A 57,671-nucleotide genomic window follows, 5' to 3' on the forward strand; every position below is an offset into this window, starting at 1 on the left:
GAAAAGGAAGAATGGAAAGAAATAAAGGAAAGCACGACAGATCCTGAAAGTGGCTATTACGTGAAGGATGAACGTACGAAGCAGTTTGCGTATTCTTTTCATGCAGCGACAGATGAAAAGGGCTTTGTCTTGGGTGCCATTGTAACTCCGGGAAATGTGCACGATAGTCATGTATTACAGCCACTTGTGGAAAAAGTCATTGAAAACGTTCAAAAACCATTAGCTGTTGCGGCAGATGCAGCCTATAAAACACCAGCGATTACGAATTTTTTATTAGAGAATCAAATGTTGCCTGTTCTTCCTTATACACGTCCTAAAACGAAAGATGGATTCTTCCGAAAGCATGAGTATATATATGATGAGCACTATAATTGTTATCTTTGTCCACAAGGACAGATATTGAAGTATACGACAACGACTAAAGAAGGGTATCGTCAATATAAATCGAATCCTTTGATTTGTGCGAAGTGTCCAAGCCTTTCCCAATGTACAGAAAGTAAGCATCATCAAAAACTCATTCAACGCCATATTTGGGAGTCGTATGTGGAGGAAGCTGAACATTTACGCCATTCCTATGACATCAAACAGATTTATGCAAAGCGCAAAGAAACGATTGAGCGTGTATTTGCGGATGCAAAAGAAAAGCATGGTATGCGTTGGACAACCTTAAGAGGTCTAAAAAAATTGTCCATGCAGGCGATGCTTACTTTTGCTGCCATGAATTTAAAGAAACTGGCTACTTGGACGTGGCAGGCAGCTTAAGAAGGTAGCTATGCTCGAAGAGTATGTTGAATTTGGTAGTATATTACCAAATGTTAAAGATAAAATAGGAAGAAAAATGACAAAAGCCCATCGAGAGTGAACCTCTCGATGGCTTTTGTCTACAGTCTGAGGGGAGTTCAAAAATTATTTGAACTCCCCTTTTTCCTATGAAATTCCTAATGCTACTGCAACAACTAACGCAATACATGCGATAATAGCCCAGCCAAGAATCATTTTCCAAATAAATTTGATCCACTTTTCATAAGGGATACCTGCAACAGCTAAATAAGCCATTAATGCAGATGAGGTAGGAATAATAGAGTTTGTTAATGAATCTCCATATTGGAAGGCTAAGACAGCTACTTGTCGCTCTAATCCTAATAAATCTGTAATCGGAATCATAATAGGCATTGTTGCAGCTGCCTGTCCACTGCCTGATGAAATAAATAGGTTTAAGATTGCTTGAATAAATAACATACCAATTGCACTGATCGCATGTGGCAAATGACCGATTGTTTCTGATGCCGCATAGACGATTGTATCAATAATTTTCCCTTGCTCTAATACGACAGTAATAGCACGAGCAAACCCAACAATTAACGCACCAAATGTAACAGCCTTTGCGCCCTCAATAAAGGAATCAAAAATAGTGGCAGGCTTTAACCCACCAATAAGCCCTGCAATAAGACCCATAATTAAAAATGATGCGGTTAACTGCGTTAAAAACCAGCCCCAATTAAAGACTCCGTAAATATTAAAACCAATCCCACAAGCCATTACAAGAAATACTAGTTTATGTTTTCCTGTTAATGAAGGAATATCAAGCGTAGCCACAGTCGATTTAGCCTTTTGCTCAATATCATAAATAACACTAGCCTGTGGATTCTTTTTCACCTTAAAGGCATAACGAGATACATAAAAAATAGCAAAGGCTAGCACAAACACATAGACAACAGCACGGAAGCCAATTCCTGAGAACAGCGGTACATCTGCTAATGATTGCGCCACACCTACTGTAAAGGGATTAAGCATTCCTCCAAAAAATCCACTAGCCGCACCAAGTGTGATCATCGCTGTTCCTGTTACAGCATCAAAGCCCATTGCACGGGCGATTGCGACACCAATCGGAACAAAAATAATTGTTTCCTCAGCCATTCCCATTGTAAAGCCACCAACAGAGAATAAAATCATTGATAACGGTATTAGTAGCTTTTCTCTGCCCTCTAAAGCTTTTACACCTTTATAGACACCTGCTTCAATAGCTCCTGTGGAACGAATAATCCCAAATACACCACTTACCAAGAAAATATAGAAGATAATTTGAGCCCCTTTTTCCAACCCCATCGGAACCGCTGTAAACACTTCGAAAAATGATACAGGATCACTTTCAATCTGATGGTAACTACCATCGACAACGAGCATTCGCCCTTCTTCATCCTCTACACGCTCAAACTCACCTGCTGGAATAATATAGCTCGCAATACCTGCTAGAAAAATAATAGCAAAAATAATGGTATATGTATGAGGTACTTTCAACCAACTTTTCTTTTTTACTACTTGCTCTTCTTCCATTTAAACACCAACTTTACTTAAGTTAGACATTAGCACCTATCAATCCCTTTTGTCGCTATATGTCGTTAATTGAAAATAAATATACATTAGTTTAAATTTATTGTAAAGTATTAATTTTCTATTATTTTAAAAGCATCATTACGAGCCATAAAAAAGAACCTTCCATCATCCATGATTGAAAGGTTCCTATACATTTATTTTTTACTTGTATCCAATGTTACCCATACAATTTCCTCCATCGCAATAAAGAAAGCTGTACGACTTATTTCTAACACAATATGGTCAGGTAGTATCGACATTAGAATACCTTGCTGAATACTTTTTTCTGTTTGCACAACAATTGCCTGACCAACCATCATTTTAAGCGTTTCGTATAAATATGGATTTGATATACTTTCCATCTGCGTCATATTTAAGACACTCCTTCCTACAAAACTAACCATACTCTTTAGTATATGAAGGAATGATAGGAAATGTACCATTATTTTGATTCTAGAAGTATTGTTACTGGACCATCATTAATGAGTGCCACATCCATCATTGCACCAAAAATACCTGTTTCCACCTGTAAGCCATGCTCACGTAATGCTTGATTAAAAGCTTCCCATAGTGGTTCTGCTACTTCTGGTCTTGCTGCACCTGTAAAGCTTGGTCGATTCCCCTTTTTGACATCCCCATATAACGTAAATTGTGAAACAGATAAAATAGCGCCTCCATGCTCTAAAATGGAATGATTCATTTTCCCCTCAGCATCTTCCCAAAGGCGTAAATTCGCTATTTTTTTAGCTAAATAGGCGATGTCCTCCTGTGTATCTCCCTGTGTAATCCCCACTAAAAGTACATAGCCTTGATCAATCGCTCCCGTCACAGTTCCATCCACTGTAACAGAGGCAGCCTTACTGCGCTGTAATACTACTTTCATGCGTTCAAACTCCAATCCTATCTATGTTGCTTACGATTAATTGATCACACGCTGTACCGAATAAATATCAGGTGTTTGTTTAATTCGTTCAACAACTTTATGCAAATGCGAAATATCTGAAATGGCAATCGTTAAATGAATGGTTGCGATTTTATCGTGATCAGCACGTCCACTGACCGCTAAAATATTTGTTTTTGCTTCACTAACAATTTGCATCACTTCGTTTAAAATTCCCGGTCGATCAAACGCTGACACTTCAATATCAACAGGGTATTCTTTTTTCACAGGTGTTATACCATGCTCCCATTCAACCTCTATTAAACGCTCCTGCTCATCTTCCACTTGAATATTTGGACAGTCAGCACGGTGCACAGATACACCTCTACCCTTTGTAATAAAGCCTACAATATCATCGCCAGGCACAGGCGTACAGCAGCGTGACAGGCGAATCAGCATGTTATCAATCCCCTTGACAATGACACCTGATTCTGTGCGTTTTTGGGGAACCGGATTTTTCATTTTTTGTTCGATTTTCTCTAAGGCTTCTTCCTGCTCACGCTCTTTGCGACGTTTTTCGGCTAAACGATTCACAACTTGCTGTGCAGTAATACCATTCATGCCAACTGCCGCATATAAGTCATCTTCGTTTGTATAATTAAACTTATCACAAACACGTTTTAAGTTTTCTGCTGACATCGTTTCCTTTAAATCGAAATCTTGTGCACGAATTTCTTTTTCAATCATATCTTTTCCTTTGACAATATTTTCTTCGCGCAAATGACGTTTAAAGAATTGTTTAATTTTATTTTTTGCCTGTGAGGATTGAGCTATCTTTAGCCAATCACGGCTTGGTCCAAAGGATTGCTTAGATGTTAAAATTTCAATAATATCGCCTGTTTTTAATGGTGTATCAAGCGGCACCATTTTACCGTTAACCTTTGCACCAATTGTACGATTTCCAACCTCTGAATGGACACGATAGGCAAAATCAATCGGAACAGAGCCTGCTGGCAACTCAATAACATCGCCCTCAGGTGTAAAGACGTAAACCATATCAGAAAATAAATCAAATTTTAAGGATTCCATAAATTCCTCAGCATTGGATGATTCATTTTGGAATTCTAAAATTTCACGGAACCATGTTAGTTTTTGATCGACATTTTGCTTTTGTTGATCGACCTTTCTACCCTCTTTATATGCCCAGTGTGCTGCAATCCCGTACTCAGCAATTTGATGCATTTCCTTTGTGCGAATCTGTACCTCTAATGGGTCGCCATAAGGTCCTATGACTGTTGTATGCAAGGATTGATACAAGTTTTGCTTTGGCATCGCTATATAGTCTTTAAAGCGACCTGGCATTGGCTTCCACAATGTATGAACAATTCCTAACACGGCATAGCAATCTTTAATGCTATCGACAAGTACACGAATGGCTAATAAATCATAAATCTCATTAAACTGCTTTTTTTGCAGTACCATTTTGCGATAAATACTATAAATATGTTTTGGTCGACCATATATATCTGCCTCAATTTCGACCTCTGCTAGCTGTGACTTCATTTCAGCCATTACATTCTCTAGATAAGCTTCACGTTCTTCTCGCTTTTTCTTCATCAAACTAACAATACGGTAATATTGCTGTGGATTTAAATAGCGAAGTGCTGTATCTTCAAGCTCCCATTTAACAGCCGAAATTCCAAGACGATGTGCAAGTGGTGCAAAAATTTCTAATGTTTCTTTTGAAATGCGTCGTTGTTTTTCAGCAGGTAAGTGCTTTAATGTACGCATATTATGAAGACGGTCTGCTAGCTTAATTAAAATCACACGAATATCCTGTGCCATTGCTACAAACATTTTTCGATGATTTTCTGCTTGCTGTGCTTCTTTTGATAAATATTTAATTTTCCCTAACTTTGTTACACCGTCAACAAGCACGGCTACCTCTTCACCAAATTCCCGTACCAAATCATCCCGTGTAACATCCGTATCTTCGACAACATCATGTAAAAAACCTGCCGCTACAGTTGCTGGGTCCATTTGTAATTCAGCGAGAATACCTGCTACTTGTACTGGGTGAATAATATACGGTTCACCAGAGCTACGGAATTGCTCAATATGAGCATCCCTTGCTACTTCATATGCTTTTTTCACGAATGCGACATTTTCAGCATTCATGTAGGATTTGACCAACTCAAAAACGTCCTCAGGAGTCAAAATTTGCTCTTTCGCCATAACATGTCCACCTTGCTCGTCAAATTTTTCAGATTAGATATAAGCTTAATTGTATAAAACATTGGTGTCGCTTGTAAAGGGAGTGTATCATTTAGTTGCGTTAATCTCGTGAACAGTTTGAAAAATAGCAAAAAATAATGTAAATGCTACTGAAAAAGGCCCTTTGCGATTCAACCGCAAAGAGCCTTTTATTTTGCTAATATTCTATGAAAAAGCGTACATAAATAAATTAATGTAGTTGATTATAGGCTACAGCAATTTTTGCACCTACTACTGCATTATTTTTCACCAATGCAATATTTGCATCAAGGCTTTTGCCTTCTGTTAGCTCCTTTACTTTTCCAAGTAAGAATGGTGTAACATTTTTACCTTGAATACCATTCTCTTCAGCTTCTACTAAAGCTTTTTCAATAATAGCTGTAATAAATGCATGCTCTAATGCATCCGCTTCTGGAATTGGATTTGCGATCACAGCGCCACCTTTTAAGCCTAATTGCCATTTCGCACGTAGCATTTCAGCAACTTCCTCTGGTGTATCAAGCTGGAAGTTTACATCAAAGCCACTTTGACGTGTATAGAATGCTGGTAATTCAGCCGTACCATAGCCAGCAACTGGTACGCCTTTCGTTTCAAGATACTCTAATGTTAAACCAATATCTAAAATAGATTTTGCTCCTGCACAAATAACGGCTACATTTGTTTGTGCTAATTCTTCTAAGTCAGCCGAAATATCCATTGTTGTTTCCGCACCGCGGTGTACGCCACCAATACCACCTGTTACAAAAATTTCGATACCTGCAAGCTCTGCACAAATCATTGTCGCTGCAACTGTTGTAGCACCTAATTTTTTCGTTGCAAGTAAATAGCCTAAGTCACGACGAGAAGCTTTTGCTACATCTTGCGCATTGCCAAACATTTCAAGCTCTTCATCCGATAAACCAATTTTTATTTTGCCATCAATTAAGGCAATTGTCGCTGGCACTGCACCATTATCACGAATAATTTGCTCGACTTCTCGTGCAGTTTGTACGTTTTGCGGGTATGGCATACCATGTGAAATAATTGTTGATTCTAATGCAACGATTGGTAAGCCCTTTGCTTGTCCTGCTTTTACTTCCTCTGATAATACGATAAATTCTTTCATGTTGTTATTCCTCCATTTCACTTTTTAACACATCAACTGATAATTCTGGTCTTACAGTATAAGGAGATGCCAGCGTATTTTTAGCATTTGTTAGCCCAGCATCAATACATGTTGTAAAAGCTTGCCCTGTCAGCCAGCTATGGATAACCGCACTGACAAAGGCATCTCCTGCGCCTGTGACATCCTCAATTTTGTCTATTGCCTTCGCAGCAAAATGACTTGGTGCAATTGTGGCAGATGCTGCATAGACACCCCTGCTGCCCGCTGTGATAACAGCATGCTCAGCTCCTAGCTGCAGAAGCTTGTGTAATGCCTTTTCATAATGGGTAGCGTTGTCAATTGGATGTCCAACAATTGTTTCTGCCTCATCTGTGTTGCAAATAAACCATGTGACACCCTGCAATGTTTCAGGTAAGCGATTCATTTTAGGTGAGGATACAGGCACAATAACAAGTGGGATAGCACGCGCAATCGCTACTTGCTGCATATAAGCCACTGTTTCTTTTGGACAATTTAAATCCAAAATAAAGCAGCCAGCATTGACAAGCATTGTTTCATATTTCTGTAACAAACTCGGTAGCAGAAGGTCATAAACCTCCATATTCGCGACAGCTAACGCTAGCTCTCCCTGCTCATCCATAATGGCTGTATAGGAACCAGTAGAAGCCTCTGGTAGCTGCTCCACATAACGTAAATTCATAAAGGGCTCAGAAGCCTCTTGAATAACTTGCCAATCGGCATCCTTACCAGCCGTTGTCAATAACGTTACTTGATGGTTTAATCTGCCTAAGTTTTCAGCAATATTGCGACCAACGCCTCCTACACTAAAGGAAGAGCTCGCAGGATTGGATGTCCCAAATTGAACATTGCCCTTCACATGAAATTTACGGTCTAAATTAGCTCCCCCGATACAAATAATTTCATTTTCTTCAGGTAAAATATATGCACGACCTACAATTTTTCCTTGCTTCATTAAATTCGACACTAAATTCGCAAGCACAGGACGCGACAGATTCATAGCATCTGCCATCTCCTGCTGAGACATAAACGGATTTTGGCGAATTAAAGCAAGCACCGCCTGTTCTCTTTCATTCATAGCATCACCTTTTATTATATTTGTTTGTATTATAAACTTTTGTTTGAAATAAGTCAAAAAAAGTTGAACCCTTTTATCGGTGTTCAACTTTTTCATTATAAATGCGCTTTAGGTTGCTTTTTAATAATAATCACACATAAACTCGCCATGGCACAAAATAGACCTGCAAGGAAAAATGCCCATGTATAAGCATTGAAAAACTTATAAATAAGTCCCCCTCCATATGCAGCAACGGCGGCCCCTACTTGGTGTGCTGCAAATATCCAGCCATAGATGACACTACTTTGCTGCATACCAAATGTTTGGCGTGTAATGCTAATGGTTGGCGGCACTGTAGCAATCCAATCAAGTCCATAAAATATTGCAAAAATTGTTAATAAAATAAGTGACCCTTGTGCAAGTGCATACGGCAGTAATAATAAAGAAGCCCCTCTTAATAAATAATACCAAAACAATAGCCAACGATTGTCAAAACGATCAGATAGCCAGCCTGAGATTGTTGTCCCAAGTAAATTAAAGACACCCATAAATGATAGCAATGATGCAGCGGTCACTAAAGGGATGCCAAAGCTAATACAATAAGAAACAAAATGCGTACCAATTAGTCCACTTGTTGATAGCCCACAAATAAAAAAGCTACCTGCCAATAGCCAAAATGCTTTTACTTTAACTGCCGCTAACAAACCATTAAAGGCAATCGTAATTGGATTTTTATTAATATGAACAGGCTGTTCCTCTACCACACCTTCCTGCCCATACGGCGTGATACCTATATCCTGCGGTTTGTTTTTAATGACAATGGCAATCAGCATAAACATAATGGCACTAAGAATAAGAATTAAGCTGATGGCACCTCTCCAAGAATAGTGTTCAATCATCATAGCTAAAACTGGCAATAAAATTAATTGACCTGTTGCTGTGCTAGCCGTTAAAATACCAACCGCTAGCCCTCTTCGCTTCACAAACCAATGATTAGCCACATACGGGCTTAGCACTGTTAAAAAGAGGCTTGCACCAAGACCAATTATACCTCCCCAGATTATGATTAACTGCCATGCTTGACTCATAATAAAAGTGAACGCCATCCCGACCATCAACGTAGCCATTGCGCTTAACATCATTTTCTTTAAGCCTATAATTTCAAGTAACGCTGCCATAAACGGTCCCGATATACCATACAAAAATAAGCTGATGGCAAATGCTAAGGCAATTGTTGAACGTTCCCAATGGAATTCCCTTTCAAGAGGGTCTATAAAAACACCTGCTGAGGAAATTGTAATCCCCGCTACAATAATTGAAAAAAAAGTAACAACTAAAATTAGCCAGCTATAATGAATACGTTTCATAAAGACACCTACTTTTCTATGTCTATTGTTAAAAGTATGTATATACATATATAATGAAGGTAATAAGAATAGCTGTCAAGAAGGGATTTCCAGCTCTTCGGTGTATACTTGACATAAGTTGAATTTTTTAAAGGAGTGTAAGGCTATGAAAAACATAGATTATACACAAATATGTGTTTGTGCAAACCTTCGAAAAAAAACAAGGGTTGTCACGCAATTATATGATAAGCTACTTCAGCCTACAGGTTTAAAAATCACACAATATTCCATGCTGGCAAACATCGCTCATTACCAAGCTGTGTCGATTAGTCGCTTAGGTGATATTTTGCAGCTTGACCAAACAACTGTTACACGCAATATCCGTCTATTAAAGGAACAAGATTATGTACAGCTAACAAAGGATACGCAAGATGCTCGCAGTAAAAATATTACGCTTACTGATAAGGGCTTCGCAAAGCTCAATGAAGCAAGACCTATTTGGCAAGCTATTCAAAGGAGAGTAATTGACGATATTGGTATCGAAAAGTACACAGATTTCTACGATACTTTGCAAACACTGCAAAAAATTATCAAGTCCTATGATGAAGAAGATAACATATAATAAAAAATGCCTAACATGAAGTGAAAGACCTTCATGCTAGGCGGATTCTTTAACCCTCTTAATATTGGATAAGCGCTTTAATATCTAAGTCGCCAAGCTTTGCACGACCATTTAATTCTACAAGCTCAATTAAAAATGCACAGCCTACTACTTGTCCGCCTAATTGCTCTATTAAGCGAACAGTCGCCTCTACTGTACCACCAGTTGCCAGTAAATCATCACAAATCAATACTTTTTGCCCTGGCTTAATGGCATCCTTATGCATTGTTAATGTATCTTGTCCATATTCAAGACCGTAATCTACACTAATCACTTCTCGTGGTAATTTGCCAGGCTTACGGACAGGAGCAAAGCCAATTTGCAGTGCATAGGCTACAGGGCAACCAATAATAAAACCGCGAGCTTCAGGGCCTACGATAATTTCAGCACCTAATTCTTTGGCATACTCGACAATTTGATCTGTTGCATATTTATAGGCAGGACCATTATCCATAATTGTTGTGATATCTCTGAAGGTAATGCCCTCTTTTGGCCAGTTTTCAACCGTTGTAACATATTGCTTTAAATCCATGTAATTGTTCCTCCTACGAAACGTTTTCGTCTAGTTCTGTAATCGTTCATCAAACCATTGTTTTAATTCAATATAGGGGGCATAAACTAATTTTTGCTCCATTTCAATCTGCTGTGAACGGTGTTTGTAAGACGGTGCCTCTGTTAGTGCTTGTTTTGGGACATTCACGTTGACAGTTGTCAGTCCATTCTCCATTTTAACAAAACCGAGCTCAAAAAACACCTGTGTCATAAATTTTAATGCTTCTAATGGCCATCCTGTATGCTTGGCTAAATCGGCAATATGCATATTAAGCGGAAAGGCTGGTCGATTTTTCAAAAATTTATAATACCAAGCAAATTGCTCACGAGTAGGTAAACCGCTAAAGTATTGTGAATCTGGTATATAAAAATGCGCATAAATACGCGAAGGCTTTGTTTTCTGTAAAACCGCCTCTAACCTCTCAATACTTTGTGGCAAATCTAATAGCACAATATAATCACTTTGCTCAATATTTGATAGGGCAGGATCAACCACCACAATTGGTGCACCAATTAATGATTGATAATATGTCATCGTTTCTGGACGAAAGGCAATAAATATGGCAACATCTTTTGGCACTGTATTCAACCAACGAGCTGTTTGACGAATACCTCGAATATCAAATAATTGCCATTCTGTTGTTTGTACATCCTCAATCATAAATTGAGCCTTTTTGCGTCCTTGCCATTCATTAATTTGTAAATCTCCTATAAAGGACACCTTAATGCCGTATGTTAGCTCATCGTGTAAATGTCCTTTATTAAAGCCAACACTATCTAGCTTTTCATAACCATCTGTTAGCTCCATTTTAATATGGTTATCAGCTGCCCCGATTTTACGCATCGATGCAATTTCTACATCTTCCAGCACATACGTAGGCTTTGGAAAATCTGTACCAAATGGACCAAGCATAGCAATTTCCTCAATGGCATCTGCTGAAATTTCATCAAGGCGCAGCGGGATATCAATATGAACAACAGGTGTTAATTGCTCCTCTGTTAAACAGGCTCTTGCCTGAGCATCTAAGCGAGTACGTAGTTCATCCACATGCTCTAATGATAAGGTCATACCTGCAGCCATAGGATGTCCACCGAAATGCGGCAAAATATCTCGATTTTTAGCAAGCTCATTATATAGATGGAAGCCTTCAATACTACGAGCAGAGCCTTTCGCTATACCTTTCTCTGCATCAAGTGATAGCACAATGGTTGGGCGATAATACAGTTCAACTAAACGCGAGGCGACAATACCAACAACCCCTGCATTCCAGCCTTCACCTGCCACAACAAGCACTAAGGAATCGCCAATCTTTTTATCTGCTTCAATTAAGGCAACAGCTTCATCTGTAATGCTTTTCACCAGGTCTTTGCGCTCTGCATTGCAGGCATTAAGTTGCTTTGCCAAGGCAGCTGCTTTGGCACTATCCTCAGCCATTAATAGATGAACGCCAGGAGCCGCTTCCCCAAGTCGTCCAACAGCATTTAAGCGTGGGCCAAAATAAAAGCCTATCGTTTCTTCATTAATTTTTGCCTGCTCTGTGCTTGCTACATCACACATCGCCTGCACCCACGGACTAAGAGAACGGCGCATTTCCTGTATGCCACGCTTCACAAGATAACGATTTTCATCCACAAGTGGCACTAAATCCGCTACCGTACCAATCGCAACAAACTCAAGCAAATGGGTTGGCAATTCTCCGTAAAGCGCATGTGCTAGCTTAAAGGCTACTCCAACTCCCGCAAGCTCCCCAAATGGATAATGCCCCTCTGGTATACGAGGATGTAAAATAATATCTGCTGGCGGCAGCTCCTCACCCGGCTCATGGTGATCCGTTACAATCACATCCATGCCTAGCTCCTTTGCCATGCGAATCGGCTCAATACCTGATATGCCATTGTCCACTGTAATAATTAACTGTACACCCTCATCATAGGCTTCACGGAATAATGCCTCATGCGGGCCATAGCCATGAATAAAACGATTCGGTATCTTAAACGATACATCTGCCCCAAGATCAAGCAGAACATTTAACATCACGGTTGTGCTTGTGATTCCATATAGTGATAGGTAAGCCTTTGAAGTCATCTCCAGCTTTTCCCCCACTTCACACCGTGCATGAGATTTTCACCTCACACGGCGTTCCATCGAAAACATTCAAAACTTTTGTAATCTACATAACTAAACAGAATTCACTTTATTGTTTACTATGTCTAATCGTCCAAATTTAGATTGTTAATGCTTCTAGTTCAAGTTTCTTTCTTAGTGTATTTAGCTTACTTAACATACTGATGTTCATTATTAAAGCTTTATATTTTGGGATTACTGCTTCATCTTTTGCATGTATCAAGATATGTATTTCTTTATCAACTATGCAGAGGTTTTTATATTCATCAGTACTACCTTGCAATCGTGGTACTTTATGATGTCAATGTAAAGTCATCGGATTTAATTCTTGCGCTGTTACATAACATTTACCTCTTTATGCACAATATAATGCAATACGATTATCATTATATTCAATACTTCGTTGTGGAATTGGATGTTCCATTAAAAAGCGTAGTATATTGACATCAATAGTAGATAGATTTCTATGAATTTCTTCTCTACCTTCTTTTGTATATGCATTTACTACATTGCGTTTCATTATTGGACTTTTGTGTTTAATGTAGCCAATAGGTAGAAACGGTGCTCCTGATATAAATCTAAGTTGTTTGCTTTTTCCGTATTCTTTCTTAATAAAGTCGGATGTAATAACACCCGCCTTCTTGATTCGCCGTTTCATTCGATGGTCTTTTAAACATGCATTGATTTCATACGCAATGTTTCCCATATCCTCAGCTATCATTGTGGCTATACGGAAATATTGATGAAGCCCTATTACAGTTGAGCTGTATAATGCAATTTTTCTTGCTTGGTCGTTTGAGCCACAATCATCTCGAATACCCTTAATAATTTCTTTTATTTAAAGTTACTACCTCTTGAACTATGGTCATACAGCATATCGAATGTATCTTGCATGCTGTAGTATTCCATATTTCTTAGTTTGGACTTTTTAACATGTTTTGCGATTCGTGAATTCGCCACAGACATCAGCCCCTTCTCAAGTGGTGATTCTATTAGTCATACTCGAATCTGTGATTTGTTATGCATTTATAAGTCTTTGAAAGTTCCGACTAGAGCCTATCCCTCCACCGCTTATTATCACGGTTTCAATGGTACTGTGACTCCACTCTCACGGAAAGTTAATCAATTTTAATAGGTTGCCCCTTTATATATTGAACTGCTTCACAGGTAGGTTAATACCTCCACATCCTCCGCTTTCCACGTTCCGATTCCTTTATCCCTACATATATCCTTAGGTTTCTCCTATAGTCCTGTATGCTGGAACTTGCCTGTAACAAGCTATGGGCTTTCATAACGCCAGATTCTTACTTACCCACACATACGATGGCATTGCCACCCATTGCATTTCTACAATGTCTACGTCTAGATCCGTACATTCAGAGATTCGTCAGTGCTTATGCAGCACATTCTAACCATAGATATTTTATGGACTCCCGGCATATAGGATACACCATCTACCTCTAGACAGCTTTCGTGATTTACCATTATCGTAAACTTACGGTATCTCTCTGCCGACTTCACCGAGCTTCATACTTTCCTACTTAACCTTGGTAAAAGCATGTCGGAGTATCAGAGTAGGCGTTTCAAGGCGTTACCCTATCATTCCACCTATCAAGGAATCAGTTCTCCTAGAAAATCTAGTGTCTAAGCTTTTCACTTAGAAACGTGTCGCACCCGCGTCATAATCGCCATAAATCAAGATTTTCTCTCCATTATCTAATGCTTGCTCAATTCGTGCTACTGCTTCAGCCATACCTTTCATTAGCAATGGATCATGTATACTTGTCTCAGTCATATTTATTAAGCTCTCTGCATCTGCTGTTGTTTCACAGCCTCTTGCCGCTAAAATTTTCGCTGCAATCGCAGAAAGTTGTAAGTCATTTTGCAATGCTTGTACAAGTGTGGCATCTGGGCGCTCCACCTGCCATCTTTTTTTTGATAGAATCATCTTCTCACTTCCTTACGAAGGCTATTATACCGAATTTCTATACAATCCGCACTATTCTCTTTATCAGGTGGATTTTCTCGTGCTATCCGTCAATTCTGATATTCTATCCGTCACTTTCCTCATTCTATCCACCACTTTTAGCGTTCTATCCGCCATAAAAAAAGCCTACTCATTGAGTAGACTTTGTTCGTATATCTTTTGAGGCAGCTACTAGAGCTTGCACTGTTGCCATATCGCCCTTATGCAGAGCTGTTACAATGGCGCTACCAACAATAACGCCATCTCCTAATGCGCCCATGCTTTTGACTTGCTCAGGCGTAGAAATGCCAAAGCCTGCTAGCACAGGGATCGGACTTGCTTGACGCAAGCGTGCAAAATGCTGCTCTAAATTATCCGCAAAATCGGCACGTGCACCTGTAATCCCATTGACCGTTACAGCATATACAAAGCCTTGGCTAGCTGCTGCAATACGAGCGATGCGCTCTGGAGGGCTCGTTAATGATACCAATTGTACAATATCAATGGCATATGGATTTAAAGCTTCACGCAAAATCTCGCTTTCCTCTAATGGCACATCAGGTACGATTAATCCCTTAACGCCTGCTGCTACACAGGCTTGAGCAAAATTATCTAAGCCATAAGCTAAGACAGGATTAAAATAGGTCATGACAACTAATGGTACTTTGATTTCTTCGCGAAATGAAGCTAATGTTTGCAGCACCTTTCTTAAGGTCACGCCTGCTGCAAGTGCACGTTCACCTGCCTGCTCAATCGTTGGGCCGTCTGCTACAGGGTCTGTAAAAGGAATCCCTACTTCAATAGCCGTAACGCCTAGCTGCTGCAAACTTAAAATCGTTGGTTGAATGGTTTCAAGTCCTCCATCACCAGCCATGATATAGGGTATAAAAGCTTTATGCCCTGCGATTTGCACCTGCTCAATTGCCTGTTGTAAAGTTGTCATTTTTCATCCCCTCCTAATGCTGCTCGCACGGTATGTACATCCTTATCGCCTCGGCCTGATAAACATACAACAATTACCTGATCTTGCGGCATTGTTTTGGCAAGCTTTGCTGTATAGGCAATAGCATGAGAGCTTTCAAGCGCTGGGAGAATGCCCTCTGTTCGGCATAATAATTGCAAGCCCTCTAATGCTTCATCATCTGTTATCGCATCAAATTGGGCACGACCAATATCATGTAAATAGCAATGCTCTGGTCCTTTTCCTGGATAATCTAATCCCGCTGAAATAGAGTGTGCCTCCTGCACAAAGCCATTGTCGTCCTGCAATAAATACATATAGGCACCATGTAACACGCCTAATTGTCCGCCTGCAATCGCTGCCGCATGCTTGCCTGTTTCAAGCCCCGCGCCTGCTGCCTCCACGCCATATAAGGCTACTTCCTCATCATCAACAAATGGATGGAACATACCAATCGCATTGCTGCCACCTCCTATACAGGCAACAACTGCATTTGGTAAACGTCCTTCCTTCTCTAAAATTTGCTTTCTTGTTTCAACACCAATCACACACTGAAAATCACGTACAATTTTTGGGAATGGATGTGGTCCTAATGCAGAGCCTAAAATATAATGGGTATCCTCCACATTCGTCACCCAGTAGCGCAGTGCCGCATTCACAGCATCCTTTAATGTTTTAGAGCCACTCTCTACAGATTGAACCTTTGTGCCAAGCAGTTCCATTCGAAAGACATTTAACTGCTGGCGCTTAATATCTTCCGCTCCCATAAATACAACACACTCAAGATTTAATAATGCACAGGCTGTAGCTGTTGCCACACCATGCTGTCCCGCACCTGTTTCGGCAACAATTTTCTTTTTGCCCATACGTTTTGCCAGCAGTGCCTGCCCAATGGCATTGTTAATTTTATGCGCGCCTGTATGGTTTAAATCTTCACGCTTTAAATAGATTTTGGCACCACCAAGCTCCTTTGTCAGATTGGCTGCGTAATAAAGTGGCGTTTCTCGCCCAACATAGTCCTGTAAATAATGAGCTAGCTCCTCTGTAAATGTTGGATCATTTAACGCTTTATCATAGGCTGCTTCTAGCTCTAATAAGGCTGTCATTAATGTTTCTGGTACAAATTGTCCGCCGAACTTTCCATAACGTCCATCCTTTGTAGGTACACTATTTGCAATTGACATGATGCGCTTCCCCCTTTACTGCTTGTAAAAATGCTTGTATTTTTGTAGGGTCTTTTACCCCATCTGTTTCCACACCGCTTGATACGTCTACCATAAAGGGTGTGACGCTTGCGATGGCTTCGTTAATATTCTCGGCATGAAGCCCACCCGCTAATATTAATTTCTCTCGTGGAATCCCTACTTCCTCTAACAGTGTCCAATCGAAAGTATGACCGCTACCTCCTTTAAAATCAGTGCCGGGTGCATCAAATAAATAATAGTCCACCTGATAATTGGCAGCAGCTTGCACATCCTCTTTTTTACGTACTGACAATGCCTTAATGGCTGGATAGCCCTGCTTCTGAATAAACGCTGGTGTTTCCTCCCCGTGGTATTGTACATAATCTAGCGGCACACGTTCTACTGCTTCCTTTAATTCAGCGGGCGTTGGATTTACAAACACACCAATTTTTAAAACGCCCTCTGGTATTTGCTGTGCTAGGTGCTGTGCCTGCTCAAGCGATACACGGCGTTTACTTGGTGCAAAGACAAAACCAATAGCATCTGCACCTGCCTGCACAGCCGTCATAACATGCTCTGGCTCACGCAAGCCACAAATTTTCACCTTCGTCATACAGATGCCTCCTCTTTCAATACCTGTAATTGTTGCAACGCTATGCCTGCATCCCCACTACGCATTAAAGCCTCACCAACAAGCACACCGCTTGCGCCCATCGCTGCTACCTTCTGCGCATCCTCCTGTGACCAAATACCACTTTCACTAATTAACACACGCTTCTCGTCAAATGGGAAAACCTCTGCAATTTCTTGTGTATGTGCTAGACTAACCTCAAAGGTGCGTAAATCACGATTATTGATACCAATTAACTTGGCATCTACTGCAAGCGCACGTTGAAGCTCTTCCTTATCATGCACCTCTACCAGTACCTCCAAGCCTAAGCTCGTTGCATAGCTATATAAATCGCGTAATGTTTCATCCGTTAAGGCAGCTACAATTAATAGAATAATAGATGCACCCGCTGCCTTGGCAAATCGAATCTGCACCCGATCCACCATAAAATCCTTGCACAGTAGCGGTGTATCTACGACATTGGCAACATCGGTTAAATCCTGAAACGAGCCTTTAAAAAATTCCTTATCCGTTAAAACAGAGATAGCAGCAGCTCCTGCCTGTGCATAGATTTGTGCTTGCGCAACTGGATTTGCGCCCTCTGCAATCAAGCCTTTAGAGGGAGAGGCACGCTTCATTTCTGCAATGACCTGCAGCTTATTTGCTTTGTACAATGCTTCAAATAATGATGGACGTGGTTTTTCTACAAAATTGGCTAACGGATCAGGCTGCTCCAATAAAGCGCCTACCTCAACCTTTTTTTGCTGAAGAATTTTATTTAAAATATTCATTGTCCTACCTCCACCTCTTTTATTTGCTGACTATAGGTAACAACCGCCTCTAGTTTTTGTAATGCTCGCCCACTAAAAATGCTATCTTTTGCCATAGCAACACCCTCTTTAACGGTATTTGCAAGACCATAGCCAAATAACCCAATGCCAGCATTTAATAACACTGTATCCAAATAGGCACTTTGCTCACCAGCTAGTAATTTTTTCATAATCACGGCATTTTCATCTGCATTGCCTCCGCGAATCGCCTCTAGTGGTGTAACAGGAAGACCAACATCCTCTGCTGTTAATGAAAAAGGAATTAAATCACCTTTATCGACTAACACAAATGTATTTTGCCCTGCTAAGGAAGCCTCATCTAGCCCTTGTGTACCCGAAACAACAATCGCACGTTCACGTCCAAGCATTTGTAGTACAGATGCATATTCCATGACAAAATTAGGTCGATTAATACCAGTAAATTGTGTGGACAATGGTACTGGATTTGTTAATGGTCCCACAAGATTAAAAATGGTTGGCTTGCCAAGTGAACGGCGCACCTCACCAATCCGCTTTAACTTAGGATGAACATTTGGCGCATATAAAAACGCAATGCCCTCCTTTTCCAATAGCTCAACCGTTTGAGCAATTGTAATATCTGTATGAATTCCTAATGCCTCCAAAACATCCGAGCTACCAGAGGAGGAGGAAATTTTACGATTCCCGTGCTTGGCTATTTTGACACCTGCACCTGCTAAAACAAAAGCAGATGCTGTGCTAATATTAAATGTATGAAGCCCATCTCCACCAGTACCGCAATTATCCATATAACCATTTTCTTGAATGGGCACTTTTCGTGCAAAGGAGCGCATAACTGTTGCCAATGCTGCTACCTCATGGGCAGTTTCTCCCTTAGCAGATAAAGCTGTTAAAAAGCTGGAAATTTCATCTTTCGGTGTATCATCCTGAAATATCCATTGCGCTGCCTGTAACATTTCTTCATATATTAAGTGTTCACCTTGTAAAACTTTTTGTTGGTAATCCTTCATTGACTTTGCCCTCCATTACTAGCAAGTAGCTGTAGAAATGTCCGTTCTTCCTCTTGCACCTGCTGTAAAATATCGACTATATCTGTATATTTCGTTAGTGTAACCATCGACTGCATATGCATTGTTTGCTGTTCAACAACAATGGATTGCCCTGTTAAGGCAAAATCTAAATGCCCATTAAAGCCAATAAAACCAAGTGCGCCACCAAAAATGCCTGCAGTATGATGCCATTGTTCTAAAGACTGTGTTGCTTGCTTCTTTGGTATCCCTGTAGCAGAGAATGGTGGTATTGTTATGGCTAATACATCAAGAGCATGAAGCATTGGTAACAGCTGACCTTCTATCCTTGTTGTCATATGAAGTGCATGCTTGGAGCGGACAATGCGCATTGCATCCATCACCTGCACAGAATCTCGGAAACAAACAGACTGTAGCTCTTGCTGCACTGCACTAACAAGCACTGCATGTGATTTCCTCACTTCTGTATGCTCAGATAATTTTCGTTCATTCTCTAAATCTTCGCCCTTTGTCATACCTCTTGGATACGTGCCCTCTGTAGGTGTGGCAATCACGCGCTCACCCTTTACTTGTATTAAACTTTCAGGGGAAGTACCTAACACAACATGATCATCAAATTCAACATAATACATATAGGCAGCAGGCTTTTTCTTGCGTAGCTGTCTATATAAAGAAAAGGCATCTCCCTGAAGGCTTGCCACATAACGTTTGGATAACACAATTCTCGTTACTTCCTCGTTAAGTGAATCTTGCATAGTCTGTAAAGTTGTTGTAAATGCCTCATTGCTTGGTGTATCAAGTAATTGATAATGGCAGCCTACATCCTCACAGGTATCTCCATGTACTAATTGTTGTGCCAACGCCTCTAAATCAGGCTCTTGTTTTTCTGCATCAATATTTGTATAAATTAATGTCACTTCATCTGTTACATGATCAAAAACAATAATTGTTTCATATACATGAAAATGTGCATTTGGAAGCTCTAATGTATCGTCTGCTAACATTGTTGTGCCATGTCCAATATAACCAACAGCACCGCCAGAGAACGGAAATTGTGTTGTATTGGATATCCGTGGCATTAGTCGTTTAAGAAGAACGAAAAGCTCTCCATGATGTGTATACGTTTTGCCTGTTTTATAGGAATACTCCTGAATTTCTTGCCCAATGCCCTTATAGGTTTTTCTTGGATTTGCCCCAATAAATGAAAATCTTCCTGCTTCTTCGTGTTGAGCCGAGCTCTCAAGCAAAAATTTATGTTTTCCCTGTAAACGTCTAAAAATTAAAATAGGTGTTAATGAATCACCATTTAAGCTTTTTATTTTTGTTCTTGAACTCGTTGTTTGCATAGCTCTCAATCTCCTTTTAAATTGCTATCACGAAATAAAAAAGCCCCCTGCAAAAAGGATTATTCCTAATTGCAGAGGACGATTATAACCGCGTTGCCACCTCATATTAGAGCCTATGATGCTCTCATCTCTAGCTTCCTTTATCATAACCTCAATAAAGCAAGCAACCCCTATAACGTGGGGAATCCCGTTCGCCTTTTAGAAGCGACTCTCCTAAGTCCATTCACACTAAGTTGCAAATCAGTTTACACCATCCACTGACTCTCTAAATTGCACACTTAAGTTACTACTCTTATTCAACAATTTCTCAGCTATTCTGCTCTACACTCAGCTCATCTGTTCTAAGGCTGACCTCGCTCCCGAAGCCTTCTACCTTCACCGAACAAAAAGTTAGCTCTAATTCTATGTCAAAGCTTTGTAATTGTCAATAAATTCTGAAGAAAAAGTTTAAATTTATATATTCATAGAAAATAAATCCCCAGCTTCCCTCAGTATTGACCGAGTAAACATATCAAGTTATAGTAACCTCAGAATATGTTTGATCAAACATCTGTTGAGTCAACATAAAGCCTCTAGCAAAGATCATTATTTTTCTATACAAAAGAAGAAAGTAGGCATGTGTATGTCCATTCGAAAAAAATTAAATTTAGGTTTTATTTTCCTAATAGGTCTATTGTTTATTTCTAGCATTGTATCCTTTGTCGAATTCAAAGCTACACAAAATGATTTAAATGAAGTGCTTAATCATCGCATCGTTCAAATTGAGTTAACTGAAAAAATACGCCAGCAGCTTGCCTCTCAAGGTTTATTTTTACGATCCTATATTTTAAATAGTAAAGATGAGATAGCTAAAGCAAATTTAGAACGCTATGAACAGCAATTACCAGAAACAATTGAAGAGCTTTCTTCGATTGTACGCTCCGATTATACAAAAAATATTATGCAACAAATCACTGAGCTACAAGATGGACTACTCACCAATTCAGCAAAAGCAATCCAAGTATTTGAAAGTGGTAATACGGACGAAGCACTCACTCACATTAATGTAGATGTAACCTATTACAATAAGGAAATTTTCGCACTAACAACTGAGTTATTAAATTATCATCAAGAAATGCTGCAAAAAACAGATCAAGAGGTCAACCACACCGTTTCACGCGCTCTAATTATTTCAATTAGTTTACTAGTTGCCAGCATCGTTACTGGTCTATACTTTATGCGATTTGTTAAAAGTTCCATTGTTCAACCATTACACAAGGTTATTCATGCAGCAGATACTTTAGCTCAGGGGGATTTATCCATTGCACAGCTTGACTATCATTCAAAGGATGAGATTGGTATACTGGCAAATGCGGTAAACACTTTACAACAAAATTTATCCGGCTTAATCACCAATATTCAAGATAGTGCCTCTCATCTATCAGCGGTTTCAGAGGAGCTTTCTGCTAGCACAGAGGAAGTCACAACAACTTCTGATGATATTGCACAACGTATTCAAGAAAATGTAACATATATCAATTCATCTGCTAGCGCCTCCCAACAAAGTGCTATTGCTATGGATGAAACAGCAGCTGGTGTCCAACGTATAGCTGAAGCAACGCATAGCTTACATGCCAATGCGACAAATATGACACAGCTTGCCCAAACAGGAGGCACAACAATTTCAACAGCACAGCAGCAAATGGATATCATTTCAGTAGCCACTGCTGACGTTGCAACATTAACCAATAAACTTAGTCAGCAATCAAAAGAAATTGAACAGATTACAGCCGTAATTACAGCGATTTCAGAACAAACAAACTTACTCGCACTCAATGCAGCTATTGAAGCAGCAAGAGCTGGGGAGCATGGCAAAGGCTTCGCTGTAGTAGCTGATGAAGTACGCAAGCTTGCAGAGGAATCTAATCAATCAGCTCATCAAATTGTCGCCATTACAAAGGAAATTCTTGTAGATACAGAAAATGTAGCAGCCGCTGTAGATAATGGCTTAGCTTCTGTACAGGATGGTGTTGCCAAAATTCATGAGGCAGGCGATGCTTTCTATGCAATTACATCGGCAGTCACAGCATTTACCGAGCAAATCGAAGAAATCTCTGCCACATCTGAGGAAATCTCTGCAAGCGCCGAACAGGTCGCAGCCTCTGTTACAGAAATTGCAAATGTTTCAAAGCAATCAGCTAATAACTCGCAAATTATTGGACAATCTGTGGATGAACAAGTTGCCACAATGCAGCAGGTCAACGCTGTCGCAGAGGAATTAAGCGATAATGCTCAACAGTTACAGGCTTTATTACAGCAATTTAAGCTATAGATAAAGTGCATTATAGATAAAAAATCTGCTAGCTTTTAAAAAGCTAGCAGATTTTTTATGAAGAAGAACTGGCTAAAAGAATTTTAATAATGCAATGCCACTAATGATCATCATAACAGCAATCACTCTTCTTTGATCAATCGGATATCTTGGCAATCCCATTATACCGAAATGGTCAATGCAAAGCCCCATTAAAATTTGCCCTAGAATAGCCGTCATCAATGTCAATGTCACACCTAAATGAGGCATTAAAATAATATTTGTTGCAATATAAATAGCGCCTAATAAACCACCTATAAAATGCCAAGGTCTTAATTGAAGGCTATCGGTATAAAATAGCAGCTTGATTCCTCTATTAATAATCATTGCTAGGATCAATAAAATAATCGTACCGACTGTAAATGAAATAAAAGCAGCATATAAAAAAGAATCAACCTTATATCGAAGCGCACTATTAATCGCCGTTTGTATTGGAGGCATCATACCTGTGCATAATCCGAATAATAGCCATAATCGAGAAGAGCTTGGAGAAACGCTTGGATTTTTCTTTGCATTCATGTAGATAATTCCACTTAGCAAAAGGAGAACCCCAATGATATGTAAAATATGCAATGGCTTTGCTTCCACACCAAACCAACCAAATGTATCGATCATTATACCAATTACCATTTGTCCAGTGACTGTAATAATTACAGTTAGCGCAGCACCAATTCTTGGCAATAAAAGAATATTTCCCGTAAGGAAAATAACTCCTAATGCACCTCCAGTAACCCAAATATATGAGAAGGATTGAGATGCAAAAAAAGATACTGTAAACTTGCTAGGGTTTACAATAAGATTAGCAATCAATAGTAAAATAGTTCCTGTTAAAAAAGAATAAAATGATGTAGTAAATACAGACCTAGTAAACAAATTTAAGCGATTGTTCACGGCTGTCTGCATCGGAATCATCATACCTGCGATTATCCCTAAAACAATTAATATGTACAAAAAATACCCTTCTTTCTAAAAAATATAATGGTTCTCATTGTAAACAAAGAATTTGTGAAATACAATCTTCCTGCTTTTATTGAAAGAAGAACTAGCTCGATAAATAATTATCATGCTCACCACCTAACATAAAAAAGACTGTGCAAAAAGATTTTCACTTTTTGCACAGCCTTGTTCGATTTATGAGAATACGCTAAATAAGCTTGCACCAAAAGTTTATCCTAAAAGAAGCGTTTCGGACAAACTATTATTCATATTGTTACACAACAGGCTCATCTGTACCCCATTGTTTTTTCTCTTTTTTCTTTAGCTGACCATTTGTTTTTTTCATTTCACGTATTTTTAATGAGTACCAAATTTGAGCTGCGATACAGATAGATGAATACATACCTGTTACTAAACCAATCAATAAAGCAATGGAGAAGTTTTGAATAGATGGTGCGCCAAAAATTAATAACGCCACAACTACAATAATAACGGTTAATACTGTGTTAACAGAACGTCCCATTGTTTGGCGTAACGATTTATTGACAATATTCGCCAATATTTCTCGATCATTAATTGTATCATATCGCTCTAAGTTTTCACGCATACGGTCAAATGTAACAATCGTATCATTAATCGAGTAGCCAACAATTGTTAACACAGCCGCAATAAATGTAATATCCACCTCTAAGCGCATAAAGCTAAAGACAGCAACAATTAAGAATACATCATGTAACAGGGAAACAATTGCCCCGACACCCATGCGCCATTCAAAACGAATCGCTACATAAATAATGATCCCTAGTGCTGCAAGTGACAATGCCTTAATAGCATTTTTCACAAGCTCCTTCCCAACTGTAGGTGATACGGTACTGACAGTAGGATTATGACCATATTTCTCCGTTGTTTCATTTTGGAATGTCAAAATATCAGCCTGTGATAAATCGGTTTTATAACGCACAACAGCAGAATTACTCTTTTCTCCTGAAAGAACAATATCATCTGATGGGAAGCCGATGCTTTTTATATATTTTGATACTTCTTCTTTTGTTAATGTTTGATCTGCTTCAATTTGAATACGTGTACCACTAGAGAAATCAATACCAAGATTTAGACGGAAAATACCAAGAACAACTAAACCAGCCACTAAAATAGCTAATGACAATGTATAAAATTTCTTACGGTTGTGTACAAAATCAAAACGATCAAATTTCGTCGATAAATCTAATGCACCAATATTTTCATCCAGACTATGCTGCTTCGATTTAGCAATACCAAACCATGCTGGATTATTGAAATAGCCACTATTTACAAGCAAGCCTAATAGGACACGTGAACCCCATACCGCTGTAAGGAAGCTTAGTAAAATACTAATAATTAATGTTGTCGCAAAGCCTTTTACAGAGCTTGTCCCAAAGTAAAATAGCACTGCTGCAGCTAGTAAAGTCGTTAACTGTGCATCGACAATTGCTGATAGGGATTGCTTCGATCCAAGCTGGAACGCTTTTTTCACAGGATGCCCTACACGTAATTCCTCTCGAATACGCTCCGCTGCTAAAATATTAGCATCAACAGCCATCCCAATACCAAGTACAATGGCTGCAATACCCGGAAGCGTTAATACTGCATTAATCCAATCAAAAACAACCAATACTAGGAATGTGAAAACAGCCAGTGTAATAACTGAAATAAAGCCAGGTAAGCGGTAGTAGAATAGCATAAATAAGAAAATAATTACTACGCCAACAATACCCGCAAAGATTGTATCATTTAATGCATCTGCACCAAACTGTGCACCTACAGATGTTGAATAAATTTCATCCAATTTAACAGGCAATGCTCCTGCATTTAAAATACCTGCTAAATTTTTTGTTTCTTCAACTGTAAAGCTACCACTAATCATTACATCCGTTGTATTTAATGTTTGGTCAACTCTTGCAGCTGATGCATAGCGAGGGTCCGCCTTTTGTGATTCCGCTTTATAAGAATCGACGCCTTCTTCAAAATCTAACCATACAACAAGTAAATTTTCGCCTGGTGGTTTTGCGGCAATTTTGCTTGTGATATCAGCAAATTTTTTCGCATCTTTTAATTTTAATGATACAATTGGACGGTTTTGTTGGTCAAAGGAGTCAGTTGCTCCATTTTCCTTTAGGTCATCTCCATCCAATAGTAAATTATCATCCACATCACGGAATGTTAAGTTCGCAGAAGTAGACAGTAGCTTACGTGCGGATTCTTGATCCTCAACACCCGCTAATTGCACACGAATACGATTTTCTCCCTCAACCTGAATGCTTGGCTCACTGACCCCAATTGCATTTACGCGGTTGCCTAGAGCTGTAGCCGTTGCTGCAACAACTTCTGGTGTAATTTTTTGTCCTTCTTTTAATTCATTTACCTCATAAAGCACTTCAAACCCGCCTTGTAAGTCAAGACCAAGCTTGATGTCCTTTAAGACGCCGTTTACAGTCGTACTAATTCCTGCGGCAAAAAGCACTAGAATTAATAAGAATGCAACTATACGACTTTTTAGTTTCATCAATAAATCCTCCTCGAATTGGTGTAAGGGCTGTCCTTACACGCCAAACAAGTAACTAGCAATACCTTTTGAAACGCTTTAATCCTCCCTTTCCTTTAGAATCATGTTACCTGTGTTTCAAAAAGGTTGCTCTACTTATTTCAATCGTTCATAACGCGCAAGTTTATCTTTGTATTATTAGGCACTCGCCTTCTAAATTCAAGTAAAATGTATAGAAGGTTTATGTAAGAAAAAATTTATGCAAAATAAAAAAAGCGCAACACACTTATTATGAAACAGGTTGCGCTCGGTGTCAATTCAACATAGCTATCATTCTTTAATTTCTTGAAAAATTTAACACCTTTTTATGATATTTTTGCTGGGCCAAGCAGCATTTTTAATTCCTCTGTATTTACTTCCTCAAACCAGTTATCACTTTGTAAAAGCTCTACTTGATTAAATGACACAATATCAGATGGTGATACTGCAAAAATGGTAGCAATTACCTCATGTAAACGCAGTTGCTCTACATTTTTTTTACGCCACTTTTTCTCCACACAATAACGCCAAAGTTCCTCAGCCGTAATCGCATCATATTGAAAATGCTTGAACTCTGCTATCTTACTATCAATTGCCGGACGAATTTGTTCAAATAGTTGCTGATGTTGCATACTCATTTTGAATCATCTCCAATCAAAGTCGTAACGTAAGACATGCTTGCATACAAATAGTGTAAATGAATTTTTGCGGCTTGAGAAGGGACGGATGGCATGAGTTCTTTTGTACGAGGTACATTATTTTTAATGTTTGTGATTTTTTTATCGAAACTTTTTGGCTTCTTTTATAGAATGCAGTTTATGCGGATTGCTGGTGAAGAGGCTGTCGGCATTTATATGACCGTCTATCCAGCATTTATTTTCTTTATCTCACTCATTCAATTAGGGCTACCGATTGCTGTAGCAAAAATTGTAGCTGAATTACTCGCAAAAAATAAACGTGATAGCATCTTTGGTGTTATGCGTACAGCCATTATTTGGTCATTTATTGGCATGATTATTTTTATGCCCCTTGTAGCACTAGCAATACCATATATTTCAACAACACTTTTACATAATGAACATACCACATTTACACTATGGATTGCACTCTTTGCTGTACCTGTGTCTGTAGGCTCCGGTTTATTGCGTGCTTATTTACAAGGTGTAGCGAAAATTACACCAACAGCTTGGGCACAAATGATTGAGCAGGTTGTACGTATTAGCTTTATTACATTCATGCTTCCTTATGTGGCAAACTATAATAATGCAGCTGTTACGGCTGCTGCTGCAATGGGTATTACGCTTCTTGCAGAAGTAGTTGCATTCCTTTATTTAGGGCTACATTATATTGTGTCAAAGAAGAAATTACTAACACGTAAAACAAAAATTGAAAGTTATCCAGCATCCCCTATGCTACGTATTGCCCTGCCATCAGCAGGTAGTAAGCTATTTGGTTCTTTCACTTGGTTTTTAGAGCCAATTATCTTTTTAAAGGCTTTAACAGTAGCTGGCTTAACAGCATCTGCTGCCACTATTTTATATGGTGTTATTTCAGGTGTTTTAGTGCCATTATTATTATTTCCTGCTTTTGTATCAACAGCATTATCCATTGTTCTTATTCCCGCTGTGAGTGATGCAGTTGCCCGTCAACATATTCCATTACTACAAGAGCGTATTTCGGTTTCCTTACGCTTATCTTCTTTAGTAGGCTGTGTTGCTGCTACCTATTTTTTTGTACATGGTGATGAATTGGCGATGAAGCTTTTCCATTTAGAAGAAAATCGTGGTTATGTGAAAATTTTAGCACCTATTTTTTATTTTTATTATATTCAAAGCCCGTTGCATTCCATCCTACAAGCAATTGGTGAGGCAAGAGCTGCCATGATGAATTCCATCTATGGTGGACTAGGTAAGCTATTTGTGATGTTTGTACTAGCCTCTCAACCAGGCATACAGGAAAAAGGCGCTGTTGTAGCAATTGGCTTTGGTGTTTTGTTGACGTCTTTCTTGCATATCGCAACAGTCAGACAACGAAAAAATTTGCGAGCAGGCTTTCGAATGTTTGTTGTGCCGTATAGCTGCTTTATCGCGGTTTGTGTAGTGCAGTATTTTTTACTGCCAATATTTTCTCTACCTTTTATACTAAGTAGCTGCGTGACATTGTTTTTACTATTTACATTTTTATTATTTACCAATCAATTGCGCATGACCGATTTCCGCTATATCCGTAAATTAGCAAAAAAGGTTTAAGATTCTTTTAACTGAATATGCAATCGACCGTCCTCCCAAATGCAAAAAAATACACCACTGCTATCTGTAATATTATTTTTAGCAAGCTCAGCCATTAACCATTCCTCATCCTTATGCATTGTTAATAAATGTCTTTCTTGGATATCGCCATCAATAATTAATGGGTAAATAAAAGGTTTTTCATCTTTTTTATAAACAGAAAGATTACCAGAAGGTTCCAAATAGGCAAATGCCACATCTGTGATTGATGCAATACCATTTTCTCGGAGTTGCTGACATAAATCATCGAGATTATAACGATGTTTACGCATTTCACTTTCTAAAATCATACCGTCTTTCACCAATAATGCTGGATCACCGTCTACTAAATCACGTATTTTCTTAAACTTTAAGGATAAATAGGCACTTAATATTTGAATCACTAATAGCAGAATAATGGGCAGTATCGCTTTCAATAAAGGATTTTTATAATCGTCCAATGCAAATGCAGCTACCTCTGCAATTAAAACAAAGACAACTAAATCAATCACGGATAATTCGCCTACTTCTCGTTTACCCATTAAGCGAAAAACAATAATAATAAAAACATATAAAAAACAAGTTCTAAAAATAATATGGAAATATTCTTCCATCGAAACACCTCCATACTATCAAGGTGACCTTCCTATTTGTTTTTTATACAAAACGACTGCACGAAAATATAAGCACTATTTACATATACTAGCTACGTTTAACTATTCACACATAAAAAAGACTTACAATTAAGCATTTGCCCATTGTAAGTCTTTTTCTTTTATTTACTTCACGCTATCGTTTACAATACGTCCAATTGCTTGACGGTCAAACTTAACACGCACATTTTCAGCGATTTTTAATGTCACTGCTGTGTCCTCGATTGCATCAATAACACCGTGTAGACCACCGATTGTAATGACTTTATCTCCACGCTGCAAGCTATTTTGCATATTTTGCGTTTCCTGCTGTCTTTTTTTAGCTGGACGAATTAAGATAAACCACATAGCAACGAACATTAATAGTATTGGTGCTAGCCCTAATAGTTGATCCATAATGCTTCTTGCCCCCTTTCCACATATCACTTTTTTAGTATAGACTATTCCACTAATAAAAAGCGATGGACAAGCACAAAAATTTTCTATATTGCTAATATTATTTCTATGATTGACAATATTTTGCTAGAAATATTCACTTTTTACAAAGATTTGTACGACTTACTATACAATTAAAAGTTTTTTGCGTTTGGTCCATTAAAGCCATATTTCTCGAAAAATTCTTCTCGGAAATCACCTAGGCGATCTTGGCGTATTGCCTCACGTACTTGCTCCATGAGTTTTAATAGGAAGTGGAGGTTATGATACGATGTTAAACGGATACCAAATGTTTCTTCCGTGCGAATCAAATGACGAATATAGGCACGTGAATAGTTTTTGCATGTATAGCAATCACAGTTTGGATCAATTGGTCCAAAATCGCGGGCATATTTAGCATTTTTCACTACAAGACGCCCTTCAGATGTCATCAATGTACCATTGCGCGCAATACGTGTTGGTAGTACACAGTCAAACATATCAATCCCGCGAATAGCCCCATCAATTAATGAATCCGGTGAACCTACACCCATTAAATAGCGTGGTTTATTTTCAGGCATCATTGGCGTAGTAAACTCTAACACACGGTTCATCACATCTTTTGGCTCACCAACCGATAGCCCACCAATCGCATAGCCCGGGAAATCTAACTCTACTAAGGCTTCGGCAGAACGTCGGCGTAAGTCCTCATACTCACCGCCTTGAATAATCCCAAATAAACCTTGCTCCTCAGGTCGCTGATGTGCTTCCTTACAGCGTTTTGCCCAGCGTGTTGTACGATCTACGGATTGTAGCATATAGTCATATGTCGCAGGATATGGCGGGCATTCATCAAATGCCATCATAATATCAGAGCCTAGATCATTTTGAATTTCCATTGCCTTCTCTGGGCTTAAAAATAATTTATCACCGTTTAGATGGTTGCGGAAGTGAACGCCTTCCTCTTCAATTTTTCGGAATTGGCTAAGTGAGAACACTTGGAAACCACCTGAGTCTGTTAAAATTGGACGATCCCAATTCATGAATTTATGCAGTCCGCCTGCTTCCTTGACAATATCATTACCCGGACGAAGCCATAAATGATAGGTGTTGGATAAAATAATGCCCGCATTCATTTCCTTTAGTTCCTCAGGTGACATTGTTTTCACCGTTGCTTGCGTACCTACTGGCATAAATGCAGGTGTTTCAAAGGAGCCGTGTGGAGTATGCACAATGCCAAGGCGCGCTCCTGTTTGTTTACAAGTATGAAGTAGCTCATATCGAATTGCTGGTTGTGTCATAAACTAAAAAATCCTCTCTTATCTAAAGTAAAAACAGTACTTCGATTTTATCGTAAAATTATCGTGTTGGGCGAATAAACATCGCATCGCCAAAGCTAAAGAAGCGATATCTTTGCTCTACCGCTTGCTGATAGGCACTTAAAATGGTTTCTCTTGTAGCTAGTGTACTAACAAGCATCACAAGCGTTGATTTTGGTAAATGGAAGTTTGTAATTAAGCCATCCACTACTGTAAAGCGATAGCCTGGATAAATAAAAATAGATGTCCATCCCTGCTCTGCTCGCACTTCACCATGATATTTAGAGCCAATTGTTTCTAATGTTCGTGTAGAGGTTGTCCCAACAGCAATCACCTTGCCGCCATTCTGTTTTACTCGGTTAATGGTAGCTGCTGCTTCCTCCGTTACACTATAAAATTCGGCATGCATTTCATGATTTTCAATCGAATCCACACTAACAGGACGGAAAGTGCCTAATCCAACATGCAATGTAATAAAGACAACCTCTACCCCTTTTGCCTTCACTTGTGCTAATAGTTCCTCTGTAAAATGTAGCCCTGCTGTTGGTGCTGCGGCTGAACCACGCTCTTTGGCATAAACCGTTTGATAGCGATCCCTGTCCTCTAGCTTCTCACGAATATATGGTGGTAACGGCATTTCGCCAAGCTGTTCCAATATTTCATAAAAGATGCCGTCATAGTGAAACATAAATGTACGACCACCATGCTCAAGCTCGCCTGTACAAGTAGCGGTTAATAAACCATCGCCAAATGTAATGACCGTACCTACTTTAACACGCTTTGCTGGTTTAACAAGTGTTTCCCATTCATCTGTACCAGCTAACTGCTTTAACAGTAATACTTCTATATGTGCCCCTGTTTCTTCTTTGACACCCATTAAACGCGCTGGTAAAACCTTTGTATCATTTAATACAAGACAGTCACCAGCATGTAGTTCCTCTAAAATATGGGCAAAACGGTGATGCTCCACTTGCTTAGTGCCTGGTGTTACAACCATTAATCGACTCGCTGTTCGATCCACTAATGGTGTTTGAGCAATAAGCTCCTCTGGTAATATAAAATCAAAATCTTCTACACGCATGAAAAAACTTCCTTTTTTATGTTTGTTGTGGATAGTCATATCCAAAATGTTCGTAGGCTAAATGTGTTGCCACTCTTCCTCTTGGTGTACGCTGGATAAACCCTATTTGCATTAAATACGGCTCATATACATCCTCTATTGTCACCCGCTCCTCACCAATTGATGCAGCGAGTGTATCTAAGCCCACAGGACCTCCCTGAAAGCGTTCAATCATATTTGTAACAAGCTTATGGTCAATATGATCAAGCCCTCTAGGATCGACTTGTAATAGCTCTAATGCCTGCTTCGCAAGACCCTCCGTTATCATACCATCTCCAAGCACTTGTGCATAATCCCGCACTCGCTTTAATAAACGATTAGCAATGCGCGGTGTCCCACGTGAACGTCTTGCCATTTCCATTGCCGCTACTGCTTCAATCTCCACATCAAATAAATGGGCACTGCGTACAACAATTTCAGCCAATGAACGATCATCATAATATTCCAAGCGTAGCAATACACCAAAGCGATCCCGTAAAGGAGCTGATAAAGCACCAGCTCTTGTTGTCGCACCTACAAGTGTAAAGGGAGGTAAATCAAGGCGAACGGAACGTGCTTCAGGCCCTTTCCCAACAACAATATCTAAACAGAAGTCTTCCATTGCTGGATATAAAACTTCCTCAATAGCACGGGGAAGTCGATGAATTTCATCAATAAATAGGACGTCCCCAGGCTCTAATGAGCTTAAAATAGCTGCTAAATCTCCGGGACGCTCAATCGCAGGACCACTTGTCATACGTACATTGACATTCATCTCATTCGCAATAACGGCGGCTAAGGTTGTTTTACCAAGCCCTGGAGGTCCATATAGCAGCACATGGTCTAAACTTTCCTGACGAAGCTTTGCGGCTTCAATAAATATTTGCAAATTTTCCTTTACTTTATGCTGTCCAATATATTGTGACAGCCTTTGGGGACGTAATGATAATTCAAACTGCTCATCATAGCTTCCTGCCTCACCAGCCATTATCCGTTCAGACATGCACCTCCCCTCCTTTCCTTACTTTAATTTTAATAGCAGTTGCAATGCTTGCTTCATATACGCATCTGTTGTTTCTAGCTTGTCATTATCTTCAAGCTGCGGACGAATTTTTTCAAGCTCTTTTTCAGAATATCCAAGTGCCAGTAATGCCAGTATTGCTTCCTCTAGCTCATGCTTATTTGGATGAACGCCAAATAGTGGTAGCTCTTCTTCTGTACTTGGTAGCTCTATTGTTTCCAATAAAGCACCTAGCTTGCCTTTTAAATCGAGGATCATTTGGCGCGCTGTTTTTTTCCCGACGCCCGGGAACTTCACTAAAAATGTTTCATCCTCACGCTCAATTGCACTAATTACCTGCTGTGGATTGCCAGTAGCTAAAATAGCTAGCGCCCCTTTTGGCCCTATACCTGACACTAAAATCAGCTTACGGAATAGTTCACGCTGGTCTAAGTTTGGAAAACCATATAATATTTGTGCATCCTCACGTACATGCAAATGGACATATATTTGTTGCTCAAGTGCTGATAGTCGAAAGGCAAATGGATTAGGTGTATTAAGCTGCCAGCCAATGCCCTGCTGTTCAAGTACAATATATTCAGGTGTAATACGGGTAATTTGTCCTTTTAAATAATCATACATTTAAAATCCCTCACAATCATCGTCTTCGATTATAGCATATAGCGAACGAATGCTCGACAAAAAGCTAAAAGTGAGATTCACAGACAAAAATGACCGCCAAATGACGGTCATTTCTTCACAAATCTATCAATATCGTACCACAATTTTGGCCAATAAGTGAGAGCGCGTTTTGTAAATGGCACTAAATAATCTAAAAATACTAGCTGCTGCTCGAGTGGTAAATCCACAGCAAACAGCCATTCACGTAATAACTCATTTGGATATTTCAAACGATGAAGCTTTCTTTTATCCAGCCGTTTCAGCTCTGGTAACTCTGCAAATATCTTACCAAGATCGTAATCCACAGCTGGCAATACACGATGCAGCCATAAAATATATTCATCATCTGCTTCTCCAAGGTGCGCTAAATCAAAATCAATTAAGCGTAATTGTCCATCAGAGCACCATAAAAAATTATGATGAACAACATCTCCATGTAAAAGCGTGATGTCTTTTTCAGGTGCATCCTCCATCGCTATCAACTGTAGCGACTTATCACTATAATGTAAAATTTGATCGATTTCTTCTCTTGTTAAAAATGCCCTAAATTCATTGCGTCTGCTTTTAAAACGCATATAGCGCATTTGCCATTTTAAAAGCTGTGAGTAGGTATGCAAGCCTGGCACTCGCTGCCAAGCAATTTTTTTATGTGTGTCATGTAAAGTGATTAAGAGCTTAAGAGCTTCCTTGCGATCTTTTTTATAGGTAAAGTTTGCACCATGGCTTCCTTCTTGCCATGCTTGCACAATTAACTGTTCATCATCACTTTGTACAATTGGTAAAACGAGGGAAGGCTCCATACAGCCTAGCTGACGATGGATAGCCCTCACCTTCTCCGCAATTTCTACTTGCTTCGCCCGCTTCACAAAATAAGTATTCGATTGATATTTATATTTCCAAATATTTGGCTTTACTTCTTCAACAATATACGCTTTTTCACCATCGATAAGGCGTCATCCCGCCTGGGAAATAATGCGGTGGCATCCAAGGACCACCTGACGGGCATGGAGGCGGTGGACAGTGACAAGGGTCCATATACCAAGTAGGCATCATCATTGGTTGCGGTTGTGTACCACATCCACAGGATTGACCCATATTCATATCAGGCATCATCATTGGTTGCGGTTGTGTACCACATCCACAGGATTGACCCATATTCATATCAAATTGTGGCTGCATCTGTGTATCATGTTTTGGGAAAAACGGTGTAGATTCTAAGAAATCATCTATCCCCCCGATCTTTTGCTTTGGCATATCACAAGGCATTGGCTGCTGTGGCATCATATACGGCTCGACTTGTGGCTGCATTGGCATTTGCCACCACATTTGATGATAAACAGGCTGATGGCAGCTCGGACAATATGGAACAGCAGGCATTTGTGGCATCATTTGCACTGGTGGCGGTGGCGCTGGTTGAGGCTGTGGCTTCGGTGGTGGCGGTTCTGGCTTTGGTTTAGCGACAGGTGGTGGTACTGGTGCTGGTTTCGGCGGTGGCTGTATTTGTACTGGCGGTGTAACATTTTGCTCAACTTGCGGCATCACCACTTGCTGATGCCAATTCATTTCCACAGGCTGCGGCACCCACATTGGCTGTTGTGGCATTTGCATCGGCATTGGTATCGGTATTGGTATCATACGTGGCTCCGGCATCGGCATTGGAGCTGGTGGTGGTGGCACAATGGGCGGCGGCGGTGGCGTTGGCTTCTGTACCTCTTTTTTAGGTGCTTCCTTCGTAATAGGAGCCTCCTTTGGTACCTGTGTTTCCTTCTTCGGCATCTCCTTAGGTGAATGGCGCTGCGACTCTTTATTTATTTTTTCAGGCAAAATAATTTCCATACCTGGAACAATATAATCTGGGTTGGCAAGATGGACATTGAGCCGCTTCAAATCTTCAAACGAAATGCCGTACTCCTTCGCAATCTTCCACAATGTATCTCCCTTTTGAACAATATGAATACGCAATTTTTTCCTCCCTTCCTCTCTACGTATCATATGTTCAATGTTGCATTTGGATACAAAAATTTCAGCAAGTTCGAAATGCTTCATGGTACACTATTTCATAGGGAATGCGATTTCCTGTATTATAGGCAGAGGTGAGCAATGTGAAAAAAATGTTAGGCGAAGAACGCCGACTGCAATTACTAGCACAATTAAAAAAAAGTAAAGCACCTATTACAGGAACAGACCTAGCTAAATTTGCAAATGTTTCTAGACAGGTTATTGTCAATGATATGACATTATTAAAAGCTAGGAATGAGCCAATTATTGCCACAAGCCAAGGCTATCTTTATATGCAGCAGGAACAATTTCAACATACGGTTGAGCGTACATTCGCATGTTCGCATACTTCTGAACAAACAGAGGATGAATTACTGACGATTGTCGATTGTGGAGGAACCGTTAAAAATGTGACTGTTGAACATCCTATCTATGGTGAGCTAACAGCCTCCATTATGGTAGCAAATCGCCATGAGGTAAAACAATTTATTGAGCGTGTTAATGAAACACAGGCAAATTATTTATCTGCTCTTACGGGGGGCATTCATTTGCATGTAATTGCTGCACCATCTGTAGAGGTATTAGCATTAATTGAACAAGCTTTACAGCAAAAAGGCTATTTAGTAACAGAAAACACAGTATGACTTGATGCTCATACTGTGTTTATTCGTAAATGCGGGTATTTCACTTCTCTTCGTGGATATTACTCCTGTAAGCGCGAGTATTTCGTTCCCCTTCGCGGGTATTACTCTCATAAGCACGGGTATTTCGCTTTTCCCCGCGGGTATCAGGAAAGAAATCGTTGTCGCTGTGCAGGTGTAGGTAATAAACATGCTTGCTTTTGCCCAAATAAACGATAGCGATGCTTTGCAAACCGTCTATACAGCGCATCGCGAATTCGTTGTGGTATCGGCATAAACAAATAATACAGTGGCCATACTTTATCTAATTTTTTGCCTATTTTTAAAGCCGCTGTAGATTCCATATAAACATTACCATCTTCAATCAGGACAACACTATCTATATTGTTAGGTATATGAAATTGTTCAAGAAGTGTTTGGCCGACATCACTTTGTAAAGCTGCAAATTGAAAATAGCCAGCTTGATCATGCTTCATAATAAATTGAACAGTGCTATCACAAAAATTACAAACGCCATCAAATAAAATAATTCCGCCCATTATAAACCCCTCCTTGTCATTATTATACCTCATCTGAAGTGACGTACGTAAAATATGTACCGAGTGACTTGACCTTACAGCCTAGTGCCGCTAACTCCTCCATTGCACCACGCATCATTGGCTCTTTTTCATCTGCTAAGACATCAACCATAAAGAAATAGTCACCTAGCCCTGTTTTCAACGGACGTGATTCAATTTTACTTAAATTTAGCTGACGCCATGCAAACACAGATAATACTTGATGCAGGGCTCCTGAACGATCCGTTGGCAATGTAATCATAAATGTTGTTTTAGGCTGCCCCTCTGATAATTCCTGTGGCAAGCGCTTATTTTGCTTTGATAGCACAAAGAAGCGTGTATGGTTAAAGTGGAAATCATGGATATTCGACTCCACGATTTCAAGATCGTACTTGTCAGCTGCAGCAGCATTGCCTACTGCGGCGATACAGCTATGTGGATTTTCTGCTACATATTTTGCCGCGGCTGCTGTGGAGGTTGTTTGGTGTAAGGGTACATGGCTGAATCGATAAAATAAATATTTATGGCATTGCGCCAAAGCATGTGGGTGCGAATAAACACCCTCTATAGCCTGCCAATGCTCTTTTTGCGCTTTATTAACCATTAAATGTTGCTGGATTTTTAGCAATAACTCCCCTGTTACATACAGTGTTGCCTCATGAAATAAATAATCTAATGTAAGCGGCACAGAGCCCTCTAAGGCATTTTCTAATGGTACGACCGCTAAATCCACCTTACCCTCTGCTACTGCCTCAATGCATTCTGGAATCGTTGCACACGGTACAAGCCACTCATTTGGAAAAATAGCCTTTGTAGCTAAATATGTAAATGATGCTTCTGGTCCTAAATATGCGATTCGATTTTCCCATTGTTGTTTTATCATGGCAATTGCCTCCTTTATGGCATCTATTACAAAATAAGGAGCAGTCCCTGATGATCGACCAATCACACGAGGACAGCTCCTTCTTTGAGCTATTTTATATAACCATTATGATATTTGGTTCCTCACCAATCGATATGCTTGATTGTCTAGTAAATAGCAAGCATCTAGGCTGGCGATAACCTTTATGTTTCTTAGAACGAAAAGGATTGAACACTATAATGCACCAGAGCTAATTACTTCTGCTGATTCCACAAAGTCTAGGCGTTTTAGTTGTTGAATCAAATCATCCAGCTCACATGTCATGCTTGTAACATCTAGTGATAATGTTACGTTGGCACGCCCTTGAATAGGGATTGTTTGGTGGATGGTTAATACATTACAATGTGTCATCGTCACCGTTTCTAAAAGCTTGGCAAGTGTTCCTTTTCTGTCTTGAAGCTGTAAAAAGACTGTTAAAATGCGTTCCTGCACAATTGAATGAAACGGAAATACAGCATCACGATATTTGTAAAACGCACTTCGCGATAAATCCACCTGCTTTACCGCATCCCAAATGGAGGATACTGAACCACTTGACAGTAGGTGCTTCGCCTCCAAAGTTTTTTGCATTGCATCCGTTAAAACATCTTCACGAACTAAATAATATCGCTGATTCGCAACATTCTTCATACGCTTCCCCCTAAAACTCATGTCTTAATCGACAAATTCAAATTCAAACTCTTGTAGGCGTACTGTATCGCCATCCTGTGCTCCACGTTGACGTAAAGCCTCGTCCACGCCCATTGCACGTAATTGACGTGCAAAACGACGAACGCCATCTTCACGGCTAAAGTCTGTCATTTTAAATAGACGTTCAATTGCATAACCACTGATGATAAATGTCCCATCATCATCACGAGTGATTTCAAATTCCTCGCCTTTTGCCTCATGCTTATACATAACCGTTGCCTCTGATTGCTCCTCTATATCATCATATAGTGGGAATTCAGGTGTTACTTCAAGTAAATCAGCAATCGCAAATAATAGCTCTTTTAAGCCTTGACGTGAAATCGCTGAGATTGGGAAAATTTGAACATCTTCTCCTACCTTTTGGCGGAATTTTAGTAAGTTTTCTTCTGCATCTGGCATATCCATTTTATTGGCTACAATAATTTGTGGACGCTCTGTTAAACGAAGATTATATTGTTTAAGCTCTTCATTAATTGTTAAATAATCTTCATACGGGTCACGCCCTTCCATTCCTGACATATCAATCACATGGACAATAACACGTGTACGTTCAATATGTCGTAAAAACTGATGACCTAATCCAACTCCTTGATGCGCCCCTTCAATAAGCCCAGGTAAATCTGCCATCGCAAAACTACGGTGATCATCTGTTTCAATCATGCCTAGATTCGGTACAATTGTTGTAAAGTGATATGCACCAATTTTTGGTTTTGCTGCAGAAACAACAGATAAAAGTGTTGATTTACCAACACTTGGGAAACCTACTAGCCCTACATCTGCTAAAACTTTTAACTCTAATATAACATTTAATTCTTGCCCTGGCTCACCTTTTTCAGAAAGTTCTGGCGCTGGATTTGCAGGTGTTGCAAACCTTGAATTTCCACGTCCACCGCGTCCTGCTTTTGCAATGACAGCTCTTTGGCCATGCTCCACTAAATCGGCAATAACAGCTTCTGTTTCTTCATTAATAACAACTGTTCCCGGTGGTACTTTGATAATTAAATCTTCCGCATTTTTGCCATGCATGCCTTTACTCATCCCATGCTCACCACGAGGTGCTTTAAAATGGCGTTTGTAGCGGAAATCCATTAATGTACGTAGGCCTTCATCTACTTCAAATACAACGTTTCCACCGTGACCACCATCGCCACCAGCTGGACCACCATTTGGTACATATTTTTCTCGGCGAAAGGCCACCATACCATCTCCGCCATCGCCACCTTTTACATAAATCTTTACGTGATCGACAAACATTTACTTCACTCCCTATTTGCACTCAAGACATATTGCCAGCGTCTATTTGTCTGTTCAATTGTTTGAATGTCGAATTGTGTCAAACCTTTTTCGGTGAATGCATCAGCACTCCATAACCCATTTAGCGTGAATGTCACGGCAAATGTATGATCGTCAACACGTATATCAAGCGTTAAGACCTGCTCTGTAAATGGATCTAATGTATCATAAACATGCATAACTGTTTTGTTTAAATAATCTACAACTGTCTGATCAATATCATTGGTCACAGGCTTTTTTATCTCACCATGCAGCTTCCATACTAATGAAGGATAACGCCATCCTGCTGTTTGTAGCCATTCAATTGTTTTTGGTAATTGTAGTCGATTTAGGATAGAAAGCACTCGTAATTGCTCTGAATAGTGTTGAATAAGCTGTTTGGATTCATCAATTCTACCTAAATCTAAATTCATGCGAATCAGTTGCAATTGATTCACAAAGTCATGATTTGCAAAACGTAATACTTCACTCACGGTTAGTGATTGATCGTTCATCCCATTCACTCCAATAAAGTTATCCTTACTAGTATAACAAGTTTTATTGTATTTTTCCCCTTAATTCTTCTTTGAATTTTACGAATGTTTTCTTCAAAACTTTCTCAATCTTTCTTATTCATATATCGACAGTTCCTTATCCCTTATGATAGTATGTTACCAAATTTGATATTCATTTATATAAGTCAAAGAGAAACGCTACTATCGTATATCACTCAGGAAGTTGCCCAAGAAGAAGTACATATGACTACTGTTCCTTACTATAAGGGCAAATCGTGCAGCAAGAAGCGTCTATGCACAAAAGCCTTTACACACTGTTATCTCTTTTTCTGTATACATACTTATAATAAAGGACATTTTGATAATCATGATTACTTGGAAAACCTATATTTTAATCGCTATTCCGTTAATACTTTCAACGATTACAACGCCTATATTAGGGGTTGTTGATACGATGGTCATTGGTCATTTATCTAATGCCTCTTTGATTGGCGGTGTTGCAATTGGTGTAACAATTTTTAATACACTGTATTGGTTGTTTGGCTTTTTACGTGTTAGTACAACCGGAATGGTGGCACAAGCTTTTGGGCAAGACAATATACATGAACAAAAGCTAGCCTTTTGGCGACCATTACTACTCGCCATCGCGATGGGCTTAGTATTTATTATTTTACAGCAAGTGATATTAATCGTTGCAGCTATTGTTATGAAGGCAGATGCCACTGTTTGGCTATATGCGCAACAATATTTTTCAATTCGTATATGGGGAGCGCCGTTTGCGTTAGCTATGTATGTTATTGTTGGCTGGCTTATTGGCGCAAAGCAGGTAAGAACAACACTATTTCTGCAGTTGTATATGAATATTTTAAATATTATTTTATGTGTTGTCTTCGTGATGATCTTCCATATGGAGATACGGGGAGTAGCTTTCGCTACCGTTATTGCGGAGATTACAGCACCATTGATTGGGCTTTATCTTTTAAAATCACGCCAGCTTCTTGCAGGCTGGCAAAAACTACGAGCTGAGCTGTTGAACAAACAGGTTATGCAAATGATGTTTCGTATCAATAGTGACTTTTTCATTCGTACAGCCTGTCTATTAACTGCCTTCACACTTTTTACATCCATTGGTGCATCCATCAGTGTGGATATTTTAGCAGCTAATACAATTTTATTTCAGCTTCATTTTGTTTTTGCTTACTTTTTTGATGGGCTTGCCAATGCATCCAGTATCTATATTGGCAATGCAGTGGGCAGTAACAATAAACAGCTCTACAATCAAACGATTCGTATTTCATTCTGGTGGTCATCTGGACTTGCAATTGGGCTATCCACTCTCTTTTATTTCTTAGGGCCTACTATTTTAGCAAGCTTTACAAATATTGAAGCCATCTATCAGCTAACATTGCAATATCAAATGTGGCTTGTGCTATTCCCACTTGTTGGCTTTTGGGCATTAATGCTAAGTGGTATTTTCTCAGGTGCAATGATGATTGCCCCCATTCGTAATTCGCATATTTGGGCATTAATAAGCTATGTGTTAACATTGGCAATTTTTCTGCCGCTGTGGGGAAATCATGGGCTATGGTTTGCATTTATTGTATTTACAATAGGAAGAAGCCTCTTTTTAGCCATCTATCAGCCTCGACTAGCAAAGCTTTTTGTCTAACATAAGCATTCAGTATGTTGTAGCTATCACACACTGAATGCTGCTTTATTTTATACGAATTCTTCAATATGTTCCGCATACTCCTGTGCCCTTACTGCTCCATTTAATCGCTCAAATATAGCAATTCGCTCTTCTTGCTCTAAATATTCCCTTACATTAAAGGTTAATAAAATATCTGTATATGCCTGATAAAAAGGCGATGCAATAAGCTGACAAAGCGCTTTTTTACAGGTAGCAATAATGGCAGCCCGGTGCTGCTCAAAATGCTCTGTATCATCGGTCGTGTCATGAAGCTTTTTCATATACTGATGCATCTCCGCTGACAGTTTGTCAAACGTTGCAAAAATGCACCATTCTTCTTCACAATATTTATAGTACCAATAATCTTCTGCATCCTTATCGGCTTGTTCTGCCAAATAAGTCTTTGTATTTGCCATTAAACCAATTGACCACAAATCGCTGCTACAATCCAATGCGACAATGTACAAATCATCATACATAGCTCTATATGTTTGCAATGCTTGTTCCATCTCAAGTACAATAGCAGCTTCCAATTTTATATAATCAAATGAAGCCTGTGCCTTTTGCATATGCTCTCACCCTTCTACCTAGTATCATGCCTCTATAAGCAAAAAAAGGACCGCCTCAATAGCAGTCCTTTCAACATTAAGCTTCTTGTGTTGCTGGGTATACAGATACTTGTTTGCGATCGCGACCTAAACGTTCGAATTTAACAACGCCATCAACTTTAGCAAATAGTGTATCGTCACCACCACGACCTACATTTGTACCTGGGTAAATTTTTGTACCGCGTTGACGGTAAAGAATTGAACCACCAGTTACGAATTGGCCATCAGCACGTTTAGCGCCAAGACGTTTAGACTCAGAGTCACGTCCGTTTTTAGTAGAACCTACCCCTTTTTTCGATGCGAAAAATTGAAGGTCTAATGCTAATAATAATTTCATCGTGTTCCACCTCCTACAGCATTTTATACTTTAGTTCGATAAATTCTCCATAACTTGCGACCATAGTATAATACTGTGTCACCATTGTTTGAAGAATAACTTGTAATTTTGCGTCTGTTTCAGCATCTATATCTTTTGAAACGATACAAGATAAAAAGCCACCTTGCTCGCCCTGCTCAATTGTTGGTTGTAATTGTAAAATATGACCAATTGCATTTACCGTGCCAAAAGCAATAGCAGATGCACCTGCACATACTAAATCACGACCATATTCATCTGAGTAAGCATGACCTGAAATTTCAAAGCCATATGACTTTCTGTTTTCATCACTATGAATTGTAACAGTAATCATATTGTTCACCTCACAATTAAGCGTTGATTGCTTCAACAACTAATTTTGTGTAAGGTTGACGGTGACCTTGTTTACGACGGTAGTTCTTTTTAGCTTTCATTTTGAAAACAACGATTTTTTTCGCACGGCCTTCTTTCACAACTTTCGCTGTTACAGTAGCGCCTTCTACGAATGGAGCGCCAACTTTCACGTTTTCGCCACCTACGAATAATACTTTATCAAAAGTAACAACTTCGTCAGCTTCTACACCTAATTTTTCAACATAGATTTCTTGACCAGCTTCTACTTTGACTTGTTTACCACCAGTTTCAATAATTGCGTACATTTTACTGCACCTCCTCATAGACTCAGACTCGCCTGTTTGTAAAGGTGATCTTCTAAAAGATGCTTAAACCTTTCCAGAGCGGTTGTAGTAGCACAGGTGCTACAAACAATAACATTACAATATTATCATACGATTTTTTTCAAGTCAATCGATTCATCACATATTTTTCAAAGGCTAAACGATATTTTCGATAATGCCATTCTTTCAATGCTTGCAGCCAAATAAATAACATAATAATGGCTAAAAAAATAGCTTGTGGTAGCAAGCATAATGTCACAAAAAATAGTGTTGTTGCTAAGATAAAGGACAACCAATAATAGCCTTCCACAACAACGGCACTTGGATAATGTAAAAATAGCCATGCTAAAAATATCCTACCACCATCCAACGGGATAATCGGCACAATATTAACAGTTAGTAATACAAGTTGCACACTAATCAACCGTGTAGCAAGCAGCTCAGGCATAAAAAAAGCGAGGCCAACCCCAATAATCGTTGCGATTGGCCCTCCTAATGCAATCCATAGGAGTGACGATGCTGGCACAACCGCCGGATTTTCAAATTGAATCTCTCCTCCGTATGGTGTAATTACACATGATTTCACCTTGACCTTGCAGAGCATTGCTGCTAGTAAATGACCTGCCTCATGCCATAAAAGTGACAATAAAATAATCGCATAATAAGCGAATTGTCCGCTAAAAATCATGATAAATACGAGAGGGATACAGAGAAGATGTAATTTAATTTTCATTTGTGTCCGTCATTTCAAGCCATTGTACCATTTGCTCTAAATCGTAATGCGTATCTCCCTTTTCAATCGATAAATAAAGTTGCCCCGCTTCTTTCATGCCAATTAAATCATTTGCCTGAATAGCTGTATATGGTAGCTGTGCTAAACTATCCAACATACCATACGATACCTTTGTGCCATCTTCATAGTTAATAATCATTGTTTTACCTGTATATTTCGTATGACCTGTAAAAACAACCAAGCCATTTTGCCCAGCATACACTGGTAAGCCAACATCATACTGCAATAAAAATCCTTCTTTAAAAGCTTTTGCATTAGCAAAGGTTAAAAGCTCTGTTTGTCCTACATCACTCGATACCATAATTGTTTCTTTTTCTTGATCAAGCCAGCTTTGTCCAAGCTCACTTAAATACGTTAAATCTGCTGAAGTGGTCACAAGTTTGCGGACAGGTGTATCCACAACACCTTGGTCTTCTAACCGAATCACAAGCATAATTGCAGCCACTAGCAGGATCGTAACAAACCATTTCCATTTTTTAAACAAGCCCTCATCCTTTTTTCCACACTATATGAGATTGCATGTCCAAACATGCAAAAAACCTTCTCGCACAAATGCACGAAAAGGTTTTAGATTATCTTGAAAACAGTGCTTTAAGTTTGGAAAACATCCCTTTTTGCTCGTCTTGAATCGCCATTAATGGCACAGACTCACCAAGAATACGACGCGCAATATTGCGGTAGCCTAAGGATGCCTTATTGGAAGGGTTCATCACAACTGGCTCCCCTTTATTGGACGATGCAATAACATCTTCATTGTCTACAATAATTCCTAATAAATCAATCGACAAATGCGTTGTAATTTCATTGACATCTAATGTATCGCCATTTTTCATCATATGCTGTCGTATGCGATTAATAATAAGCTTTGGTGGCGTCATATCCTCCTGCTCCAGCAAACCAATAATACGATCTGCATCACGCACAGCCGAAATTTCAGGTGTTGTCACAACAATGGCATGATCTGCACCAGCAACGGCATTACGATAGCCTTGCTCAATACCAGCAGGACAGTCAATTAACACATAATCATAGTCCCTTTTTAATTCCTCTATTAAGCTCTTCATTTGCTCAGGGCTAACAGCATTTTTATCTGTTGTTTGAGCAGCAGGTAATAAAAATAGTTTCTCATCTACGCGCTTATCCTTTATTAAAGCTTGATGAATTTTACAACGCCCCTCCACAACATCAACGAGGTCATAAATAATACGATTTTCTAAGCCTAAAATTACATCTAAATTACGTAGGCCAATATCTGTATCAATTAAACATACTTTTTTACCTTGTAGAGCCAATGCAGTCCCAAGGTTAGCCGCTGTCGTTGTTTTTCCGACACCGCCCTTACCTGAAGTTATGACGATCGCTTCTCCCACACTAGCTTCCTCCCTTAGACACATTTAACAATGGTCGAATATTTTTTAAGGCGTGAATTTGATCGTACGTAATGCGTCCATCGTAGCCAATAAAGGCGCAAGTCATTTCTGATTGATGCATTGCTTGAACATGCTCATCTGACATTGCCTGCACTTGGTCAGCAATCATAATATGTGTAGCCTCAAAGCGTGATGCAGCAATAATTGCCTCCTTATTGCCTTGTGCACCCGCATGTGCAATCCCTTTTAGTTTCCCAAGAACATAGACATTCCCTCCAGCCTCTACACGACCATTTGGATTAACATTGCCAACAATGATAATGTCCCCTGACGAACGGAGAATTTGTCCTGATCTGACCACACCTATATATGTATCTTGCTGACTTTCAATCATTTTCTGGTTGCTTTCATGGACAGTCAGTACCTCACTTTGCACCTTTGATACAATAAGCTGCTCCGTTTCCTGCACAATCTGAATAAGCTCATTCATTTGTTTTTCAGTACAGTATCGATAGCCTAAATATAATTGTACATCCACTTTGCCATCAATACCGCCCTCTAGCACCTTTTTCTTTAATTCTTCCACTAAATCACTATATGCACATTGGTCGTCTAGACGTAGTACAAAGCCATCTTTTGTTCCCTTCATATGAACTAGCTGTTTTTTCATGAATGCCTCACCTCACGTTGTTCTTTGTTAAGAAACTTCACGTGCTCTCTGTAAGACACGCGCATTAATCAGATACTTGAAGGCCCAACCAAGAATCATTAAAAATAAGGCATTCGCAATGATTGTTGGCAGTAGTCGTGAACGTAAGAAATCTGCTAATGGAATTGCTGTAAAATCAATTAGGTAGAAGAATTGATAGAGTATAAATTCTAAAATTGCTACTAAAATAACTGAAATCGTTGTTGTGACAACTAAGTGCTGATGGATCACTTTCACGATAGACCCTGCTAAAAAACAAATAAGTGGATAAAGTACAGAATATAATCCAATAATATCAATGTAAAAGACATCATACAAGACACCAAAAAAAAGTCCATACATTACCGCTCGTTGACGGCTGTAATAGATGGAGATAAAGATTAAATATAAGATTAAAAAACGTGGTACTAGATAGTAGATATCCCCCTTCATTTCAATCGGGGATAGCATTGCAAATTCTGGTTCAAGTAAAAATAATAGAACCGCTACAGAGGGGATGAGAAATCGAACCATCACTCCGCCTCCTCTTCACTTGCCTTTTTTTGCGGATTCGATAAATCTTCATTTGTCGCATTGCCATCTGAGCCATCCACAACCGTTGATGTACGTTTAGCAATCACAACATGCTCTAAAATTGAAAAATCAGCAGATGGTTTGACATAAGCCATTTTTGTTAAACCAAAATCATCTGTACTTACTTCCGTAATTTCTCCAATTGGCACACCTTTTGGGAATATGCCACCAAGACCTGAAGAAACTACCTGCTCGCCTTCCTTAACCGTCAAGCTAGAATCGATTCGCTTCATAATGAGTTCATTACGTTCTTCATCAAAGCCCTCGATTAAACCGTATGCTTCTTTTTCTCCTAACACCATCGCAGATACACGATAGTTTGGATTATTTGTATATAAAAGCTCTACTTCAGATGTGAAAGGTGTCACCAGTATAATTTTACCAACTAACCCTTTCGCCGTCATAACTGCCATATTTTTTTCGACACCATGAGAAGACCCTTTATCTAGAATAATTTTCTCTTCCCATTGGTCGGGATTTCTAGCAATTACTGTTGCATGAATTGGATTAAATGCCTTTAAGCTTTCTGATTTATTCAAAAGCTCTCGAAGCTTTGTATTCTCTGATTTTAAATCCGTAGCTTCAGCTTGCACAACCGCAAAATCTTCTAAGCGTGCTTTTAAACGTTTATTTTCTTCGTACGTGTTTAAGAGGGAGTCAATATTATTAAAGATACCATTAATATAATTCGCCGGCTTCGCTACAAGTGATTGTGCGACGCCGACAGTATCTTTAATAATTTGCTCTGGTAAAGTTGCATTCGTCCGATCACGTAATGAGAAGCTAATCAATGCCACAAGAAAAACCATGCCTACGAGCAGCAAAATTACTTTCTTATTGAAGAAAAAGTGTGGCATTGCCTAAACCTCCTTACCCTTTCACTTGTTGTTGACGAATTAAGTCGATATTATCCAATGCCTTACCTGTACCAATTGCTACACAGTCTAAAGGGTCTTCTGCGATAAATACAGGCATATTTGTTTCTTGGCTAATCACTTTGTCCAAGTTTGTTAATAATGCACCACCACCTGTTAATACAATACCGCGCTCCATAACGTCAGCAGATAATTCAGGAGGTGTTTGCTCTAATGTTTTGCGAACGCCATCAATAATAGCAGCAACCGCTTCACGCAAAGACTCAGAAATTTCTTGAGAGGAAATCTCGATTGTTTTTGGTAAGCCTGTTAACAAATCACGACCTCTAATCTCCATTTTTTCCTCTGAGCCTTCAGCCAAGGCTGTACCAATTTCCATTTTTACAGCCTCTGCTGTACGTTCACCAATTGTTAAATTATACGTTTTACGAATATAGGAAATGATAGACTGATCCATTGCATCCCCACCAACACGCACAGATTCACTTGTTACAATACCGCCTAGCGAAATAACGGCAACCTCTGTTGTACCTCCACCAATATCAACAACCATAGAACCTGTTGGGTCCCATACTGGTAGGTTCGAACCGATTGCTGCAGCAAATGGCTCTTCGATTGTGAATGCCTCTTTTGCACCTGCTTGTCGTGCAGCATCAATGACCGCACGCTGCTCAACTGAAGTAATGCCATAAGGCACACAAATCATGACATTCGGTTTTTTCCAGTTACTTCCTGAGTTTTTAGAAGCTTCTTTTAAATAATACTCAATCATAGCAGTTGTAATATCAAAATCAGCAATAACACCATCCTTCATTGGACGAATGGCTACGATTGAACCAGGTGTACGCCCAATCATATTTTTAGCATCATTACCAACGGCAACGATATCTCCTGTTTTTGTATTTTTTGCTACTACTGAAGGTTCGCGTAAAACGATTCCTTTTCCTTTAATAAACACTAATGTATTCGCTGTGCCGAGGTCAATCCCGACATCTTTGCTTCCTAATCCAAACAAATTGTGTACTCCCTTTCTATTTAAGCCATACTTTCATTCATATTCATTTCCTTCGCGATATGTATAGAACATTGAATTGTGCATCACACAATTGACTCCTCTCAATATCCATAACACCCGCCAAAGCATCTATCTTCATCAGTAGGTGTCTAATACCTGGAAAAAACTACACGCCTATTTACCTCACCACAATTGTGATGGGGGTCTTTCCTGAATAAAGATAAAATTGATACCCTTCATTATAACGGAAAAGTGCAAGAATTTGTAGTGCCACATGCCTTATCTCGCAGAAAAGATACTATTTTAATTCCCTCTTAAATTAAATATAGTACGTATAGATTAGCATATAATTTTTATTCTTATAAGACAATGCATAATAGACTACCAATTTCTGTGAAGATAATAGAGTTTTCCTGAATACATTAACGTTTTATAAAAAAAAAAGGTTCACTAATCATAAAGAAAAAGCTCTGCAAATTATATGCAGAGCTTACAGACTGTAGACAAACTCAATGAATTTTGGGTTTGCCTACAGTCATTTTTCTTTTACAATGAAATCAAGGAAAGCCGCTGATTTCCACTACGGGCGGACGCTTTCCGCGGGCGGGGTCAAGCTATTCCCGCAGGAGTCGCCGCCCTTCGTTCCAATCAACTTCTACATAAAGAACGCCTTATACATATGTTGATAAAAAGTAAATTTTTGAGGTGATCACCCCTGATGACAAAGCATCAAATTCATGAACGTGAACAAGTAGAAATGCTAACGATTTTTCCCAAGACCATTTAGTATGAAAATTAAAGGCTGCTATTGATTTTTCATCTAACCATTTAGTAGGAAATCTCTATTCATCACAAAAGAAATGATGCATCATGAACTTCTCCATGCAGACCATTTATTTATTGGTGCTACACAAAGAAATTTTTCCACAAGCATGTATATATTAAAAATAAACATTATAGAAGAAAAAATGACAAAAGGAATCGAGCGTGAACTTCTCGATTCCTTTTGTCTACAATCTGAAAGGGGCTGGGACATAACTCATTTTATTGAGAAAAATCAAAAAACGAATGTTATTTTTGTGATTTATTAAAGTATATGTGTTCTAATAACGCAAAAAAATGTTAGACCAAACTTGTAAATGGTCTAACATTTTTTTTGTCCCAGCCTCTTAAAAATACCCTTTTTCCTTAAGACTTACAAATTGATGATCGCCAATAATAATATGATCAATAACTTCAATGCCGATAATATAACCTGCTTCTACGATACGTTGGGTCACTTCAATATCCTCTGTGCTCGGTGTTGGTACGCCGCTAGGATGATTATGAGCACAAATAATCGAAGCCGCAGACCTTTTAACAGCCTCACGAAATACCTCCCTTGGGTGAACGATTGAGGCATTAAGCGAGCCAATAAAAATGGTCTGCTTATGAATGACCTGATTTTTAATATTTAAAAATAGAACTACGAAATGTTCCTGATTCAGCGAGGTCATATCAGGCATTAAATACGCAGCAGCATCTTCTGGAGAGCGTATTGTAAACTTTTCATCATTATTTTTTTGAGCCAGTCGCCTGCCAAGCTCAATGGCAGCTAATAATTGAATGGCCTTCACCTCGCCAATGCCTTTAATCGCCATCATTTCTTCAATCGTTGCATGCTTTAAATAATGAAGGCGTTCAAAAACATTTAACACTCTATTCGCAAGCATAAGCACAGATTCTTCCTTTGTGCCTGTCCGTAATAAAATAGCAAGCAGCTCTTGATTTGATAAGCTTTTTGCCCCTTGTCGTAATAGCCGCTCACGAGGGCGGTCTTCCATATGAACATCGCGTATCATTAAGGTTGGCAAAACATTATTTGACAAACATGCTCACTCCTTCGCAAATTGGACAATTTGTAGGTCTACCAATTGCGAAAACAACGCTGCAAGTGGTAAACCTACAACATTGTTGTAATCTCCTTCAATTCGTTTGACTAACAGTGTTCCCATTGTTTGGATACCATATCCACCTGCTTTATCAAATGGATCACCTGAGTCTACGTAGGCTTCAATTAGCTCCTGTGATAGCTCATAAAAGACAACCGTTGTTTCCTCCACAAAAACGGTTTCTTTGCCATCAGGCTCAATAATCGCCACGGCTGTCATCACGACATGCTTATTGCCTGATAGGCGTAATAAATGGGCAATAGCCTCCTCACGGGACCTTGGTTTATGTAGTAGCTCATCGTTAGCAACAACGATTGTATCAGCACCAATAATTGTGGCATCGGCTGCTTTTTTAGCCACATCTCGTGCCTTTAACAGAGCTACTCCTTTTACATACGACTGCATTGTTGTCGCTTGTACACTTGTTTCTTCTACTTCACTTGTTATCACTGTAAATGGTAGTGCTAGCAAGTCCAGCAATTCCCTTCGTCTTGGTGATGCAGAAGCAAGCACAAGCTGATGATTTGTTTGTAACATTATCTAACCATTCCTCCTTATTTTCTATCATACCGAAGAATGGATAATTTGAAAATTTTCAAAAAATCAAGATAATATTGATTTCAGCTTAAAATGTCACTTGAAGACAAGTATTTTTCGATTGATAATGAGCAAAAACATGTAAGCGAATAATATTGATATCATCGGAAATCGTTGAAGCTGCCTTGCTGATTGTTTGCCAATCCTCAGGCAATGTTGAATCTTTCGCATCTTCCTTAAAATTTAATTTTTTACCGTCTTTATCTTCTAAGGCAGCAGGAATTTCTGCAAGTGTAGGCTCCTTACAGCTTTCACCACTGACACGAAATGCCTTTTTAAAGGTTGCAGGGTCCTGTAAAAATTCAAGCTGACTTTCTTCTGTCACAATACTTGTCCAGACATAGTATTTACCCTCAGCCTGAATAATCGCACTTTCTTTTAAAGAAGGATATTCAGCAATAAATGCACTGGCACTTTCATAATTGGAATAGACGCCCGCTTGGCTGGCAAAAAACATTGATGCATTTGAGGTATTCTCCCCTGCTGTTGGAATCGTTTCTGCTTGCGATTCATTCTTTGCCACTCCACCATTATTTTTTGGTAAAGGTATCTGTGTACTTGCTTGGAGCACCCCTAAAAAGATAGCTACACCTAATAAACCAACAACTCCGCCAATAATGATTGCTCGCACGATTTGTTTTTTCATGACACGACTAACAATTTTCATTTATTTATCACCTCATCCTTCCACATAGCTATACCATTATGACCTTCATATGGTATCAGTATATGTAAAATAAGAAGTGTACATGCGGAGGTGTTATTGAAAACGATACTATCCTGCTACTGGATAGCTTTTTAATATAGGGACAAATTTTACTAGTTGAGAAACAAACTTATTGCTGTAACCTATGGCAATAATTCTACCCTTACTTAATTATTTTTACATCGTTCGTTTTTTTTAAGAAATACTATACGCAAATAAATGAAAACCAACATCCAAAAAATGAAATCTAGCAAAATAAATAGAAAGAAGTAGTGATTTTTATGAGTCGTAAAATTTTCACTATTTTTTAACCAGCTTTTTATTAGTATCAGTATGATTGCAACCTATACAATCTCAGACCGAAGAGATACCAGCTTCTGAAACTATAAGTGATGGGTATATTGAAACTTTTATAGATGGGTCTGGAAATACAACTAAAGATGAGATTATTTACAACCAATTATTCGATGTTAAAGAATCTGAATCTGAAGAAATTGTATATATTGAAAGCGATGTTGAAGAAACATATAACGTTAATGATTTTATTACCGTAGAATCAGGGGAAATCTCACTTTATAATACTACTCTCCCTAGACCTTATGCATTTATTGCATCAAAGTGTAATTGGACATTAAATCAATGTGGTACTTTATATGGAAAAAGTAAAGTAGATCAAATTAAAAAATTTATGTTTGACTTTAAAAAAGATGCTGCTATTTCTGTAGTTGCTGCTGCAATTACTATGGTATGGGGGGCGCCTATTGTTGCAGTAGGTGTATTATTGGCTTCTTTAGGTGTGGGGGTTGTCAATCCACTACTAACAGCTTCTTTAAATGGGTATTATGATTCTACACGTACACAATATTCTTATTATGTTGTGGTTAAACAAAAGGAAACTTTTAAACACAACCAAGAGAAGTATGTTGTCTATTACTATAACACAACAAATGGTAAACAGAGTACAAGAACTTCACAAAGTGCAAGTTGGATATCAGAGGATGCGGTATTAGATATAGGTATAGTTTCATATTAAAAGAATAAAACAAAAAAGTAGCTCTCAAATCGAGTCGCTACTTTTTCTCTATATATCCAAATGGTACTTTATATTAATCTTTTACTGCTTAAGAAAGGGTTAGATATTCTCTTTATCGAATTTCTTTAACCAACATCGCTATAGGATTGGGAGGATTATGTGTATTGCTAAAATTAAATGTAAAACAGCAATTATTGGCTACTTTTATTGTTCTTATAATATCTATCATTATCGCTATCACAACACCTTGGAATCAATATAAACTACTATTTATGGCTCCCGTTATAGTTTTTTCTGCATTTATTAGTATCTTCATCTCAAAAAAATTTTTTAAACAAGATGATAGGTATTAATCTATAAGAATAAAATATTTAGTACTCATCATAAACATCTTCAAGCCATAATAGCAACACTTCAGATTATGCACAGCCAAAAGAAGCGGCATAGCCAAAGACATATACAGATTTAGATGCATTGGATCAATAGGCATCGAACTAGACTTTAAAACCATTATTGACAATATTCAACCCCAAATTTTCGCAAAAAAAACACAGCCTCTACTCACAATAGGCGCTGTGTTTTTGCTTGTAAACTACTCTTAAGCATCCTCAATCAATAAACGATTACGCACCGCTGTTAATAAATACAATGAGCCTGCTACAATTGTGTGCTCTTTGTTGGTAGATTGCTGCTGTAAAAAGGAAACATAGTCTAGCAAAACTGCTTTCTTTGTCGCATTGGAAAGTGCCATCAATTGTTCGGCAGCCATTGCGCGAGAATTGTCAAAATCAACGAAATAAAAATGGTCGCTAACCTGCTCCAACAATCTTAAAATTTGTTGGACATCTTTATCTGCAAGTATACCAACAACAAAGGTTATGGCTTCATTTGGAAACTCATGCTGAATTGTTTCCACTAATTTCGCTACACTCGCTGGATTATGCGCACCATCTACAATAATAAAGGGTATAATTTCTTCAAAGCGTCCTAAAATAGCGGCATTTTTAATAGCTTGTCGAATAGCTGCTGAGCTCGGTGCTATATTTAAAGTAGCTGCCACTTCTAAAAATGCTGTAATTGCCAATGCCATATTATTTGCCTGATGTGTCCCCTTCATTGTACGTTGAAGGTTGGAAATTTCGTAGAAATGCTTATTATTCCGATAGCATTCCCCATTACTCGTTTGCACGACAGAAAAGTGATATCCTAGCTCAAAAATAGCTGCCTTTTTTTGTATGGCTTCTTGTTCAACAACACGCTTTGCCTCTTCTGGCAATTCCCCAATTATAACTGGTCGTTGTTCTTTAATAATACCTGCTTTATGATGCGCTATACTTGCAAGCGTATCCCCTAAAAACTGTGTATGCTCTAAAGCAATGCTTGGAATAATGGAAACAATTGGTGTCACAACATTGGTGCTATCCAATAAGCCTCCCATCCCCGCTTCAATAAGAGCAATATCAACATTACTATTGCTAAAGTGTAGAAATGCCGCAACTGTTAATAGCTCAAAATCTGTGAGCTTTCCACTAAGACCAGCGCGTTGCATTTGCTGAAAAACCTTATCCATCGCAGCCTGTGAAATCGCTTGCCCATCTACTTGAATTTGGTCATGCACATCGACAATGCACGGTGACATAAATTTACCGACACATAAGCCATGCTCCTTTGCAATTGCTTCAAGAAATGTTAATGTTGACCCTTTTCCGTTTGTACCCGCTAGATGAACGGTTGGCACTAGCTGCTCTGGATTGCCTACTAAGGATAGCGCCTCTTTCATTGCTGTAAGGCCGGGCTTAATCACATCATCGCTGTGAACATGCCAATGCTCTTTATAATAATTTAATTTAGGAATCATTGCTTTACCTCCTGTAGCCACTGACGAACTTCAGCGATAAAGTAAAGAGAACCTGTAATCACAATTATGTCAGTAGGCTGCCTTTTGCGTAATAACATGCTAATCGTGGCTTGCCAATTTTCATTATCGCTTTTCTTCGCATTCGTCGACAGCTGTGCTAAGCTTTTGGCAGACATAGCATTTGGTAAACCAATTTGTGTAAAAGCAATGGAGGCAGCAACGGCATCCATTAATGCAATGCTAGTTGCATGATCTTTATCTGCTAATGCTGCATAGACAAAGTGATAGTGATAGTTTGGATATACCTCTTTCAACGTTTGAATAAGTGCAGTCGTTCCCTCTGAATTATGTGCACCATCTAGTACAATATAGTCTTGCCATTGTTCAAAGCGCCCTGCCCACTGTGCACCTTGCAATGCTTGGCGAATAGCTTGGTCAGTAACCGTAATCGCATTCTTTTCACGCAATGTAAGCATTGCTGTAATCGCAAGGCTTGCATTATCAATCTGATGTGAGCCAGCCATTTTTAATGTGATATCCGTCATTAACTTATTGCCCATTTGATAAGTAAAGCGCTGACCATCTACCCCTTGCAAGCTCGTAGTCACTGTAAAGTCTTGCCCTAAAACAAAGCATGGAGCCTGCTGTTGCATAGCCGTTTCTGTTATGACCGCTAATGCTTCCTGATTGTGAACGCCTACAATAACAGGAATGCCTTCTTTAATAATGCCAGCTTTTTCAGCAGCGACCTTTGCAAATGTATCTCCTAAAAACGCTGTATGCTCCAGTGAAATTGTTGTAATAATAGCAAGAAGCGGTGTGACAACATTTGTTGCATCAAGGCGTCCACCAAGTCCTGCTTCAATCAATGCGATATCAATACCTTCGTCTGCAAAGTATTGGAACATAATAAGTGTAACAACCTCAAAAAAGCTTGGAAAATCACCATTATAGTGTTGCTCTATGATTTGTGCGAGCTTATTAAAATAAGCTAAAAAATGCTGATCTGAAATGGGTTTACCATTAATCGTTATCCGTTCATTTACACGTTCTAGATGTGGCGATGTAAATGCGCCTACTTTGTAATTGGCATGTTGTAGCATTTCTCTTAATGCGTTTACCGTTGAGCCCTTTCCGTTAGAGCCAGCTACATGAATAATGCGTAGCTTGTTGTGAGGGTTATCTAAAAGCGCTAGCACCTCTCGCATAAGGACAAGCGGTGCACGTTTATGGTCAACTGCTTTTAATGAAAAAATAAATTTAGTACATTCATCCATTGTATTAAACAACAAAAACACTTCCTTTTCATGCAATATCTCTATTTTAGTACAAGTAACGTTGAATAACAGCGATTTCAATAGAAAAAACACACAGATAGGTGTGAACCTTTCTGTGTGTTTAACTATTTTTGTTTAATTCATTAGCTGGCGCGTTCCCAATAAAGCACCCATATTATCTAAAATAATTTTGGCGTCATTATTTAAAAGTGGCAATACATCTGAACGTTGCACTAATTCAAAGGAATTTTTTAATGTTCTTTTAAGCATAGAAATATCAAAGTTCGAACAATATTCATTAATTTTATGAATGGTTAATAAATCCGTACGTGATAATTTCGTTTCTTCTTTTTGCTCGCTATTGCTTGCTAGTATATGTTTGATCAATACACGACCACTCGTATTCAATAATCGGTAATACTTTGCTTCTGATAATTTTAAAAGATTTGTTTCGATTAGTACCCTTGCACTAACAAAATCAAGATCGTCACAAGCTCTATTCACCTTTGTAATAATTGTTGCAATATTCCCTGTCATCTACAACACCTCCATTTAATGGGATATTTACTATTTTCGCCAACAAAACATTAGTCTTTGCTTCCTAATTTATATAAAGCGACACTCATCTATACTACTAATTATCCTTGATTTTACTATATACTTTTACCTAACACAACATATATCTTTCGTTGCATAAAATAAAAAAAGATGGATGACTTTATTGCCATCCACCGATTTTTTTACATATTTTTCAGTTCCTCTAAGCGTTTCAAGACAACGGCATGCTTGCTCTCATAATCTGCTAATTTTTCACGCTCTGCGTTTACTAATGCTTCAGGTGCTTTAGCAACAAATTTCTCATTAGATAGCTTACCTGTTACAAGTTTTACTTCTTTTGCCCATTTCTCTAGCTCTTTTTCAAGACGAGCAATTTCTTCCTCTAGGTTAATAAGCCCAACAAGCGGTAAGAAAACTTGTGCGCCTGTAACAACTGCTGTCATTGATTGACCTGGAGCCTCTAAGTTCTCACCAATTGTTAATGTTTCAGGGTTACAGAATTTTTCTAAATAGGCTTTATTTGTTTCAAGCACTGCCACTGTTGTAGCATCTTTTGCTGAAATAAACAATGGTACTTTTTTGCTCATTGGTGTATTCACTTCCGCACGAATATTACGTACCGAACGTATAATATCCATTAGAAGCTTCATATTATCTGCTTCTTCAGCAAAATGAAGGTCTGTGCGTACTGTTGGCCATGCAGCTACTGTAATTGATTCACCATCGTGTGGTAAGTGCTGCCAGATTTCTTCTGTAATGAAAGGCATAAATGGATGTAATAGACGCATTGTTTGATCAAGTACGTAAGCTAAAATAGAACGCGTTGTCTTTTTCGCTGCTTCATCCTCACCATATAGCGGTAATTTTGCCATTTCAA

General features: G+C 38.9%; 59 protein-coding genes and 2 other annotated features (1 of these 61 running past the window's edge). Of the genes, 8 read left to right on the plus strand and 51 right to left on the minus strand.

Going from position 1 to position 57,671, the window contains the following annotated elements:
* The coding region (locus ACIQVU_RS09915) for an IS1182 family transposase (RefSeq protein ID WP_402895261.1) at positions 1-762 on the plus strand (762 nt) is incomplete at its 5' end.
* 165 nt (positions 763-927) lie between these two features.
* Here the strand turns inward: ACIQVU_RS09915 and ACIQVU_RS09920 are convergent.
* The 7 genes from ACIQVU_RS09920 to ACIQVU_RS09950 form a co-directional block, all read right to left on the minus strand.
* Positions 928-2,334 (minus strand): YfcC family protein, encoded by a 1,407-nt coding sequence (locus ACIQVU_RS09920; RefSeq protein ID WP_340806661.1) that lies wholly within the window; start codon positions 2,332-2,334, stop codon positions 928-930.
* Between the two features lie 194 nt (positions 2,335-2,528).
* Positions 2,529-2,744: a DUF2642 domain-containing protein gene (locus tag ACIQVU_RS09925; protein ID WP_340806662.1), complete on the minus strand. Its 216-nt coding sequence runs from the start codon at positions 2,742-2,744 to the stop codon at positions 2,529-2,531.
* A 71-nt stretch (positions 2,745-2,815) separates the two neighbouring features.
* On the minus strand, positions 2,816-3,256 hold the full coding sequence (gene dtd, locus ACIQVU_RS09930; RefSeq protein ID WP_340806664.1) for a D-aminoacyl-tRNA deacylase: 441 nt from the start codon (positions 3,254-3,256) through the stop codon (positions 2,816-2,818).
* A 36-nt stretch (positions 3,257-3,292) separates the two neighbouring features.
* Entirely contained in the window at positions 3,293-5,488 is a 2,196-nt protein-coding gene (locus ACIQVU_RS09935; RefSeq protein WP_340806665.1) for a RelA/SpoT family protein, read from the minus strand.
* 229 nt (positions 5,489-5,717) lie between these two features.
* On the minus strand, positions 5,718-6,632 hold the full coding sequence (locus ACIQVU_RS09940) for a pseudouridine-5'-phosphate glycosidase (RefSeq protein WP_340806666.1): 915 nt from the start codon (positions 6,630-6,632) through the stop codon (positions 5,718-5,720).
* Between the two features lie 4 nt (positions 6,633-6,636).
* Positions 6,637-7,728, minus strand: coding sequence for a carbohydrate kinase (locus ACIQVU_RS09945; RefSeq protein WP_340806667.1), 1,092 nt, complete (start codon positions 7,726-7,728; stop codon positions 6,637-6,639).
* 95 nt (positions 7,729-7,823) lie between these two features.
* Positions 7,824-9,074: an MFS transporter gene (locus ACIQVU_RS09950; RefSeq protein ID WP_402895266.1), complete on the minus strand. Its 1,251-nt coding sequence runs from the start codon at positions 9,072-9,074 to the stop codon at positions 7,824-7,826.
* A 145-nt stretch (positions 9,075-9,219) separates the two neighbouring features.
* Between ACIQVU_RS09950 and ACIQVU_RS09955 the strand changes: the two genes are divergently transcribed.
* Complete coding sequence (locus ACIQVU_RS09955) at positions 9,220-9,675, plus strand: MarR family winged helix-turn-helix transcriptional regulator (RefSeq protein WP_340806672.1); 456 nt, start codon at positions 9,220-9,222, stop codon at positions 9,673-9,675.
* A gap of 58 nt (positions 9,676-9,733) precedes the next feature.
* On the opposite strand, the gene ACIQVU_RS09960 is transcribed toward ACIQVU_RS09955, so the two are convergent.
* The 10 genes from ACIQVU_RS09960 to ACIQVU_RS10005 all read right to left on the minus strand — a co-directional run bounded on the left by ACIQVU_RS09960 (position 9,734) and on the right by ACIQVU_RS10005 (position 20,295).
* Positions 9,734-10,246, minus strand: coding sequence for an adenine phosphoribosyltransferase (locus ACIQVU_RS09960; protein WP_402895271.1), 513 nt, complete (start codon positions 10,244-10,246; stop codon positions 9,734-9,736).
* 30 nt (positions 10,247-10,276) lie between these two features.
* The gene (gene recJ, locus ACIQVU_RS09965) at positions 10,277-12,352 is read right to left on the minus strand and encodes a single-stranded-DNA-specific exonuclease RecJ (protein WP_340806674.1); all 2,076 of its coding nucleotides are present in this window, start codon (positions 12,350-12,352) and stop codon (positions 10,277-10,279) included.
* Between the two features lie 394 nt (positions 12,353-12,746).
* Positions 12,747-13,097 (minus strand): hypothetical protein, encoded by a 351-nt coding sequence (locus tag ACIQVU_RS09970; RefSeq protein ID WP_402895274.1) that lies wholly within the window; start codon positions 13,095-13,097, stop codon positions 12,747-12,749.
* Positions 13,098-14,048: 951 nt separating this feature from the next.
* Positions 14,049-14,339, minus strand: a complete 291-nt coding sequence (locus tag ACIQVU_RS09975; RefSeq protein WP_340806677.1) for a single-stranded DNA-binding protein — start codon at positions 14,337-14,339, stop codon at positions 14,049-14,051.
* Between the two features lie 169 nt (positions 14,340-14,508).
* The gene (trpA, locus tag ACIQVU_RS09980; RefSeq protein ID WP_340806678.1) at positions 14,509-15,300 is read right to left on the minus strand and encodes a tryptophan synthase subunit alpha; all 792 of its coding nucleotides are present in this window, start codon (positions 15,298-15,300) and stop codon (positions 14,509-14,511) included.
* A complete protein-coding gene (gene trpB, locus ACIQVU_RS09985; protein WP_340806679.1) occupies positions 15,297-16,502 on the minus strand; it encodes a tryptophan synthase subunit beta in 1,206 nt (401 codons plus the stop codon). The genes trpA and trpB overlap by 4 nt, the downstream gene beginning before the upstream one ends.
* The gene (locus ACIQVU_RS09990) at positions 16,486-17,115 is read right to left on the minus strand and encodes a phosphoribosylanthranilate isomerase (RefSeq protein WP_402895279.1); all 630 of its coding nucleotides are present in this window, start codon (positions 17,113-17,115) and stop codon (positions 16,486-16,488) included. Before ACIQVU_RS09990 ends, trpB begins: the two co-directional genes overlap by 17 nt.
* On the minus strand, positions 17,112-17,903 hold the full coding sequence (gene trpC / locus ACIQVU_RS09995; RefSeq protein ID WP_340806683.1) for an indole-3-glycerol phosphate synthase TrpC: 792 nt from the start codon (positions 17,901-17,903) through the stop codon (positions 17,112-17,114). The genes ACIQVU_RS09990 and trpC overlap by 4 nt, the downstream gene beginning before the upstream one ends.
* Positions 17,900-18,931 (minus strand): anthranilate phosphoribosyltransferase, encoded by a 1,032-nt coding sequence (gene trpD / locus ACIQVU_RS10000; protein ID WP_402895282.1) that lies wholly within the window; start codon positions 18,929-18,931, stop codon positions 17,900-17,902. Before trpD ends, trpC begins: the two co-directional genes overlap by 4 nt.
* Positions 18,928-20,295 (minus strand): chorismate-binding protein, encoded by a 1,368-nt coding sequence (locus tag ACIQVU_RS10005; RefSeq protein ID WP_340806686.1) that lies wholly within the window; start codon positions 20,293-20,295, stop codon positions 18,928-18,930. The genes trpD and ACIQVU_RS10005 overlap by 4 nt, the downstream gene beginning before the upstream one ends.
* A gap of 71 nt (positions 20,296-20,366) precedes the next feature.
* Positions 20,367-20,604 (minus strand) — a binding site (T-box leader).
* A 313-nt stretch (positions 20,605-20,917) separates the two neighbouring features.
* Between ACIQVU_RS10005 and ACIQVU_RS10010 the strand changes: the two genes are divergently transcribed.
* Positions 20,918-22,606, plus strand: coding sequence for a methyl-accepting chemotaxis protein (locus ACIQVU_RS10010; protein ID WP_340806687.1), 1,689 nt, complete (start codon positions 20,918-20,920; stop codon positions 22,604-22,606).
* A gap of 72 nt (positions 22,607-22,678) precedes the next feature.
* On the opposite strand, the gene ACIQVU_RS10015 is transcribed toward ACIQVU_RS10010, so the two are convergent.
* The 3 genes from ACIQVU_RS10015 to ACIQVU_RS10025 form a co-directional block, all read right to left on the minus strand.
* A complete protein-coding gene (locus ACIQVU_RS10015; protein ID WP_340806689.1) occupies positions 22,679-23,596 on the minus strand; it encodes a DMT family transporter in 918 nt (305 codons plus the stop codon).
* A gap of 259 nt (positions 23,597-23,855) precedes the next feature.
* Positions 23,856-26,123: a protein translocase subunit SecDF gene (gene secDF, locus ACIQVU_RS10020; RefSeq protein WP_402895287.1), complete on the minus strand. Its 2,268-nt coding sequence runs from the start codon at positions 26,121-26,123 to the stop codon at positions 23,856-23,858.
* 344 nt (positions 26,124-26,467) lie between these two features.
* Positions 26,468-26,779, minus strand: a complete 312-nt coding sequence (locus tag ACIQVU_RS10025) for a post-transcriptional regulator (RefSeq protein WP_340806693.1) — start codon at positions 26,777-26,779, stop codon at positions 26,468-26,470.
* Between the two features lie 93 nt (positions 26,780-26,872).
* Here ACIQVU_RS10025 and ACIQVU_RS10030 point away from each other — a divergent pair, with 93 nt between their 5' ends.
* On the plus strand, positions 26,873-28,390 hold the full coding sequence (locus tag ACIQVU_RS10030) for a putative polysaccharide biosynthesis protein (RefSeq protein WP_402895291.1): 1,518 nt from the start codon (positions 26,873-26,875) through the stop codon (positions 28,388-28,390).
* Here the strand turns inward: ACIQVU_RS10030 and ACIQVU_RS10035 are convergent.
* The 8 genes from ACIQVU_RS10035 to ACIQVU_RS10070 all read right to left on the minus strand — a co-directional run bounded on the left by ACIQVU_RS10035 (position 28,387) and on the right by ACIQVU_RS10070 (position 35,536).
* Positions 28,387-29,022: a DUF421 domain-containing protein gene (locus tag ACIQVU_RS10035; RefSeq protein WP_340806695.1), complete on the minus strand. Its 636-nt coding sequence runs from the start codon at positions 29,020-29,022 to the stop codon at positions 28,387-28,389. The genes ACIQVU_RS10030 and ACIQVU_RS10035 overlap by 4 nt on opposite strands.
* A gap of 165 nt (positions 29,023-29,187) precedes the next feature.
* Positions 29,188-29,457: a preprotein translocase subunit YajC gene (gene yajC, locus ACIQVU_RS10040; protein ID WP_340806696.1), complete on the minus strand. Its 270-nt coding sequence runs from the start codon at positions 29,455-29,457 to the stop codon at positions 29,188-29,190.
* A 173-nt stretch (positions 29,458-29,630) separates the two neighbouring features.
* Complete coding sequence (tgt, locus tag ACIQVU_RS10045; RefSeq protein WP_340806697.1) at positions 29,631-30,776, minus strand: tRNA guanosine(34) transglycosylase Tgt; 1,146 nt, start codon at positions 30,774-30,776, stop codon at positions 29,631-29,633.
* A gap of 58 nt (positions 30,777-30,834) precedes the next feature.
* Entirely contained in the window at positions 30,835-31,875 is a 1,041-nt protein-coding gene (queA, locus tag ACIQVU_RS10050; RefSeq protein WP_340806699.1) for a tRNA preQ1(34) S-adenosylmethionine ribosyltransferase-isomerase QueA, read from the minus strand.
* Between the two features lie 16 nt (positions 31,876-31,891).
* On the minus strand, positions 31,892-32,896 hold the full coding sequence (ruvB, locus tag ACIQVU_RS10055; protein ID WP_340806700.1) for a Holliday junction branch migration DNA helicase RuvB: 1,005 nt from the start codon (positions 32,894-32,896) through the stop codon (positions 31,892-31,894).
* An 18-nt stretch (positions 32,897-32,914) separates the two neighbouring features.
* Complete coding sequence (gene ruvA, locus ACIQVU_RS10060) at positions 32,915-33,535, minus strand: Holliday junction branch migration protein RuvA (protein ID WP_340806701.1); 621 nt, start codon at positions 33,533-33,535, stop codon at positions 32,915-32,917.
* 107 nt (positions 33,536-33,642) lie between these two features.
* Positions 33,643-34,440: a phosphotransferase gene (locus tag ACIQVU_RS10065; RefSeq protein WP_340806702.1), complete on the minus strand. Its 798-nt coding sequence runs from the start codon at positions 34,438-34,440 to the stop codon at positions 33,643-33,645.
* A gap of 70 nt (positions 34,441-34,510) precedes the next feature.
* Positions 34,511-35,536, minus strand: a complete 1,026-nt coding sequence (locus ACIQVU_RS10070; protein WP_402895297.1) for a LysM peptidoglycan-binding domain-containing protein — start codon at positions 35,534-35,536, stop codon at positions 34,511-34,513.
* A 140-nt stretch (positions 35,537-35,676) separates the two neighbouring features.
* Here ACIQVU_RS10070 and ACIQVU_RS10075 point away from each other — a divergent pair, with 140 nt between their 5' ends.
* Positions 35,677-36,216 carry a transcription repressor NadR gene (locus ACIQVU_RS10075; protein WP_340806704.1) on the plus strand — a complete coding sequence of 180 codons (540 nt, stop codon included), beginning with the start codon at positions 35,677-35,679 and terminating at the stop codon, positions 36,214-36,216.
* A gap of 143 nt (positions 36,217-36,359) precedes the next feature.
* On the opposite strand, the gene ACIQVU_RS10080 is transcribed toward ACIQVU_RS10075, so the two are convergent.
* Complete coding sequence (locus ACIQVU_RS10080) at positions 36,360-36,752, minus strand: thiol-disulfide oxidoreductase DCC family protein (protein WP_340806705.1); 393 nt, start codon at positions 36,750-36,752, stop codon at positions 36,360-36,362.
* 22 nt (positions 36,753-36,774) lie between these two features.
* Complete coding sequence (gene pheA / locus ACIQVU_RS10085) at positions 36,775-37,653, minus strand: prephenate dehydratase (RefSeq protein WP_340806706.1); 879 nt, start codon at positions 37,651-37,653, stop codon at positions 36,775-36,777.
* Positions 37,654-37,703: 50 nt separating this feature from the next.
* Between pheA and ACIQVU_RS10090 the strand changes: the two genes are divergently transcribed.
* The gene (locus ACIQVU_RS10090; RefSeq protein ID WP_340806708.1) at positions 37,704-37,832 is read left to right on the plus strand and encodes a hypothetical protein; all 129 of its coding nucleotides are present in this window, start codon (positions 37,704-37,706) and stop codon (positions 37,830-37,832) included.
* A gap of 34 nt (positions 37,833-37,866) precedes the next feature.
* On the opposite strand, the gene ACIQVU_RS10095 is transcribed toward ACIQVU_RS10090, so the two are convergent.
* The 3 genes from ACIQVU_RS10095 to ACIQVU_RS10105 are packed head-to-tail and all read right to left on the minus strand — an operon-like array spanning position 37,867 to position 40,169.
* On the minus strand, positions 37,867-38,322 hold the full coding sequence (locus tag ACIQVU_RS10095; RefSeq protein WP_053996302.1) for an ACT domain-containing protein: 456 nt from the start codon (positions 38,320-38,322) through the stop codon (positions 37,867-37,869).
* Between the two features lie 24 nt (positions 38,323-38,346).
* Positions 38,347-39,636 (minus strand): GTPase ObgE, encoded by a 1,290-nt coding sequence (obgE, locus tag ACIQVU_RS10100; protein ID WP_340806710.1) that lies wholly within the window; start codon positions 39,634-39,636, stop codon positions 38,347-38,349.
* Positions 39,637-39,641: 5 nt separating this feature from the next.
* Positions 39,642-40,169, minus strand: a complete 528-nt coding sequence (locus tag ACIQVU_RS10105; RefSeq protein ID WP_402895303.1) for a Spo0B domain-containing protein — start codon at positions 40,167-40,169, stop codon at positions 39,642-39,644.
* Positions 40,170-40,536: 367 nt separating this feature from the next.
* Here ACIQVU_RS10105 and ACIQVU_RS10110 point away from each other — a divergent pair, with 367 nt between their 5' ends.
* Positions 40,537-41,838 (plus strand): MATE family efflux transporter, encoded by a 1,302-nt coding sequence (locus ACIQVU_RS10110; RefSeq protein ID WP_340806712.1) that lies wholly within the window; start codon positions 40,537-40,539, stop codon positions 41,836-41,838.
* 50 nt (positions 41,839-41,888) lie between these two features.
* Here the strand turns inward: ACIQVU_RS10110 and ACIQVU_RS10115 are convergent, their stop codons facing one another.
* The 14 genes from ACIQVU_RS10115 to ACIQVU_RS10180 form a co-directional block, all read right to left on the minus strand.
* Positions 41,889-42,428 (minus strand): DUF4303 domain-containing protein, encoded by a 540-nt coding sequence (locus ACIQVU_RS10115; protein ID WP_402895306.1) that lies wholly within the window; start codon positions 42,426-42,428, stop codon positions 41,889-41,891.
* A gap of 76 nt (positions 42,429-42,504) precedes the next feature.
* On the minus strand, positions 42,505-42,804 hold the full coding sequence (gene rpmA, locus ACIQVU_RS10120) for a 50S ribosomal protein L27 (RefSeq protein ID WP_340806715.1): 300 nt from the start codon (positions 42,802-42,804) through the stop codon (positions 42,505-42,507).
* 13 nt (positions 42,805-42,817) lie between these two features.
* Positions 42,818-43,156 carry a ribosomal-processing cysteine protease Prp gene (locus tag ACIQVU_RS10125; RefSeq protein WP_340806716.1) on the minus strand — a complete coding sequence of 113 codons (339 nt, stop codon included), beginning with the start codon at positions 43,154-43,156 and terminating at the stop codon, positions 42,818-42,820.
* Positions 43,157-43,172: 16 nt separating this feature from the next.
* Positions 43,173-43,481 (minus strand): 50S ribosomal protein L21, encoded by a 309-nt coding sequence (gene rplU / locus ACIQVU_RS10130; protein ID WP_205444661.1) that lies wholly within the window; start codon positions 43,479-43,481, stop codon positions 43,173-43,175.
* Between the two features lie 14 nt (positions 43,482-43,495).
* Positions 43,496-43,575: a sequence feature (ribosomal protein L21 leader region), on the minus strand.
* Positions 43,576-43,620: 45 nt separating this feature from the next.
* Entirely contained in the window at positions 43,621-44,232 is a 612-nt protein-coding gene (locus ACIQVU_RS10135; protein ID WP_340806718.1) for a zinc metalloprotease, read from the minus strand.
* Positions 44,222-44,776, minus strand: a complete 555-nt coding sequence (locus tag ACIQVU_RS10140) for a peptidoglycan DD-metalloendopeptidase family protein (RefSeq protein ID WP_340806719.1) — start codon at positions 44,774-44,776, stop codon at positions 44,222-44,224. The genes ACIQVU_RS10135 and ACIQVU_RS10140 overlap by 11 nt, the downstream gene beginning before the upstream one ends.
* Positions 44,777-44,864: 88 nt before the next feature.
* Positions 44,865-45,662: a septum site-determining protein MinD gene (minD, locus tag ACIQVU_RS10145; RefSeq protein ID WP_340806720.1), complete on the minus strand. Its 798-nt coding sequence runs from the start codon at positions 45,660-45,662 to the stop codon at positions 44,865-44,867.
* Between the two features lies 1 nt (position 45,663).
* A complete protein-coding gene (minC, locus tag ACIQVU_RS10150) occupies positions 45,664-46,332 on the minus strand; it encodes a septum site-determining protein MinC (RefSeq protein WP_340806721.1) in 669 nt (222 codons plus the stop codon).
* 27 nt (positions 46,333-46,359) lie between these two features.
* Positions 46,360-46,884 carry a rod shape-determining protein MreD gene (gene mreD, locus ACIQVU_RS10155; protein WP_340806722.1) on the minus strand — a complete coding sequence of 175 codons (525 nt, stop codon included), beginning with the start codon at positions 46,882-46,884 and terminating at the stop codon, positions 46,360-46,362.
* Entirely contained in the window at positions 46,884-47,801 is a 918-nt protein-coding gene (mreC, locus tag ACIQVU_RS10160) for a rod shape-determining protein MreC (protein WP_340806723.1), read from the minus strand. Before mreC ends, mreD begins: the two co-directional genes overlap by 1 nt.
* Positions 47,802-47,814: 13 nt before the next feature.
* Positions 47,815-48,834, minus strand: a complete 1,020-nt coding sequence (locus ACIQVU_RS10165; RefSeq protein ID WP_340806724.1) for a rod shape-determining protein — start codon at positions 48,832-48,834, stop codon at positions 47,815-47,817.
* A 1,169-nt stretch (positions 48,835-50,003) separates the two neighbouring features.
* The gene (gene radC / locus ACIQVU_RS10170) at positions 50,004-50,675 is read right to left on the minus strand and encodes a RadC family protein (RefSeq protein WP_340808597.1); all 672 of its coding nucleotides are present in this window, start codon (positions 50,673-50,675) and stop codon (positions 50,004-50,006) included.
* 33 nt (positions 50,676-50,708) lie between these two features.
* On the minus strand, positions 50,709-51,302 hold the full coding sequence (locus tag ACIQVU_RS10175; RefSeq protein WP_402895314.1) for a Maf family protein: 594 nt from the start codon (positions 51,300-51,302) through the stop codon (positions 50,709-50,711).
* An 88-nt stretch (positions 51,303-51,390) separates the two neighbouring features.
* Positions 51,391-52,029, minus strand: coding sequence for a hypothetical protein (locus tag ACIQVU_RS10180; protein ID WP_402895317.1), 639 nt, complete (start codon positions 52,027-52,029; stop codon positions 51,391-51,393).
* Positions 52,030-52,405: 376 nt separating this feature from the next.
* Between ACIQVU_RS10180 and ACIQVU_RS10185 the strand changes: the two genes are divergently transcribed.
* Complete coding sequence (locus tag ACIQVU_RS10185; RefSeq protein WP_340806730.1) at positions 52,406-53,101, plus strand: hypothetical protein; 696 nt, start codon at positions 52,406-52,408, stop codon at positions 53,099-53,101.
* A gap of 598 nt (positions 53,102-53,699) precedes the next feature.
* Here ACIQVU_RS10185 and ACIQVU_RS10190 read toward each other — a convergent pair.
* From ACIQVU_RS10190 to ACIQVU_RS10205, 4 genes are all read right to left on the minus strand, one after another.
* Positions 53,700-54,959, minus strand: coding sequence for a bifunctional folylpolyglutamate synthase/dihydrofolate synthase (locus ACIQVU_RS10190; protein ID WP_402895320.1), 1,260 nt, complete (start codon positions 54,957-54,959; stop codon positions 53,700-53,702).
* The gene (locus tag ACIQVU_RS10195) at positions 54,956-56,248 is read right to left on the minus strand and encodes a bifunctional folylpolyglutamate synthase/dihydrofolate synthase (RefSeq protein WP_402895323.1); all 1,293 of its coding nucleotides are present in this window, start codon (positions 56,246-56,248) and stop codon (positions 54,956-54,958) included. The genes ACIQVU_RS10190 and ACIQVU_RS10195 overlap by 4 nt, the downstream gene beginning before the upstream one ends.
* Positions 56,249-56,371: 123 nt before the next feature.
* Positions 56,372-56,773: a hypothetical protein gene (locus tag ACIQVU_RS10200; RefSeq protein ID WP_340806734.1), complete on the minus strand. Its 402-nt coding sequence runs from the start codon at positions 56,771-56,773 to the stop codon at positions 56,372-56,374.
* A 203-nt stretch (positions 56,774-56,976) separates the two neighbouring features.
* Positions 56,977-57,671, minus strand: the 3' end of a protein-coding gene (locus ACIQVU_RS10205) for a valine--tRNA ligase (protein WP_340806735.1). It continues 1,951 nt past the right edge of the window; the window shows 695 of its 2,646 coding nt (coding positions 1,952-2,646); its start codon lies beyond the right edge, outside the window — the gene reads right to left on this strand; it ends in the stop codon at positions 56,977-56,979.

The sequence above is a fragment of the Lysinibacillus sp. NPDC098008 genome, assembly GCF_044760715.1.
Taxonomy (GTDB): domain Bacteria; phylum Bacillota; class Bacilli; order Bacillales_A; family Planococcaceae; genus Lysinibacillus.

Excerpts from the sequence above, each read along its gene's own strand:
- ACIQVU_RS09920 (WP_340806661.1), bottom strand. The coding sequence starts at position 2,334 with ATGGAAGAAGAGCAAGTAGTAAAAAAGAAAAGTTGGTTGAAAGTACCT.
- ACIQVU_RS09925 (WP_340806662.1), bottom strand. The coding sequence starts at position 2,744 with ATGACGCAGATGGAAAGTATATCAAATCCATATTTATACGAAACGCTT.
- dtd (WP_340806664.1), bottom strand. The coding sequence starts at position 3,256 with ATGAAAGTAGTATTACAGCGCAGTAAGGCTGCCTCTGTTACAGTGGAT.
- ACIQVU_RS09935 (WP_340806665.1), bottom strand. The coding sequence starts at position 5,488 with ATGGCGAAAGAGCAAATTTTGACTCCTGAGGACGTTTTTGAGTTGGTC.
- ACIQVU_RS09940 (WP_340806666.1), bottom strand. The coding sequence starts at position 6,632 with ATGAAAGAATTTATCGTATTATCAGAGGAAGTAAAAGCAGGACAAGCA.
- ACIQVU_RS09945 (WP_340806667.1), bottom strand. The coding sequence starts at position 7,728 with ATGAATGAAAGAGAACAGGCGGTGCTTGCTTTAATTCGCCAAAATCCG.
- ACIQVU_RS09950 (WP_402895266.1), bottom strand. The coding sequence starts at position 9,074 with ATGAAACGTATTCATTATAGCTGGCTAATTTTAGTTGTTACTTTTTTT.
- ACIQVU_RS09955 (WP_340806672.1), top strand. The coding sequence starts at position 9,220 with ATGAAAAACATAGATTATACACAAATATGTGTTTGTGCAAACCTTCGA.
- ACIQVU_RS09960 (WP_402895271.1), bottom strand. The coding sequence starts at position 10,246 with ATGGATTTAAAGCAATATGTTACAACGGTTGAAAACTGGCCAAAAGAG.
- recJ (WP_340806674.1), bottom strand. The coding sequence starts at position 12,352 with ATGACTTCAAAGGCTTACCTATCACTATATGGAATCACAAGCACAACC.
- ACIQVU_RS09970 (WP_402895274.1), bottom strand. The coding sequence starts at position 13,097 with ATGGGAAACATTGCGTATGAAATCAATGCATGTTTAAAAGACCATCGA.
- ACIQVU_RS09975 (WP_340806677.1), bottom strand. The coding sequence starts at position 14,339 with ATGATTCTATCAAAAAAAAGATGGCAGGTGGAGCGCCCAGATGCCACA.
- trpA (WP_340806678.1), bottom strand. The coding sequence starts at position 15,300 with ATGACAACTTTACAACAGGCAATTGAGCAGGTGCAAATCGCAGGGCAT.
- trpB (WP_340806679.1), bottom strand. The coding sequence starts at position 16,502 with ATGTCAATTGCAAATAGTGTACCTACAAAGGATGGACGTTATGGAAAG.
- ACIQVU_RS09990 (WP_402895279.1), bottom strand. The coding sequence starts at position 17,115 with ATGACGAAGGTGAAAATTTGTGGCTTGCGTGAGCCAGAGCATGTTATG.
- trpC (WP_340806683.1), bottom strand. The coding sequence starts at position 17,903 with ATGAATATTTTAAATAAAATTCTTCAGCAAAAAAAGGTTGAGGTAGGC.
- trpD (WP_402895282.1), bottom strand. The coding sequence starts at position 18,931 with ATGAAGGATTACCAACAAAAAGTTTTACAAGGTGAACACTTAATATAT.
- ACIQVU_RS10005 (WP_340806686.1), bottom strand. The coding sequence starts at position 20,295 with ATGCAAACAACGAGTTCAAGAACAAAAATAAAAAGCTTAAATGGTGAT.
- ACIQVU_RS10010 (WP_340806687.1), top strand. The coding sequence starts at position 20,918 with ATGTCCATTCGAAAAAAATTAAATTTAGGTTTTATTTTCCTAATAGGT.
- secDF (WP_402895287.1), bottom strand. The coding sequence starts at position 26,123 with ATGAAACTAAAAAGTCGTATAGTTGCATTCTTATTAATTCTAGTGCTT.
- ACIQVU_RS10025 (WP_340806693.1), bottom strand. The coding sequence starts at position 26,779 with ATGAGTATGCAACATCAGCAACTATTTGAACAAATTCGTCCGGCAATT.
- ACIQVU_RS10030 (WP_402895291.1), top strand. The coding sequence starts at position 26,873 with ATGAGTTCTTTTGTACGAGGTACATTATTTTTAATGTTTGTGATTTTT.
- ACIQVU_RS10035 (WP_340806695.1), bottom strand. The coding sequence starts at position 29,022 with ATGGAAGAATATTTCCATATTATTTTTAGAACTTGTTTTTTATATGTT.
- yajC (WP_340806696.1), bottom strand. The coding sequence starts at position 29,457 with ATGGATCAACTATTAGGGCTAGCACCAATACTATTAATGTTCGTTGCT.
- tgt (WP_340806697.1), bottom strand. The coding sequence starts at position 30,776 with ATGACACAACCAGCAATTCGATATGAGCTACTTCATACTTGTAAACAA.
- queA (WP_340806699.1), bottom strand. The coding sequence starts at position 31,875 with ATGCGTGTAGAAGATTTTGATTTTATATTACCAGAGGAGCTTATTGCT.
- ruvB (WP_340806700.1), bottom strand. The coding sequence starts at position 32,896 with ATGTCTGAACGGATAATGGCTGGTGAGGCAGGAAGCTATGATGAGCAG.
- ruvA (WP_340806701.1), bottom strand. The coding sequence starts at position 33,535 with ATGTATGATTATTTAAAAGGACAAATTACCCGTATTACACCTGAATAT.
- ACIQVU_RS10080 (WP_340806705.1), bottom strand. The coding sequence starts at position 36,752 with ATGGGCGGAATTATTTTATTTGATGGCGTTTGTAATTTTTGTGATAGC.
- pheA (WP_340806706.1), bottom strand. The coding sequence starts at position 37,653 with ATGATAAAACAACAATGGGAAAATCGAATCGCATATTTAGGACCAGAA.
- ACIQVU_RS10090 (WP_340806708.1), top strand. The coding sequence starts at position 37,704 with ATGATCGACCAATCACACGAGGACAGCTCCTTCTTTGAGCTATTTTAT.
- ACIQVU_RS10095 (WP_053996302.1), bottom strand. The coding sequence starts at position 38,322 with ATGAAGAATGTTGCGAATCAGCGATATTATTTAGTTCGTGAAGATGTT.
- obgE (WP_340806710.1), bottom strand. The coding sequence starts at position 39,636 with ATGTTTGTCGATCACGTAAAGATTTATGTAAAAGGTGGCGATGGCGGA.
- ACIQVU_RS10105 (WP_402895303.1), bottom strand. The coding sequence starts at position 40,169 with ATGAACGATCAATCACTAACCGTGAGTGAAGTATTACGTTTTGCAAAT.
- ACIQVU_RS10110 (WP_340806712.1), top strand. The coding sequence starts at position 40,537 with ATGATTACTTGGAAAACCTATATTTTAATCGCTATTCCGTTAATACTT.
- ACIQVU_RS10115 (WP_402895306.1), bottom strand. The coding sequence starts at position 42,428 with ATGCAAAAGGCACAGGCTTCATTTGATTATATAAAATTGGAAGCTGCT.
- rpmA (WP_340806715.1), bottom strand. The coding sequence starts at position 42,804 with ATGAAATTATTATTAGCATTAGACCTTCAATTTTTCGCATCGAAAAAA.
- ACIQVU_RS10125 (WP_340806716.1), bottom strand. The coding sequence starts at position 43,156 with ATGATTACTGTTACAATTCATAGTGATGAAAACAGAAAGTCATATGGC.
- rplU (WP_205444661.1), bottom strand. The coding sequence starts at position 43,481 with ATGTACGCAATTATTGAAACTGGTGGTAAACAAGTCAAAGTAGAAGCT.
- ACIQVU_RS10135 (WP_340806718.1), bottom strand. The coding sequence starts at position 44,232 with ATGAAAATTAAATTACATCTTCTCTGTATCCCTCTCGTATTTATCATG.
- minC (WP_340806721.1), bottom strand. The coding sequence starts at position 46,332 with ATGAAAAAACAGCTAGTTCATATGAAGGGAACAAAAGATGGCTTTGTA.
- mreD (WP_340806722.1), bottom strand. The coding sequence starts at position 46,884 with ATGGTTCGATTTCTCATCCCCTCTGTAGCGGTTCTATTATTTTTACTT.
- mreC (WP_340806723.1), bottom strand. The coding sequence starts at position 47,801 with ATGCCACACTTTTTCTTCAATAAGAAAGTAATTTTGCTGCTCGTAGGC.
- radC (WP_340808597.1), bottom strand. The coding sequence starts at position 50,675 with ATGATACGCGATGTTCATATGGAAGACCGCCCTCGTGAGCGGCTATTA.
- ACIQVU_RS10175 (WP_402895314.1), bottom strand. The coding sequence starts at position 51,302 with ATGTTACAAACAAATCATCAGCTTGTGCTTGCTTCTGCATCACCAAGA.
- ACIQVU_RS10180 (WP_402895317.1), bottom strand. The coding sequence starts at position 52,029 with ATGAAAATTGTTAGTCGTGTCATGAAAAAACAAATCGTGCGAGCAATC.
- ACIQVU_RS10190 (WP_402895320.1), bottom strand. The coding sequence starts at position 54,959 with ATGATTCCTAAATTAAATTATTATAAAGAGCATTGGCATGTTCACAGC.
- ACIQVU_RS10200 (WP_340806734.1), bottom strand. The coding sequence starts at position 56,773 with ATGACAGGGAATATTGCAACAATTATTACAAAGGTGAATAGAGCTTGT.